The organism is Mucilaginibacter segetis (genome assembly GCF_016522075.1).
In the GTDB taxonomy this organism is placed as follows: Bacteria; Bacteroidota; Bacteroidia; order Sphingobacteriales; family Sphingobacteriaceae; genus Mucilaginibacter; species Mucilaginibacter segetis.
The window spans coordinates 115,344-170,082 of the sequence record NZ_JAEHFW010000001.1; the positions used below are offsets into that span (position 1 = coordinate 115,344).

Annotated in this window: 69 protein-coding genes (2 of these 69 only partly in view); 51 read left to right on the forward strand and 18 right to left on the reverse strand. The window is 40.5% G+C overall.

What is annotated here, in order from left to right:
- From rplB to I5M19_RS00635, 27 genes are all read left to right on the forward strand, one after another.
- A protein-coding gene (rplB, locus tag I5M19_RS00505) for a 50S ribosomal protein L2 (RefSeq protein WP_200062964.1) crosses the window boundary here: on the forward strand, positions 1-448 show its 3' portion. The gene continues 377 nt to the left of window position 1, outside the view; 448 of the gene's 825 nt are visible here — the last part of the coding sequence; the start codon falls outside the window, past its left edge; its stop codon occupies positions 446-448.
- A complete protein-coding gene (gene rpsS / locus I5M19_RS00510; RefSeq protein WP_066006044.1) occupies positions 448-714 on the forward strand; it encodes a 30S ribosomal protein S19 in 267 nt (88 codons plus the stop codon). Before rplB ends, rpsS begins: the two co-directional genes overlap by 1 nt.
- 5 nt (positions 715-719) lie before the next feature.
- Positions 720-1,148 carry a 50S ribosomal protein L22 gene (gene rplV, locus I5M19_RS00515; RefSeq protein ID WP_200062971.1) on the forward strand — a complete coding sequence of 143 codons (429 nt, stop codon included), beginning with the start codon at positions 720-722 and terminating at the stop codon, positions 1,146-1,148.
- 6 nt (positions 1,149-1,154) lie between these two features.
- Complete coding sequence (gene rpsC, locus I5M19_RS00520) at positions 1,155-2,003, forward strand: 30S ribosomal protein S3 (protein WP_200062973.1); 849 nt, start codon at positions 1,155-1,157, stop codon at positions 2,001-2,003.
- A gap of 52 nt (positions 2,004-2,055) precedes the next feature.
- Complete coding sequence (rplP, locus tag I5M19_RS00525) at positions 2,056-2,478, forward strand: 50S ribosomal protein L16 (protein ID WP_200062975.1); 423 nt, start codon at positions 2,056-2,058, stop codon at positions 2,476-2,478.
- A 115-nt stretch (positions 2,479-2,593) separates the two neighbouring features.
- Entirely contained in the window at positions 2,594-2,797 is a 204-nt protein-coding gene (gene rpmC / locus I5M19_RS00530) for a 50S ribosomal protein L29 (RefSeq protein ID WP_200062977.1), read from the forward strand.
- A 19-nt stretch (positions 2,798-2,816) separates the two neighbouring features.
- Positions 2,817-3,071: a 30S ribosomal protein S17 gene (gene rpsQ, locus I5M19_RS00535; protein WP_200062979.1), complete on the forward strand. Its 255-nt coding sequence runs from the start codon at positions 2,817-2,819 to the stop codon at positions 3,069-3,071.
- Position 3,072: 1 nt separating this feature from the next.
- The gene (gene rplN / locus I5M19_RS00540; RefSeq protein WP_067059744.1) at positions 3,073-3,441 is read left to right on the forward strand and encodes a 50S ribosomal protein L14; all 369 of its coding nucleotides are present in this window, start codon (positions 3,073-3,075) and stop codon (positions 3,439-3,441) included.
- Position 3,442: 1 nt separating this feature from the next.
- Positions 3,443-3,787, forward strand: a complete 345-nt coding sequence (gene rplX / locus I5M19_RS00545) for a 50S ribosomal protein L24 (protein ID WP_200062981.1) — start codon at positions 3,443-3,445, stop codon at positions 3,785-3,787.
- Positions 3,787-4,350, forward strand: coding sequence for a 50S ribosomal protein L5 (gene rplE / locus I5M19_RS00550; RefSeq protein ID WP_200062983.1), 564 nt, complete (start codon positions 3,787-3,789; stop codon positions 4,348-4,350). Before rplX ends, rplE begins: the two co-directional genes overlap by 1 nt.
- Positions 4,343-4,612 carry a 30S ribosomal protein S14 gene (rpsN, locus tag I5M19_RS00555; protein WP_200062985.1) on the forward strand — a complete coding sequence of 90 codons (270 nt, stop codon included), beginning with the start codon at positions 4,343-4,345 and terminating at the stop codon, positions 4,610-4,612. The genes rplE and rpsN overlap by 8 nt, the downstream gene beginning before the upstream one ends.
- A gap of 149 nt (positions 4,613-4,761) precedes the next feature.
- Positions 4,762-5,160: a 30S ribosomal protein S8 gene (rpsH, locus tag I5M19_RS00560; protein ID WP_200062987.1), complete on the forward strand. Its 399-nt coding sequence runs from the start codon at positions 4,762-4,764 to the stop codon at positions 5,158-5,160.
- Positions 5,161-5,177: 17 nt separating this feature from the next.
- Positions 5,178-5,735, forward strand: a complete 558-nt coding sequence (rplF, locus tag I5M19_RS00565; RefSeq protein ID WP_200062989.1) for a 50S ribosomal protein L6 — start codon at positions 5,178-5,180, stop codon at positions 5,733-5,735.
- 5 nt (positions 5,736-5,740) lie between these two features.
- The gene (gene rplR, locus I5M19_RS00570) at positions 5,741-6,091 is read left to right on the forward strand and encodes a 50S ribosomal protein L18 (RefSeq protein ID WP_200062991.1); all 351 of its coding nucleotides are present in this window, start codon (positions 5,741-5,743) and stop codon (positions 6,089-6,091) included.
- 12 nt (positions 6,092-6,103) lie between these two features.
- Complete coding sequence (gene rpsE / locus I5M19_RS00575; protein ID WP_200062993.1) at positions 6,104-6,622, forward strand: 30S ribosomal protein S5; 519 nt, start codon at positions 6,104-6,106, stop codon at positions 6,620-6,622.
- Between the two features lie 6 nt (positions 6,623-6,628).
- Positions 6,629-6,808 carry a 50S ribosomal protein L30 gene (gene rpmD / locus I5M19_RS00580; RefSeq protein WP_200062995.1) on the forward strand — a complete coding sequence of 60 codons (180 nt, stop codon included), beginning with the start codon at positions 6,629-6,631 and terminating at the stop codon, positions 6,806-6,808.
- Between the two features lie 4 nt (positions 6,809-6,812).
- Entirely contained in the window at positions 6,813-7,259 is a 447-nt protein-coding gene (gene rplO / locus I5M19_RS00585) for a 50S ribosomal protein L15 (protein WP_200062997.1), read from the forward strand.
- Positions 7,260-7,265: 6 nt separating this feature from the next.
- Positions 7,266-8,609 (forward strand): preprotein translocase subunit SecY, encoded by a 1,344-nt coding sequence (secY, locus tag I5M19_RS00590; protein ID WP_200062999.1) that lies wholly within the window; start codon positions 7,266-7,268, stop codon positions 8,607-8,609.
- A 7-nt stretch (positions 8,610-8,616) separates the two neighbouring features.
- Positions 8,617-9,408 carry a type I methionyl aminopeptidase gene (gene map / locus I5M19_RS00595; protein WP_200063001.1) on the forward strand — a complete coding sequence of 264 codons (792 nt, stop codon included), beginning with the start codon at positions 8,617-8,619 and terminating at the stop codon, positions 9,406-9,408.
- A 63-nt stretch (positions 9,409-9,471) separates the two neighbouring features.
- Positions 9,472-9,690 (forward strand): translation initiation factor IF-1, encoded by a 219-nt coding sequence (gene infA / locus I5M19_RS00600; protein WP_022833270.1) that lies wholly within the window; start codon positions 9,472-9,474, stop codon positions 9,688-9,690.
- A 7-nt stretch (positions 9,691-9,697) separates the two neighbouring features.
- The gene (gene rpmJ, locus I5M19_RS00605) at positions 9,698-9,814 is read left to right on the forward strand and encodes a 50S ribosomal protein L36 (RefSeq protein WP_082855993.1); all 117 of its coding nucleotides are present in this window, start codon (positions 9,698-9,700) and stop codon (positions 9,812-9,814) included.
- Between the two features lie 74 nt (positions 9,815-9,888).
- A complete protein-coding gene (gene rpsM / locus I5M19_RS00610) occupies positions 9,889-10,266 on the forward strand; it encodes a 30S ribosomal protein S13 (protein WP_200063003.1) in 378 nt (125 codons plus the stop codon).
- Between the two features lie 124 nt (positions 10,267-10,390).
- The gene (rpsK, locus tag I5M19_RS00615; RefSeq protein WP_200063006.1) at positions 10,391-10,780 is read left to right on the forward strand and encodes a 30S ribosomal protein S11; all 390 of its coding nucleotides are present in this window, start codon (positions 10,391-10,393) and stop codon (positions 10,778-10,780) included.
- 65 nt (positions 10,781-10,845) lie between these two features.
- Positions 10,846-11,454, forward strand: coding sequence for a 30S ribosomal protein S4 (gene rpsD, locus I5M19_RS00620; protein WP_200063008.1), 609 nt, complete (start codon positions 10,846-10,848; stop codon positions 11,452-11,454).
- A 95-nt stretch (positions 11,455-11,549) separates the two neighbouring features.
- Positions 11,550-12,542: a DNA-directed RNA polymerase subunit alpha gene (locus tag I5M19_RS00625; RefSeq protein WP_200063010.1), complete on the forward strand. Its 993-nt coding sequence runs from the start codon at positions 11,550-11,552 to the stop codon at positions 12,540-12,542.
- A 134-nt stretch (positions 12,543-12,676) separates the two neighbouring features.
- On the forward strand, positions 12,677-13,267 hold the full coding sequence (gene rplQ, locus I5M19_RS00630; protein ID WP_200063012.1) for a 50S ribosomal protein L17: 591 nt from the start codon (positions 12,677-12,679) through the stop codon (positions 13,265-13,267).
- 130 nt (positions 13,268-13,397) lie between these two features.
- Positions 13,398-15,131, forward strand: a complete 1,734-nt coding sequence (locus I5M19_RS00635; protein ID WP_200063014.1) for a thiamine pyrophosphate-dependent enzyme — start codon at positions 13,398-13,400, stop codon at positions 15,129-15,131.
- 51 nt (positions 15,132-15,182) lie between these two features.
- On the opposite strand, the gene trxA is transcribed toward I5M19_RS00635, so the two are convergent.
- The 4 genes from trxA to I5M19_RS00655 form a co-directional block, all read right to left on the reverse strand.
- On the reverse strand, positions 15,183-15,479 hold the full coding sequence (trxA, locus tag I5M19_RS00640) for a thioredoxin (protein ID WP_200063016.1): 297 nt from the start codon (positions 15,477-15,479) through the stop codon (positions 15,183-15,185).
- 59 nt (positions 15,480-15,538) lie between these two features.
- Complete coding sequence (locus I5M19_RS00645; protein WP_200063017.1) at positions 15,539-16,423, reverse strand: alpha/beta hydrolase; 885 nt, start codon at positions 16,421-16,423, stop codon at positions 15,539-15,541.
- Between the two features lie 36 nt (positions 16,424-16,459).
- Positions 16,460-17,455 carry an MBL fold metallo-hydrolase gene (locus I5M19_RS00650; protein ID WP_200063020.1) on the reverse strand — a complete coding sequence of 332 codons (996 nt, stop codon included), beginning with the start codon at positions 17,453-17,455 and terminating at the stop codon, positions 16,460-16,462.
- Positions 17,456-17,529: 74 nt separating this feature from the next.
- Positions 17,530-18,360: an alpha/beta hydrolase family protein gene (locus I5M19_RS00655; RefSeq protein ID WP_200063022.1), complete on the reverse strand. Its 831-nt coding sequence runs from the start codon at positions 18,358-18,360 to the stop codon at positions 17,530-17,532.
- Positions 18,361-18,439: 79 nt separating this feature from the next.
- On the opposite strand from I5M19_RS00655, the gene I5M19_RS00660 reads away from it, so the two are divergent.
- Complete coding sequence (locus tag I5M19_RS00660) at positions 18,440-18,895, forward strand: hypothetical protein (protein ID WP_200063024.1); 456 nt, start codon at positions 18,440-18,442, stop codon at positions 18,893-18,895.
- On the opposite strand, the gene I5M19_RS00665 is transcribed toward I5M19_RS00660, so the two are convergent.
- The gene (locus tag I5M19_RS00665) at positions 18,896-20,422 is read right to left on the reverse strand and encodes a carbon-nitrogen hydrolase family protein (RefSeq protein WP_200063026.1); all 1,527 of its coding nucleotides are present in this window, start codon (positions 20,420-20,422) and stop codon (positions 18,896-18,898) included.
- Positions 20,423-20,494: 72 nt separating this feature from the next.
- Positions 20,495-20,866, reverse strand: coding sequence for a DoxX family protein (locus I5M19_RS00670; protein WP_200063028.1), 372 nt, complete (start codon positions 20,864-20,866; stop codon positions 20,495-20,497).
- Between the two features lie 167 nt (positions 20,867-21,033).
- Between I5M19_RS00670 and hemA the strand changes: the two genes are divergently transcribed.
- Entirely contained in the window at positions 21,034-22,263 is a 1,230-nt protein-coding gene (gene hemA / locus I5M19_RS00675) for a glutamyl-tRNA reductase (protein WP_200063029.1), read from the forward strand.
- 20 nt (positions 22,264-22,283) lie between these two features.
- Here the strand turns inward: hemA and I5M19_RS00680 are convergent, their stop codons facing one another.
- A complete protein-coding gene (locus tag I5M19_RS00680; RefSeq protein WP_200063030.1) occupies positions 22,284-23,159 on the reverse strand; it encodes an alpha/beta fold hydrolase in 876 nt (291 codons plus the stop codon).
- Between the two features lie 212 nt (positions 23,160-23,371).
- Between I5M19_RS00680 and hemC the strand changes: the two genes are divergently transcribed.
- The 8 genes from hemC to I5M19_RS00720 all read left to right on the forward strand — a co-directional run bounded on the left by hemC (position 23,372) and on the right by I5M19_RS00720 (position 31,139).
- Positions 23,372-24,946: a hydroxymethylbilane synthase gene (gene hemC, locus I5M19_RS00685; protein WP_200063032.1), complete on the forward strand. Its 1,575-nt coding sequence runs from the start codon at positions 23,372-23,374 to the stop codon at positions 24,944-24,946.
- 90 nt (positions 24,947-25,036) lie between these two features.
- Entirely contained in the window at positions 25,037-26,008 is a 972-nt protein-coding gene (gene hemB, locus I5M19_RS00690; RefSeq protein WP_200066056.1) for a porphobilinogen synthase, read from the forward strand.
- Between the two features lie 31 nt (positions 26,009-26,039).
- Positions 26,040-27,356: a glutamate-1-semialdehyde 2,1-aminomutase gene (gene hemL, locus I5M19_RS00695; protein WP_200063034.1), complete on the forward strand. Its 1,317-nt coding sequence runs from the start codon at positions 26,040-26,042 to the stop codon at positions 27,354-27,356.
- On the forward strand, positions 27,353-28,228 hold the full coding sequence (locus tag I5M19_RS00700; protein WP_200063036.1) for a sensor histidine kinase: 876 nt from the start codon (positions 27,353-27,355) through the stop codon (positions 28,226-28,228). Before hemL ends, I5M19_RS00700 begins: the two co-directional genes overlap by 4 nt.
- An 11-nt stretch (positions 28,229-28,239) precedes the next feature.
- A complete protein-coding gene (locus I5M19_RS00705; RefSeq protein ID WP_200063038.1) occupies positions 28,240-28,941 on the forward strand; it encodes a response regulator transcription factor in 702 nt (233 codons plus the stop codon).
- A 3-nt stretch (positions 28,942-28,944) separates the two neighbouring features.
- Positions 28,945-29,469: a tetratricopeptide repeat protein gene (locus I5M19_RS00710; RefSeq protein WP_200063040.1), complete on the forward strand. Its 525-nt coding sequence runs from the start codon at positions 28,945-28,947 to the stop codon at positions 29,467-29,469.
- Positions 29,470-29,552: 83 nt separating this feature from the next.
- A complete protein-coding gene (gene hemE, locus I5M19_RS00715; RefSeq protein ID WP_200063042.1) occupies positions 29,553-30,578 on the forward strand; it encodes a uroporphyrinogen decarboxylase in 1,026 nt (341 codons plus the stop codon).
- A gap of 27 nt (positions 30,579-30,605) precedes the next feature.
- Positions 30,606-31,139, forward strand: a complete 534-nt coding sequence (locus I5M19_RS00720) for a CopD family protein (protein ID WP_200063044.1) — start codon at positions 30,606-30,608, stop codon at positions 31,137-31,139.
- 24 nt (positions 31,140-31,163) lie between these two features.
- Here the strand turns inward: I5M19_RS00720 and I5M19_RS00725 are convergent, their stop codons facing one another.
- Positions 31,164-32,429, reverse strand: a complete 1,266-nt coding sequence (locus I5M19_RS00725) for a metal-dependent hydrolase family protein (protein ID WP_200063046.1) — start codon at positions 32,427-32,429, stop codon at positions 31,164-31,166.
- Positions 32,430-32,587: 158 nt separating this feature from the next.
- Between I5M19_RS00725 and I5M19_RS00730 the strand changes: the two genes are divergently transcribed.
- Genes I5M19_RS00730 through I5M19_RS00740 form a run of 3 tightly spaced genes read left to right on the forward strand, consistent with a single transcriptional unit; the run spans position 32,588 to position 34,793 of the window.
- Positions 32,588-33,160, forward strand: a complete 573-nt coding sequence (locus I5M19_RS00730) for an RNA polymerase sigma factor (RefSeq protein ID WP_317193202.1) — start codon at positions 32,588-32,590, stop codon at positions 33,158-33,160.
- Positions 33,144-33,923 (forward strand): hypothetical protein, encoded by a 780-nt coding sequence (locus tag I5M19_RS00735; RefSeq protein ID WP_200063048.1) that lies wholly within the window; start codon positions 33,144-33,146, stop codon positions 33,921-33,923. Before I5M19_RS00730 ends, I5M19_RS00735 begins: the two co-directional genes overlap by 17 nt.
- 33 nt (positions 33,924-33,956) lie before the next feature.
- On the forward strand, positions 33,957-34,793 hold the full coding sequence (locus tag I5M19_RS00740) for an outer membrane beta-barrel protein (RefSeq protein WP_200063050.1): 837 nt from the start codon (positions 33,957-33,959) through the stop codon (positions 34,791-34,793).
- Positions 34,794-34,872: 79 nt separating this feature from the next.
- Here the strand turns inward: I5M19_RS00740 and I5M19_RS00745 are convergent, their stop codons facing one another.
- Both I5M19_RS00745 and I5M19_RS00750 read right to left on the reverse strand, forming a co-directional pair.
- On the reverse strand, positions 34,873-36,006 hold the full coding sequence (locus tag I5M19_RS00745; protein WP_235985732.1) for a lactonase family protein: 1,134 nt from the start codon (positions 36,004-36,006) through the stop codon (positions 34,873-34,875).
- 72 nt (positions 36,007-36,078) lie between these two features.
- Positions 36,079-37,410 (reverse strand): pseudouridine synthase, encoded by a 1,332-nt coding sequence (locus tag I5M19_RS00750; RefSeq protein WP_200063052.1) that lies wholly within the window; start codon positions 37,408-37,410, stop codon positions 36,079-36,081.
- Between the two features lie 220 nt (positions 37,411-37,630).
- On the opposite strand from I5M19_RS00750, the gene I5M19_RS00755 reads away from it, so the two are divergent.
- The 3 genes from I5M19_RS00755 (at position 37,631) to I5M19_RS00765 (ending at position 43,217) form a co-directional block, all read left to right on the forward strand.
- On the forward strand, positions 37,631-38,437 hold the full coding sequence (locus tag I5M19_RS00755; protein WP_235985733.1) for a lytic transglycosylase domain-containing protein: 807 nt from the start codon (positions 37,631-37,633) through the stop codon (positions 38,435-38,437).
- Between the two features lie 231 nt (positions 38,438-38,668).
- A complete protein-coding gene (gene uvrA, locus I5M19_RS00760; protein WP_200063053.1) occupies positions 38,669-41,509 on the forward strand; it encodes an excinuclease ABC subunit UvrA in 2,841 nt (946 codons plus the stop codon).
- Between the two features lie 202 nt (positions 41,510-41,711).
- On the forward strand, positions 41,712-43,217 hold the full coding sequence (locus tag I5M19_RS00765) for an NAD(P)H-hydrate dehydratase (RefSeq protein ID WP_200063055.1): 1,506 nt from the start codon (positions 41,712-41,714) through the stop codon (positions 43,215-43,217).
- A 197-nt stretch (positions 43,218-43,414) separates the two neighbouring features.
- Here I5M19_RS00765 and I5M19_RS00770 read toward each other — a convergent pair whose 3' ends face one another.
- Genes I5M19_RS00770 through lipA form a run of 3 tightly spaced genes read right to left on the reverse strand, consistent with a single transcriptional unit; the run spans position 43,415 to position 45,729 of the window.
- Positions 43,415-44,269, reverse strand: coding sequence for an anti-sigma factor (locus tag I5M19_RS00770; RefSeq protein ID WP_200063057.1), 855 nt, complete (start codon positions 44,267-44,269; stop codon positions 43,415-43,417).
- Positions 44,270-44,272: 3 nt separating this feature from the next.
- The gene (locus tag I5M19_RS00775) at positions 44,273-44,824 is read right to left on the reverse strand and encodes an RNA polymerase sigma factor (RefSeq protein WP_200063059.1); all 552 of its coding nucleotides are present in this window, start codon (positions 44,822-44,824) and stop codon (positions 44,273-44,275) included.
- A 26-nt stretch (positions 44,825-44,850) separates the two neighbouring features.
- Positions 44,851-45,729 carry a lipoyl synthase gene (lipA, locus tag I5M19_RS00780; protein WP_200063061.1) on the reverse strand — a complete coding sequence of 293 codons (879 nt, stop codon included), beginning with the start codon at positions 45,727-45,729 and terminating at the stop codon, positions 44,851-44,853.
- Between the two features lie 142 nt (positions 45,730-45,871).
- Here lipA and I5M19_RS00785 point away from each other — a divergent pair, with 142 nt between their 5' ends.
- Positions 45,872-46,273 carry an OsmC family protein gene (locus I5M19_RS00785; RefSeq protein WP_200063063.1) on the forward strand — a complete coding sequence of 134 codons (402 nt, stop codon included), beginning with the start codon at positions 45,872-45,874 and terminating at the stop codon, positions 46,271-46,273.
- Between the two features lie 67 nt (positions 46,274-46,340).
- On the opposite strand, the gene ytxJ is transcribed toward I5M19_RS00785, so the two are convergent.
- The 3 genes from ytxJ to I5M19_RS00800 form a co-directional block, all read right to left on the reverse strand.
- Positions 46,341-46,670 (reverse strand): bacillithiol system redox-active protein YtxJ, encoded by a 330-nt coding sequence (ytxJ, locus tag I5M19_RS00790; protein ID WP_200063065.1) that lies wholly within the window; start codon positions 46,668-46,670, stop codon positions 46,341-46,343.
- A gap of 248 nt (positions 46,671-46,918) precedes the next feature.
- Complete coding sequence (gene ribH, locus I5M19_RS00795) at positions 46,919-47,407, reverse strand: 6,7-dimethyl-8-ribityllumazine synthase (protein ID WP_200063067.1); 489 nt, start codon at positions 47,405-47,407, stop codon at positions 46,919-46,921.
- 86 nt (positions 47,408-47,493) lie between these two features.
- Positions 47,494-48,171, reverse strand: a complete 678-nt coding sequence (locus I5M19_RS00800; protein WP_200063069.1) for a tetratricopeptide repeat protein — start codon at positions 48,169-48,171, stop codon at positions 47,494-47,496.
- A 142-nt stretch (positions 48,172-48,313) separates the two neighbouring features.
- Between I5M19_RS00800 and recF the strand changes: the two genes are divergently transcribed.
- Positions 48,314-49,414, forward strand: coding sequence for a DNA replication/repair protein RecF (gene recF, locus I5M19_RS00805; protein ID WP_200063071.1), 1,101 nt, complete (start codon positions 48,314-48,316; stop codon positions 49,412-49,414).
- A complete protein-coding gene (locus tag I5M19_RS00810; protein ID WP_200063073.1) occupies positions 49,407-49,697 on the forward strand; it encodes a DUF721 domain-containing protein in 291 nt (96 codons plus the stop codon). The genes recF and I5M19_RS00810 overlap by 8 nt, the downstream gene beginning before the upstream one ends.
- Here I5M19_RS00810 and I5M19_RS00815 read toward each other — a convergent pair.
- Both I5M19_RS00815 and I5M19_RS00820 read right to left on the reverse strand, forming a co-directional pair.
- Positions 49,684-49,887, reverse strand: coding sequence for a hypothetical protein (locus I5M19_RS00815; protein WP_200063075.1), 204 nt, complete (start codon positions 49,885-49,887; stop codon positions 49,684-49,686). The genes I5M19_RS00810 and I5M19_RS00815 overlap by 14 nt on opposite strands.
- 127 nt (positions 49,888-50,014) lie before the next feature.
- Entirely contained in the window at positions 50,015-50,434 is a 420-nt protein-coding gene (locus tag I5M19_RS00820; protein WP_200063077.1) for a nucleoside-diphosphate kinase, read from the reverse strand.
- A 131-nt stretch (positions 50,435-50,565) separates the two neighbouring features.
- Here I5M19_RS00820 and I5M19_RS00825 point away from each other — a divergent pair, with 131 nt between their 5' ends.
- The 5 genes in view from I5M19_RS00825 to I5M19_RS00845 are tightly spaced (at most 52 nt apart) and all read left to right on the forward strand, a layout consistent with a single transcriptional unit that may run on beyond the window.
- Complete coding sequence (locus I5M19_RS00825) at positions 50,566-51,576, forward strand: DHH family phosphoesterase (RefSeq protein WP_200066060.1); 1,011 nt, start codon at positions 50,566-50,568, stop codon at positions 51,574-51,576.
- 7 nt (positions 51,577-51,583) lie between these two features.
- On the forward strand, positions 51,584-52,501 hold the full coding sequence (locus tag I5M19_RS00830) for an FKBP-type peptidyl-prolyl cis-trans isomerase (RefSeq protein WP_200063079.1): 918 nt from the start codon (positions 51,584-51,586) through the stop codon (positions 52,499-52,501).
- 52 nt (positions 52,502-52,553) lie between these two features.
- Positions 52,554-53,546: an FKBP-type peptidyl-prolyl cis-trans isomerase gene (locus I5M19_RS00835; RefSeq protein WP_200063081.1), complete on the forward strand. Its 993-nt coding sequence runs from the start codon at positions 52,554-52,556 to the stop codon at positions 53,544-53,546.
- A 52-nt stretch (positions 53,547-53,598) separates the two neighbouring features.
- A complete protein-coding gene (locus tag I5M19_RS00840) occupies positions 53,599-54,366 on the forward strand; it encodes a TatD family hydrolase (protein WP_200063083.1) in 768 nt (255 codons plus the stop codon).
- Positions 54,367-54,403: 37 nt separating this feature from the next.
- Positions 54,404-54,739, forward strand: partial view of an asparaginase gene (locus tag I5M19_RS00845; RefSeq protein ID WP_200063085.1) — the 5' portion only. The gene runs 684 nt beyond the window's last position; only the first 336 of its 1,020 coding nucleotides appear in the window; its start codon is at positions 54,404-54,406; its stop codon lies beyond the right edge, outside the window.

Here is a 54,739-nt window from a genome sequence, read left to right on the forward strand (position 1 = left end):
TGGTAACACTTTACCACTTAAGAATATACCGCTGGGTTCTATTATCCACAATATTGAACTTAACCCAGGCCAGGGCGGTACCATTGCACGTAGTGCAGGTACATATGCTCAACTATCGGCTCGTGATGGTAAATACGCCATTATTAAATTGCCATCAAGCGAAACCCGCATGATACTGGCAAGCTGCCTTGCAACAATCGGCTCGGTTTCAAATGCTGAAAAAGCGAATGAAGTGTTAGGTAAAGCCGGTCGTAAGCGCTGGTTAGGCCGCAGGCCAAGAGTACGTGGTGTAGCTATGAACCCGGTAGATCACCCTATGGGTGGTGGTGAAGGCAGGTCTTCAGGTGGTCATCCACGTTCACGTAAAGGTTTATTAGCAAAAGGCTACAAAACCCGTGACAAAAAGAAAACATCTGATCGTTACATCATTGAAAGAAGGAAGAAATAATGGCTCGTTCAATTAAAAAAGGACCTTATATAGATCATAACCTGGAAAGAAAAGTTCTGACCTTGAATGATTCAAACAAAAAATCAGTTGTAAAAACATGGTCACGTCGTTCCATGATCTCTCCTGATTTCGTTGGTCACACATTCGCAGTACACAACGGTAATAAATTTATACCGGTGTACGTAACAGAAAATATGGTTGGTCACAAGTTGGGAGAATTTGCACCAACCCGTACATTCCGCGGTCACGCAGAGAAGAAAAAATAACAGGCATGGAAGCAACAACAAAAATTAAAAAGTCTGTATTGATCAGACAACGCAAGGAGCAGGAGAAAGCTCAGCAAGGCGGCTCATCTGTTGCCAAATTGCAAAACTGCCCCACATCACCACGCAAAATGCGTTTGGTGGTTGACCTGATACGTGGTGAGAACGTTGAGAAAGCGTTATACATCTTAAAGTATACTAATAAGGAAGCAGCAATACGTGTAGAGAAGTTATTGTTATCAGCAATTAAGAACTGGGAAGCAAAAAACGAAGGCAAACGTGTTGAAGACAGCGGCTTATTTGTAAAAGAGATATCAGTAGGTGGCGGCCGTCAGCTAAAAAGATTACGCCCGGCTCCGCAAGGAAGGGGTTTCCGTATCCGCAAGCGCTCCAACCATGTAACTTTGATTGTGGATAGTAAAAACGATAACAACTAATTTGAAATGGGACAAAAAGCACATCCAATAGGTAACAGGTTAGGGATCATCCGCGGTTGGGATTCTAATTGGTTCGGTGGAAATAACTACTCCGACAAATTAGTTGAAGACGAAAAGATCCGCAAGTATTTATCAGCGCGTATAAACAAAGGCGGCGTATCTAAAGTAGTGATTGAACGTACTTTAAAACGCATTACTGTAACTATACACACTGCCCGTCCGGGTATTGTGATAGGTAAAGGTGGCCAGGAAGTTGATAAGATCAAAGAAGAGTTAAAGAAATTAACAAAAAAAGATGTTCAGATCAACATCTTCGAAATAAAACGCCCTGAGCTTGATGCCCAGTTAGTTGCCGAAGGTATTGCTAAACAACTGGAAGCACGTATATCTTTCCGTCGTGCCATGAAAACTACCATAGCATCAACCATGCGAATGGGTGCTGAAGGTATAAAGGTAATGACAAGCGGCCGTTTAGGTGGTGCTGAAATGGCCCGTACTGAACAATATAAAGAAGGCAGAATACCTTTGCACACTTTCCGTGCTGATATTGACTATGCTTTGGCAGAAGCTTTAACCACTTATGGTAAAATAGGTGTTAAGGTTTGGATATGCAAAGGCGAAGTGTTCGGCAAGCGCGACCTGTCACCAAATATTGGTGGTACCAGCAGCAATAGCGGAAAAGGTGGCCGTGATGGTGGTTCATCATTTGGTGGACGCGCTAATGACAGGGGCGACCGTGGTGGCGACCGCAGAGGCGGTGGTAAACCAGGTGGCGATCGCAGAGGTGGCGGCAACCGTCCGGGTGGCCAAAACCGTGGCGGTGGTAACCGCCCGGGTGGTGCAGGAAAGAGATAATAAAAATAAAGGTAGAAGATCATATCTTTTAGAGATATAAAAGCTTAATAAAATGCTACAGCCAAAAAGAACGAAGTTCAGAAAGATGCAAAAAGGCAGGATGAAAGGGTTAGCCACACGCGGCGCCGAGCTTTCATTCGGATCTTTCGGTATAAAATCACTCGAAGCAGCATGGATAACCAGCCGCCAGATCGAGGCTGCACGTATTGCTGTAACACGTTATATGAAACGTGAAGGCCAGGTGTGGATCAGGATTTTTCCTGATAAGCCTGTAACTAAAAAACCTGCAGAGGTACGTATGGGTAAAGGTAAAGGTGCTCCTGAATATTGGGTAGCCGTAGTACGCCCCGGCAGAATGATATTTGAAGCAGAAGGTGTGCCTTTAGAGGTTGCCAAAGAAGCTTTACGCCTTGCAGCTCAGAAACTGCCTGTGCAAACAAGATTTATAGTACGTAGGGATTACGTAGAAGCATAAATAAAATCGTTGAAAAGTTGTAATGTTGAAGGGTTGTACAATTAAAATATACAACCGCTAACACAAGGCAACATTCAAACATTTCAACATTACAACATTACAACAGAATAGAAAAATGAAGAACTCAGAAATTTTAGAGCTTTCAACTGAAGAATTAGCTGCAAGGCTCAGCGAGGAGAAAACCACTCTTACTAAACTGAAATTTGCGCATGCGGTTTCAGCTATAGAAAATCCGACACGTATCACAAAAGTGCGCAAGGATATAGCTCGTTTAAATACTGAAATAACAAAGCGTAAAGCGGCGTCAGCTTCTAATTAATTTTTAAGCGTCGGAAAAAATGGAAAGAAATTTAAGAAAAACACGTACCGGCCTGGTAGTAAGCAATAAGATGGAAAAATCTATTGTTGTATCTGTTGAGCGGAAGGTGAAACACCCCATCTATGGTAAGTTTGTTAAGAAAACTACCAAATTTATGGCTCATGACGAGACTAATACCTGTGGTATTGGCGATACCGTATTGATTATGGAAACACGCCCGCTGAGCAAAAATAAGAACTGGAGATTAGTTGAAATTTTAGAGAGGGCTAAATAACATGGTACAACAGGAATCAAGATTAAATGTAGCCGATAACAGCGGAGCTAAAGAAGTTTTAGTGATACGCGTATTAGGCGGTACCGGTAAAAGATATGCATCTATCGGCGATAAAATAGTTGTTACTGTAAAAAGCGCTATACCATCAGGTAACGTTAAAAAAGGTACAGTATCAAAAGCCGTAGTGGTTAGAACCAAGAAAGAGATACGCAGAAAAGATGGTTCATATATCCGTTTTGACGATAACGCAGCCGTTTTGTTAAATAACCAGGATGAGCCAAGGGGCACACGTATATTTGGCCCTGTTGCAAGGGAATTACGTGAAAAACAATTTATGAAAATTGTATCATTAGCACCGGAGGTATTGTAATATGGAAAATAAGAAAAATACAAAACCAGCTAAATTAAAGATCCGTAAGGGTGATTTAGTGATGGTTATAGCCGGTGACTCAAAAGGTTCACAAGGCAAAATAGTTGAAATTATTTCAGACAAGAACAGGGCAGTGGTTGAAGGTGTCAATATGATATCAAAACACACTAAGCCTAATGCAGCCAACCCTAACGGCGGAATTGTAAAGCAGGAAGCTGCTATACATATTTCAAACCTTGCGCTGGTTGAACCAAAAACAGGTAAAGCTACCCGCGTTGGCCGTAAATTAAATGATGCCGGCAAATTGGTTAGAGTATCAAAAAAATCAGGGGAGGAAATTAAGTAATGACTTACGTACCAAGATTAAAATCAAAATATAAGGACGAGATACGTACCGCACTGAAGGATAAATTTCAGTACAAAAGCGTAATGCAGGTTCCTAAATTGCAAAAAATTGCAATTAACCAAGGTGTTGGCGGTGCTACAACTGATAAGAAACTTATTGAGAATACCATTACTGAGCTAACTACCATTACCGGTCAGCAAGCGGTTGCTTCCAAATCAAAAAAGGATATCTCGAACTTTAAATTACGTAAAAACATGCCGATAGGCGTACGTGTAACTTTACGTGATAACACAATGTATGAGTTTTTAGACCGTTTAATAGCTGTTGCCCTGCCACGTATACGTGATTTTAAAGGCATTAACGATAAAGGCTTTGACGGCAGAGGAAACTATACCTTAGGTATTACAGAGCAAATTATCTTCCCGGAGATCAATATTGATAAGATCAATAAAATTCAGGGTATGGATATTACCTTTGTAACCTCGGCAACTAACGATGTAGAAGCATTGGAGTTACTGAAACAATTTGGATTACCATTTAAAAATCAAAATAATAATGGCTAAAGAAGGCGTAAAAGCACGTGAAGTAAAACGTGCAAAATTAGTAGCAAAATATGCTGAAAAAAGAGCTGCTTTAAAAGCAGCAGGTGATTACGTAGGTTTAGATAAATTACCTAAGGCATCATCTCCGGTAAAGTTGCATAACCGTTGCAAATTAACCGGTCGTCCGCGTGGGTACATGCGTCAGTTCGGAATATCACGTGTTACATTCCGTGATATGGCACTGGCTGGTAAGATCCCCGGAATTAAGAAAGCAAGCTGGTAATTTAGTAAGCAGTAAATTATTGAAACATAGGGTTATATAAAAATCCACTGCTTTAAAATCCACTGCTCACACTTATATAAAAACGAATTAACCGATGGAAGGTCGTCCCGGATGTTACGGGAAGGAAACCACCATCATAAACAACAATAATGAATACAGATCCAATCGCAGATTATCTTACAAGAGTAAGGAATGCTATTAAGGCCAACCACAGGGTTGTTGAAATTCCTGCATCAAATCTGAAAAAGGAAATCACTAAAGTGCTTTTCGAAAAAGGCTACATTGCTAATTACAAGTTTGAGGATAACGGTCCGCAAGGCAATATTAAAGTTGCTTTAAAATACCACCCGATAACAAAAATTTCTGCTATCCGCAGCATTTCACGTATTAGTAAACCAGGTTTGAGGAAATACGCGGGTATAGATAATATGCCACGTGTACTAAACGGTTTAGGTATCGCTATCATGTCAACTTCAAAAGGTGTAATGACCGATAAAGAAGCGAAACAGCTAAATATAGGTGGCGAAGTTTTATGCTACATTTATTAACAGGAGGAAATTAAGCAATGTCAAGAGTAGGAAAATCACCTATTGCACTTACCAAGGATGTTACGGTTACCGTATCAGCAGATAATGTTGTTACCGTAAAAGGTCCTAAAGGTGAATTGCAACAGGCCGTTGATAAGGATATCACTATAGAGCAGGCAGATGGCGAGTTATTAGTAAAGCGCCCGTCTGATCAGAAACGCCACAAGGCAATGCACGGCTTATACCGCGCGCTTATTAATAATATGGTTGTAGGTGTAACAGAAGGTTACAAAGTACAGCAGGAATTAGTGGGTGTGGGTTATCGTGCAACTAACAATGGTAATACGTTAGATTTAGTGTTGGGATATTCTCACCACTTTATATTTGAATTGCCAAAAGAAATTAAAGTAACAACAACTGCTGAGAAGGGTAAAAACCCTATCATCACCCTGGAATCAAACGATAAACAATTGATTGGACAGGTAGCGGCAAAAATACGCTCGTTACGTGCTCCTGAGCCTTACAAAGGTAAAGGTGTCAAATTTGTTGGCGAAGTATTGAGAAGAAAAGCAGGTAAATCAGCATCTAAAAAATAATCGTCATGGGAGCTAAGTTATCAAGAAGAGACAGAATTAAGAGAGGTATCAGAAAACGCCTTTCAGGTTCATCAGCACGTCCGCGCCTGTCAGTATACAGGAGCAACAAGGGAATTTATGCACAGATCATTGACGATGTTTCAGGAAAAACCATTGTATCTGCATCATCTTTATCAAAAGATTTTACAGCAAACGGTACAAAGTCTGACCAATCAGTAGCTGTAGGCAAAATGGTAGCAGAAAAAGCTATAGCCGCAGGTATAAAAGATGTGGTTTTTGACAGAAATGGTTACCTGTATCATGGCCGTGTTAAATCACTGGCTGAAGGTGCACGCGAAGGTGGTTTAAACTTTTAATCGAAAACGGAAATGTCAACAATCAACATAAAAAGAGTAAAAACCAGCGAGATCGAGCTAAAAGATCGCCTGGTGAGCATACAACGTGTAGCCAAAGTAACCAAAGGCGGCCGTACATTCAGCTTTAGCGCCATAGTGGTGGTAGGTGATGAGAATGGTGTTGTAGGTTATGGCCTGGGTAAGGCAAAAGAGGTTACCGAAGCAATTGCAAAAGGTATTGATGATGCTAAGAAGAATCTGGTAAAGGTTCCTATTATTAACAGCACTATTCCTCATGAGCAAATAGGTAAATTTAGCGGTGGTTTTGTTTTTATTAAGCCCGCAGCTAATGGTACCGGAGTTATTGCAGGTGGTGCGATGCGTGCCGTGTTAGAGAGTGCCGGTATACATAACGTATTAGCTAAATCAAAAGGCTCATCAAATCCGCATAACGTGGTTAAAGCAACAGTATCAGCATTAGCGCAACTGCGTGATGCACATACAGTGGCTCAACAACGCGGTATTAGTTTAGGTAAAGTATTTAACGGATAATCAGTCATGGCTAAAATCAAAATTACACAGATTAAAAGCGTGATCGACAGAAGTGAGCGCCAGAAAAAAACCATTGAGGCATTAGGCCTTAAAAGAATTAACCACAGCGTGGAAGTTGAAGCCACTGCGGCTATTATTGGGATGGTTAGAAAAGTTAACCACCTGGTAGCAGTAGAAAATATTTAATATCATGAATTTAAGTAATCTTAAACCTGCAGAAGGTTCTACTAAAAACAGGAAAAGAATTGGCCGTGGTACAGGTTCAGGCCGTGGCGGTACATCAACCCGTGGCCATAAAGGTGCCGGTTCACGTTCAGGTACTACTACAAAAGTAGGTTTTGAAGGTGGCCAGATGCCATTACAACGCCGCGTACCTAAAGTGGGTTTTAAAAATCCTAACCGTGTAGAGTATGTTGGTGTTAACCTTGATGTGTTACAGGCATTAACTGAGAAATATAATTTATCATCAGTTGATTTTGATACCATGAAAGAACACGGCTTAGTTTCAAAGAATGGCTTAATTAAAATATTAGGCCGTGGCGAACTTAAAGCCAAGTTAGAAGTTAAAGCACATGCATTTACTGCTACTGCGCAAAAAGCTATTGAAGCAGCCGGCGGTTCCATAGTTAAGTTGTAAATTTCGATGAAGAAATTATTAACCACATTATCCAATATCTGGAAAATTGAAGATCTGAGAGTGCGTATTTTAAACACACTCTTATTTCTTTTAATATATCGCGTAGGTTCATTTGTTGTTTTACCGGGTGTAAATGCAGCATCGTTAAATACATCAGCAGGTAAAGAAGGCCTGGTTGGTTTATTAAATATGTTTGCAGGAGGGTCGTTCTCACGCTCCTCTATTTTTGCATTGGGTGTAATGCCTTACATTTCGGCCTCCATTGTGGTACAGTTACTTGGTATTGCGGTGCCTTATTTTACCAAATTGCAAAAAGAGGGTGAAAGCGGTCGTAATAAGATTAACCAGTGGACACGATACCTTACTATAGCTATTACGTTTGTGCAGGCTATAGCGTACCTTAAATCACAGATAAGCGCGGACGCTATGCTTATAGGTAATCCGTATTTTATTGTGCTTAATACCTTTGTATTAACCGCAGGTACCTTATTTGTAATGTGGCTGGGTGAGAAAATTACAGATAAAGGCATAGGTAATGGTATATCATTGATCATCATGGTGGGTATTATTGCCCAGTTGCCAAGTGCGTTTATAACCGAGTTTCAATCGCGTACAGGTGGCCCGGGTGGTTTAATTACCTTTATTGTGGAGATTGTTGCTTTATTAGGAGTGGTAATGTTTACTATACTTATAGTACAGGGTACCCGTAAAATAGCAGTACAATATGCCAAACGTATTGTGGGTAACAAACAATATGGCGGCGTACGTCAGTACATTCCTTTAAAGGTAAATGCAGCAGGGGTAATGCCTATTATATTTGCACAGTCGCTGATGTTCATACCCGGAACTGTTTCCTCATTTTTTCCTAACGCGGCGTCAAATAGTATATTAATAGCATTATCAAACTATACCTCCTGGGAGCATAATCTGGTGTTTGCTATACTAATTATATTGTTCACCTATTTTTATACAGCAATTACGGTTAATCCTAACCAAATGGCTGATGATATGAAAAAGAATGGTGGTTTTATACCGGGTATTAAGCCAGGTAAAACAACCGCTGATTTTATAGATGGTGTAATTTCAAAAATAACCCTGCCGGGTTCAATATTCCTGGCTATTGTAGCCGTTATACCTGCTTTTGCAAGTATGGTTGGCGTAAGCAGCATATTTGCAAGGTTTTTTGGAGGTACATCATTAATTATTTTGGTTGGTGTTGTATTAGATACATTGCAGCAAATAGAAAGTCATTTGTTAATGCGCCATTATGACGGTTTAATGAAAACCGGCAGATTAAAAGGTCGTGCAAGTGTACCTGCCGCGTCTGGTGCTACACCGCCGGTCATCTAAAAAAAGCATGCCCAAAATCAATTATAAGTCTGTCGAAGAGATAGAACTGATAAGAGAAAGTTCTTTACTTGTTGCCAAAACACTGGGCGAAGTAGCTAAGGTTATAGGCCCCGGTGTTACAACCATAGCACTAAATAAACTTGCCGAAACTTACATCCGGGATAACGGGGGTGTTCCGGCATTTTTAAATTATGGTGGCTTTCCTTATTCTTTATGCATCTCCCTTAATGATCAGGTAGTACATGGCTTCCCCGGAAAATACGAATTGGCCGAAGGAGACATAGTATCAGTGGATTGCGGAGTTATCCTTAATAAATATGTTGGTGATTCGGCATACACATTCGCTATTGGCGAGGTTGACGAAACCACCAAAAAATTAATGCAGGTTACTAAAGAGTGCCTTTACCGGGGTATAGAAAAAGCTGTGGTAGGGATGCGCATAGGTGATATTGGTTATGCTGTACAGGAGCATGCCGAAAAGCATGGCTTTGGTGTAGTAAAGGAATTAGTAGGCCACGGTGTAGGCATAAGGTTGCATGAGAAACCGGAAGTACCTAACTACGGCAAACGGGGATCGGGTATTAAACTGGAAGAAGGAATGGTAATAGCCATTGAACCTATGATAAACGCAGGCCGCGCTGGTGTTAAATTTTGGGATGATGGCTGGACGGTATCAACCGTTGACAAAAAGCCGTCGGCACATTATGAACATACCGTAGCTGTAAAACGCGGACAAGCCGATATTTTATCTTCGTTTTTATACGTAGAAAAAGTTTTAGAAGAAAAAAATAATAATTAAAAAATTTTTATTAATTTTGCATCCCGGTTTTGGGGTGGATAATTAAGTAATAATCAATAAAATATGGCTAAACAATCGTCGATTGAGCAGGATGGTACAATTCGTGAAGCATTATCAAATGCGATGTTCAGGGTTGAACTGGAAAATGGTCATGAGATTATTGCGCATATATCCGGTAAAATGCGGATGCACTACATCAAGATATTGCCTGGTGACAGGGTGAAGTTGGAGATGAGTCCGTATGATTTAACAAAGGGAAGAATAACCTATAGATATAAATAAGAACGAGATGAAAGTTAGAGCATCCATTAAAAAACGAAGCGTTGATTGCAAGATCATTCGTCGCAACGGGAAACTTTATGTGATCAACAAAAAGAACCCGAAATTTAAACAACGCCAGGGCTAATTAAAAAGATATTGTGATGATGCGTACAACGGTAGCCGCCGTTCGGTCGTCGCTTAAAAACACAAACAAAAAATATGGCAAGGATATCAGGTATTGATTTACCAAAGAACAAAAGAGGCGAGATAGGTTTAACCTATATTTACGGCATAGGCCGCTCAACAGCTCAGGAAATATTAACCCAGGCTGGTATCGACTTTAATACTAAAGTTCAGGATTGGAGCGATGATCAGTTAACTACTATACGTACCATCATTAACGATCAGATAAAAGTTGAAGGTGCTTTACGTTCAGAGGTGCAGCTTAACATCAAACGCTTAATGGATATAGGTTGTTACAGGGGTACACGTCATCGTAAAGGTTTACCGTTACGTGGGCAGCGTACTAAAAACAACTCACGTACCCGTAAAGGAAAACGTAAAACAGTTGCTAACAAAAAGAAAGCTACTAAATAATAATTGATTGATGCTTGATAAGCATACTGTGCTTGTTAACTATCAGGAATATATAAAACAAATAACGGAGATACAGGTCCGGGTTATTCGCTAACCAAGAAATCTGTACACAATAATTAAAACAATGGCTAAAAGCAAAAAAGTTACCAAAAAACGTGTTGTAGTTGTTGAAGCTGTGGGCGAAGCTCACATCAATGCAACTTTTAACAACATCATCATTACCCTTACTAATAAAAACGGTCAGGCTATATCATGGTCATCTGCCGGTAAAATGGGTTTCAAAGGTTCTAAAAAGAACACTCCTTATGCCGCCGGACAAGCTGCTGCAGATTGCGGTAAAACAGCTTATGATTTGGGTTTGCGTAAGGTGGAGGTATTTGTTAAAGGTCCGGGTTCAGGCCGTGAGTCTGCTATACGTACTTTACAAACTACCGGTATAGAGGTAACTACTATAAAGGACATTACACCGCTTCCGCATAATGGTTGCCGTCCGTCAAAAAGAAGAAGAGTTTAATTAACATATATTTTAAAGCTAAGATTCGGCAGCTACAGGCTGTTTGATACTTTAAAACACACAAAATGGCAAGATACACAGGTCCAAAATCCAAAATTGCACGTAGGTTCCGCGAGCCGATCTTCGGTCCGGATAAAGCGTTAGAAAGAAAAAATTATCCGCCCGGAATGCACGGCGCTTCTAAAAGAAGAGGAAAGCAATCAGAGTACGCGGTACAGCTAATGGAGAAACAAAAAGTTAAATACACTTATGGTGTGTTAGAGCGTCAGTTCGAGAACTTGTTTCACACAGCATCAGCTAAAGAAGGTATCACCGGTGAAAACCTGTTGAAATTTTTAGAGGCACGTTTAGATAATGCCGTATACCGTTTAGGTATAGCACCTACACGTTCAGCTGCACGCCAGTTAGTTGGTCATAAACATATCACGGTTAACGGTAATGTAGTAAACATTGCATCATATGCTTTAAAAGCAGGCGATGTGATAGCTGTTCGTGAGAAATCAAAATCACTGGAAGCCATTACTAATTCAGTAGCAGGCCGCAAAGTTAATAAGTTTAGCTGGTTAGAGTGGGATGCCGATAATTTAAGCGGTAAATTCCTTAACTATCCTAACCGTGATGAGATACCTGAAAACATTAAGGAAAACCTTATTGTGGAGTTGTACTCAAAATAATAACGATACTTTACTGCGGAATGATTGGCATAGTATGTCAATCATTTTCGTGGTTTAAATCAATTCAAATTATAAACAATAAACAAAAGATATAAATGGCAATTTTAGCATTTCAAAAACCAGACAAGGTTATCATGCAGAAATCAAATGATTTTGATGGCACGTTTGAGTTTCGTCCGTTAGAACCAGGCTTCGGTGTAACCATTGGTAATGCTCTGCGTCGTATCTTACTTTCTTCATTAGAAGGTTATGCAATTACATCTGTACGTTTTTCGGGCGTTATGCATGAGTTTTCAACCATTAAAGGTGTGGTTGAGGATGTTACCGAGATCATTCTGAACTTAAAACAAGTTCGTTTTAAGAAAACAGGTGAATCCGGCGATAATGAGAAAATATTTGTGATCATCAATGGTCAGGATGCTTTTAAAGCGGGTGATATTACCAAATTCAGTAATAACTTTACTGTTTTAAATCCGGAATTGGTTATCTGTAATATGGATACTTCAGTAACACTTGAAGTAGAGCTTACAGTAGCTAAAGGCCGTGGTTACATATCAAACGAGGAAAATAAGAATCCTGATGCTAATGTAGGTGTTATAGCTATCGATTCTATATTTACGCCGATCAAAAACGTAAAATATACACTTGAAAACTATCGTGTTGAGCAAAAAACGGATTACGAGAAATTGATCCTTGATATCTCCACTGATGGTTCAATTCATCCTGAGGATGCTTTAAAGCAAGCTGCCAAAATTCTTATACAGCACTTTATGCTGTTCTCTGATGAGAACATGATGCTTGAGGCTCAGGCTAAAGAAGAAACCAAGGAAGTTGATGAGGAAATATTACATATGCGTAAGATCCTTAAAACAGAACTGGTAGATCTTGACCTTTCTGTACGTGCATTAAACTGTCTTAAAGCAGCAGATATCCGCAGCCTTGCTGATCTGGTATCTTATGATGTGGCAGATATGTTGAAATTCAGAAACTTTGGTAAAAAATCACTAACTGAAATTCAGGATCTGGTTAAATCAAAAGGATTATCTTTTGGTATGAACCTTTCTAAATTCAAATTAGACGAAGAATAATATAACAGATGGTAAACAGCAATTATAGCTGTTTGCCATTTTTCAATTTACATTAACAATAGGCGAGGGCATAATTCCGCGGGCTTGATTAGGACAGTCGCCCAACGGTATGCACGTGCAAAAATTAAAAAACAATGAGACACGGAAAAAAAGTAAACCATTTAGGCCGCACAGACAGCCATCGTAAAGCGATGATGTCTAACATGGCATCTTCGCTTATTCAACACAAGCGTATTACAACCACATTGGCAAAAGCAAAAGCATTACGCGTTTACGTTGAGCCTTTACTAACTAAATCAAAAAACGATACTACACACTCTCGCCGTACCGTATTCAGCTACTTGCAGGATAAAGATACTGTGAACATTTTGTTCCGTGAGGTTGCTGAAAAAATTGCTAATCGTCCGGGCGGTTATACCCGTATCGTTAAAATGGAAAACCGTTTAGGTGATAACGCTGAAATGGCCATGATAGAGTTAGTTGACTACAACACCGTTTACGGTAAAGACGTTGCTAAAGCTGAAAAGAAATCAACCCGTCGTCGTGGTGGTTCAAAAAGCAAAACCGCTAAAACCGAAACTACACCTGTAGCTGAGGAAACTGTAGCGGAAGCACCTGTTGAAACTGCATCTGTAGCTGAAGAAACACCTGCTGTAGAAGAAACTCCTGTAAAGGAAGCTCCTGCTGCTGATGATAAAGAAGAAAACGCTGAAAAAGGCGAATAATTAGCTTACCACTTATTAAAGGAACGGCCGCTATCATTTGATAGTGGCCGTTCTTGTTTTACACCTTTTGAGAATTTTAAAACTACCGGGCATATATAAGGTTTAATAGGTATTAAAAGATAGTAAACCTATGGCAAAAGTAGCAGACCAATTAGTTGAAATGCTGGTAAACGCAGGCATAAAAAGAATATACGCGGTAACAGGAGATAGTTTAAACGAGGTAAACGATGCCGTAAGGCGCGAAGGCACCATACAATGGGTGCACGTAAGGCACGAAGAAGCGGGTGCCTATGCTGCCGGAGCTGAGGCACAACTTAACGGACTTGCCTGTTGCGCAGGCAGCAGTGGGCCGGGCCACGTACATCTTATAAATGGTTTATACGATGCACACCGTTCCGGGGCACCTGTTATAGCAATTGCATCAACTGTGGCAAGTTTTGAGTTTGGTACAGAATATTTTCAGGAAACCAACACTATAAAATTATTTGATGATTGCAGCCATTATAACCAGTTAGCTACAACGCCAAAGCAGTTACCCCGAATGTTGCAAACGGCCATACAATCCGCCATACACCGCAAAGGTGTAGCTGTAGTTGGCTTACCCGGTGATCTGGCGAGTATGAAAGCTGAAGAAATAACCACAGCCACTCAAAACTTCAACCCTGTGGCGGTTGTCCGCCCGTCAGATGAGGATCTGCAACAACTGGCTGAGCTTATACATCAACATAAAAAAATAACATTTTTCTGTGGGATAGGTGCCGCAGATGCGCACCACGAGGTAGTTGAATTGGCTACGCGTTTAAATGCGCCGGTGGCTTATTCCTTCCGCGCAAAAATGGATATTCAACATAACAACCCTAACGAGGTAGGTATGACCGGACTTTTAGGATTACCATCGGCTTATCATAGCATGCATGAGTCTGATCTTTTAATACTCTTGGGAACCGATTTCCCTTACACGCCATTTATGCCGGTAGATTGTAAAATTGTACAGTTAGATATAAAACCTGAACGCTTAGGCAGGCGTGCCAAGGTTGACATGGGTTTGTGCGGTGATGTAAAGGATACTTTAAAAGCCTTGCTGCCAATTATTAAACAAAGCGAGGATGACAGTTTTTTAAAAGCACAACTGGATTTTTATGCGGATGTTAAGCAGAAAATGCAGATGTATGTAGATGATAGCGGGAACGAAGACAAAATACATCCCGAGTTTGTTGCCAAACAGCTTGACATACAGGCGGCGAACGATGCGATATTTACAGTAGATACGGGAATGTCATGTGTGTGGGGTGCACGATATATTAACGCTACAGGTGCGCGCAAAATGTTAGGATCGTTTAATCACGGTTCTATGGCTAATGCCATGCCACAGGCAATTGGTGCCGCGCTGGCTTGTCCGGGCAGGCAAGTAATAGCCCTTTGCGGCGATGGCGGGTTGTCTATGTTACTTGGTGATCTGGCTACAATTACCCAGTATAAATTGCCGGTTAAGATCATCATATTTAATAACCGGTCGTTAGGAATGGTAAAACTGGAGATGGAAGTAGCCGGTTTACCCGATTGGCAAACTGATATGTATGATCCTGATTTTGCTATGGTTGCCCAGGCTATGGGTATTAAGGGCACCACGGTTCACAAACCCGAGGATGTAGAGCAGGCTATAAGCGAATCGCTGGCTTATAACGGGCCGGCATTAGTAAATATTATGACCGACCCGAATGCGCTGGCCATGCCGCCAAAGGTAGAAATTAACCAGGTTACGGGTATGGCGGTATCGATGACCAAACTTATGCTTAACGGACGGATGGATGAGGTTTTAGATACGGTAAAAGCCAATTATAAACACCTGAAAGACCTGCTATAACTTATTTCACTAATATATTCAGGTGTGCACCGACCCCCAAAAAAGTTAAGCTTACAAATATTGCTGTATAATTTGTTGCAACTGTGCCGCCTGTACAACACCGCTTTGGCGCCATTTAGTTTCACCTTTTTGGAATACCATTAAAGTAGGTACACTTTGCACCCGGTAGGCATTGGCCGCCGAAGGGTTTTTATCAATGTCGATTTTAATAATAGTAACTTTATCGCCTAAAGCATCTTTAACTTGTTTAAGTATTGGCGGCATCATTTTACATGGGCCGCACCACTCTGCAGAAAAATCAACCAGTACCGGTTTTTCTAAGGCTATAATCTCTTGAAAGTTTGCCATAATATCAGTTTATATAAACAACTAATAACATCATCTTACGTTTTAAAAATAATGTAATATTAATGCATTACTTTTTTAAGATCCTTTGGGGGATGCAGGTAACCGCTGTCCTCCAGCCAATCCGCCAGGCGTTGAGGCCAGTTGTTTATTGATTTCAGCTTTCGGTTAGTCCCCATATTAAAAGCATGATCGCCACGGGCATACAGATGCATTTCTACCGGTACCTTAGCATCCCGGTAGCGTTGCAGTAAATTAATAATGGATACAGAACAACAGGCATCATCGTTTGCCGCTACAAGGAAGGCCGGCGGAGCATCTGTTGAAATACTTTCGGGAATATATGACGGGCCGGGATAAACCTGTATAATAAAATTTGGCTTGGCATTGGCACGGTTAATAGGGTCAGTTGCCTTCGGATTGCCTTTGGTATCTTTAAAAGCCACCATGTCTACCACTTCGCCACCTGCCGAAAAACCCATCATGCCTATGCGGTTGGTGTCTATCCCCCATTCGGTAGCGCGGCTGCGTACCAGTCGCATTGCACGGTATCCATCCTGCCGGGGATGTATATCAACATTATAAGGGGAGTTAGTATCGCGCCCCAAACGATATTTTAATATAAAAACGGTAACACCTAAACTATTCAAAAATTTTGCAGGATCAACGCCTTCATGTTCATAAACCAGCAGCCTGTGGCCTCCACCGGGGCATACTACCACTGCAGCGCCGGTAGCTTTATCCGCCGGGGCAGCATATACTGTTAAGGAAGGATTGTTGATGTTTTTTACCCAGTAGTCCGCAGCCTGTTCGGGTTGGTTGCGCAACTGCTCAAAACCCGGAGCGCCATTAGTCCATAAAGGTATTACCTGCTGCGCATTTGCCGCAATGGTGCATAACAGCAACATGGCCATAATTTTGCAGCCTGATTTCAAAAAAGTTCTCATGCCTGTCTATATTTAGGTTACGCCCGGGCATATCAGCTAACTCAGAAAAGGTTTCCACCACACTGAATTAAACGTTCCGTTTACTTCGGTTGGTTTGCCGGGCTCAGGTAAAAATAAGCTTATATTTTTTACTTCGGCAAATTGCAGTAATCTTTCTATCGGTTCATACCAGGCATGTGGTGCCAGGTTAAAAGTACCCCAGTGTATGGGCATCATTATTTTGCCCTTAAGGGCGATATGAGCATTGCTTGCATTATCTGGCCCCATGTGTATATCTGGCCAATACTTACCATACGCACCTATCTCCAGCATAGTAAGATCGAAAGGGCCGAATGTGTCACCGATTTCTTTAAAGCCCGGAAACCAGCCTGAGTCGGCACCGAAGAAGATATTGTGCTCCGTGCCTTTTATTACGAATGATGACCAAAGAGTTTCGTTACGGTTGATGATGCCCCGGCCGGAGAAATGCCTCGCAGGAGTAGCAGTAATACTGCAGCTACCTATCATAACGCTATCGCCCCAATCTACTTCGTTAATGTAATTTTTAACGATACCCCATTTTTCAAGATATTGTGCAACTCCTTTTGAACAGATGAATGGTACCTGTTTATCTGTAAAAAATTTGATGGTGTTCTTATCCAGATGGTCGTAGTGATCATGAGAACAGATGATAACATCTAAATCCGGAAGATCTGTTAAAGCGAGGGGCGCCTCAAAAAAACGTTTCGGCCCGAAAAAGGAAGAAAAGGAAACACGTTCGCTCCATACCGGGTCTGTTAGTATGCGGATGCCATCAATTTCTATCAACAAACTGGAGTGCCCAACCCACGTAATACGTAACCCTGTTTTTGGTGGCGTGTTATAAATGGCAGCATCGGTATTAAAAGGGCCTAATTGTTTTTTAGGGACATTTTCTGCCTCATTATTTATATATTCTTTTAGGATGGGGATCATTTTGCCAAACCCGGCCTCGTCCGTGGGTATGGTGTTTAAATACTTTCTCCCCTTTTTTCGTGATCTGCTTATACTCATGCCGGTTATTATACAATTATTAGTTGTATAACGCAATAACGATAAAAGATTGGGTACGGATGGGAAAAGAAAATTTATTTTTTCAGGAAGGCTATGGTATCGTCACAAAACTTTAAAAGCGTGGCGGGCAATGTGTTTTCCATATACGGATGCGACCCACCAAAGGTATGATCGCCACCGGGCAACATTACAAATTGCGCCGCTGGCTGCGCAGCTTTTAATTCCAGCGCATGGCTTAATGGTACAGTAGGATCGGCATCGCCGTGCATTAACAGCCAGGGTTGTATTGTTTGAGCAGCTTTTGCCTGTATGTTTAAACGGATGGGATGATTGCTCAGATCATCAAGAAGTGACGCTTTTAACGGCATTTGTTGCCCTGTGCGTTTGTTGGGGATGTACATAACACCCTGCAGCCGCCATTGCTCCTCCGCCTGTTTAGGCCACAGGTTATGAAAATCTGAGATGGAAGCCATGGTAACCAATTTTTTAATTCGGCTATCTTCAGCAGTTTTTATTATACTGATACCTCCGCCCATACTGTGCCCTATCAGGTACACATCATCGGCAGCAGCTATGCCTGAACCACCACAGGCAAAGTCAATAACAGAGGTAAGGTCATCCAATTCTATAGAAAAGGTGTTGTCACTAAAAGCGATGAGATCTGCAAAATCAACCGGACTATCAGCGGTTGTACCATTATGCGAAAAGTTGAATTTTAAAAAGCGGAAACCATTTTCAGCAAAATAGTTTGCCACTAAATTGTGGGTACCCCAATCTTTAAAGCCTTTAAAACCATGAGCGAAAATTACCAGGGGCGCCCTACGCATATTATCATCGTAAGTAATATCGGCTGCCATGCCCCTGCCTTTAGCTCCGGGAATAGTGTAATGGTCTTTAGTAATCATCGTGGGCGAAGATTTTATATGATGAAGTGGATAAAGTCGGTTTTTAAATTTAATATCTATATTTAATAATAGAACGACTATGCGAACATTAATAACAATTATAATTTTATTAAATAGTTTTTTTGTTTTAGGACAAAAAAGAAAGAATGTTTTGCTTCCGCCACCAGTTCTATCTATGCATTATCCTGAATATATGGATTTTTGCGAAGTTCTAAACCATAAAGATACTTTAGTTTATACAAGAATGATATATAGAGGACAAGATGAATACTGGGGTTTAAGTACTCCGGATAGCTTTTGTACTAATAAAATTTATGCATATTTAAATATCCCTGATAGCGTTAAGATGAATAAGAAGTTTTTAAATTACTTTAAAACAGTTCATGAAAATTATTGGAATACATATCTGATAATTGATGCCATAGGAGTATTTAAAAATGATAAAAAGCCGGGCTACGGGCATTTAGGTAATAATAAATCTCAATTTATAGTCAACTCTTTTGTGAATATTCAGAAGATAATTATAAAGCCTTAATTATACCTTCTTTCCATTAAAGGTAAAACCATACAGGTCAGTTCTCCTGTCTTTTAAATTTTGCACACTGCCGTATTCGTGCAGTTCACCTAAAACAGACAGGTCAACATCAGCTATTACAATCATTTCTGTATTTGGGGTGGCTTCGGATTGTATGCCGTTTGTAGGAAAACCAAAATCGGAAGGGGTAAATACAGCCGACTGCGCATAGGATATATCCATGTTGTTAACGTTTGGCAAATTACCCACGCATCCGGCTATAGCTACGTAACATTCATTTTCGATGGCGCGTGCCTGTGCACAGAATTTAACACGGTTGTAACCGTTTTGGGTATCGGTGAGAAAAGGCACAAACAATATTTGCATATCCTGACTGGCCAGTATGCGCGACAGTTCCGGGAACTCCACATCGTAGCATATCAGGATACCTATTTTACCAGCGTCTGTTTCAAAAACCTGCAAATCATTACCGCCGCGCATTCCCCATGAGCTGATCTCCGATGGAGTAGGATGGATCTTAACCGTTTCCTCCATACTGCCGTTACGCCTGAACAGGAAGGAAACATTATAAAGCGACTCGTCCTCTATTTTAGGCATGCTGCCCGCAATGATATTTACATTGTAAGACACTGCCAGCTTAGAAAATTCCTCTACAATGGGTTGTGTGTATTTGGCCAGTTCGCGCATGGCCTGGGCAGCATCCATGTGGTTATATTCGGCCATCAGCGGAGTGTTGAATAACTCGGGGAATAATATAAAATCCGACTGGTAATCACTCACCGCATCAATAAAATATTCCGCGTGTTTCATCAGTTCGCTGATGTTATTATATGGACGCATCTGCCATTGTACCAGTCCGATACGTACCACCGTTTTTCGGTTAATAACCTTGCTCACTTCTTCAAAATATACGTTGTTCCACTCGATGAGCGTAGCAAAACCTTTTGAGCTTACGTCTTCGGGCAGATAGTTGCGCAATATTTTACGTACGTGAAAATCATTGGATAATTGAAAGGAGAGTATAGGGTCATATATCTCTTTATACTTTACTTTATCAATATATTGGCGTGGGGTAAGCTCGTTCTGATGTTTTTTATAATTAGGGATACGCCCTCCTGCAATAATACTTTTCAGATTGAGCTTTTCGCAAAGCGCCTTACGGCCCTCATATAAACGGCGCGCAAGGCGTAAACCCCGGAAATCGGGATGAACGAATATCTCAATTCCGTATAAAACGTCACCTTTATCGGTATGGGTTTTAAAGCTGCTATCGCCGGTTATTTGTTTATAGGTATGGTTGTCGCCAAACTTGTCATAATCTACTATGATAGACAATGCACACCCTACTACTACATTATTAACCGTTACACATATTTGGCCTTCGGGAAATAGTTTTAAAAGTCTTTTAATAGAATTGGCGTCCCAGTAGTCGCCCTCCATATCAATATAAGCCGATTTCATCGACTTTTTAAGCTCCTGATAATCTTCTACCTCCAGTTGGCGTAGTTCAATACTTTGCAGATCCATGTTCGTTTAACTTAAATTATAGGTAATTGTTTGTAGTTTAAGGGGTATGCGCATGTGGGTAATGTATTCCGTCTATTCTCGGTGCCACCAGGCCCATAGCATTAATACCGGTTGCAGCAATAATCGCCCCCAGGCCAAAAGCGGTGTAACTAATAAGCTGCCCAATTTAAGCGGGGCATCAGCTATCATGGTAATATGGATGGGTGAAAAAGCAGCAAGCATTAAAATAATGCCATATGCAGCAAGTTTTCTTGTACGGAAAAAAGCAAGGCCAGTTGCAAATAATATTTCAAATAAGCCGGCTAAAATGTTCAATAATACCGGAAAAGGCAGATAAGGCGGCATAATACGATAGTATGATTGCGGATTGATAAAATGATTGATACCGGCAATGATATAGCCTGCAATTAAAATTATCAGACTAACTTTTTTTAATATTTTCATTTTTAGTGAATTTTACTTGTGTAAAAACAAGCTTTTAATAAAATCAGACGCACTTTTTTGCTAAATTCATTTAATTTATAAACATTCTAAATACTTCTGTTTGACATATCCTTGACATTGCGTGCTAAGTGGTTGGTTACTTTTGTAGGGTCAAAATAAAAACTACTTTGAAGTATCTAAAGGTAATAGCTTTTACGCATAAACAGATTGAGCTGAAGGAATTGGGGAGATTGGTGATTTGCCAGGAAGATCTGACTGATAAACTTCGGGAAGTTAAATCACGTTTTGGCATCAACGAGATATTTTATCTGGCCACCTGCAACCGTGTAGAGTTTATCATGTCTACCCAACACCAGGTTGATAAAGAATTCGCCAAGCAATTTATTGACGCATTACAAATAGGACTTTGCTCACACTCTATGAGTGCCTTTTTAAATGCGGCCTCAATTTATGAGGATCAGGACGCCATGAACCACTTATTGCGCACCTCATGCTCTTTAGAGAGTTTAATAGTGGGCGAAAAGGAAATACTGGCTCAATTGCGAAAAGCTTATGAAAGCGGCCGCGAAGCCGGTTTAACCGGAGATTGTCTTCGTTTAATTATGAATTGCGTGGTAAAAACCGCAAAGGAAGTTTATACGCATACTAATATTTCAAAAAAGCCGATATCGGTAGTATCATTAGCTTACCGTAAACTAAAAGATCTTAAACTGTGCTCAAATGCACGTATACTAATCATCGGTGCAGGTGAAACCAATCGTAATATATCTAAATATCTTCAAAAGCATAAGTTCTCTAATTTTTCGGTATTTAACCGTACTTTATCCAAAGCACAACAATTAGCCGCCGACCTTAATGGAGAAGCTTTTACTCTGGACGACCTGAAAACGTACAATAAGGGTTTTGATGCTATTATTACCTGTACATCTGCAGTAGAGCCCATAATAACAACGGAGATATATGCGTCATTATTAAACGGGGATACCGGACGTAAAACCATAGTTGATCTGGCTATACCAAATGATACCGCGCCTGAAGTACTGGAACAGTTTGAAGTGAATTTTATAGAGGTGCACTCTTTAAACGAAGTGGCTAAAAAGAACTTGCAGGAACGTTACCAGGAACTTACCCACGCCGAAGCCATCATTTCACAAAATATTGATGAGTTTTTGGTGATGCTAAAACAGCGTAGTATTGAACTGGCAATGCGCCAGGTACCTGAAAAAATAAAAGAGATACGCCATAAAGCGGTTAATACCGTGTTCGCAAACGAGGTGCAGAGCATGGATAAAGAATCGCGCGAGATATTGGAAAAAGTGATGAACTACATGGAGAAAAAATATATCAGCGTACCCATGATCATGGCTAAAGATATTTTGATCAATAATAAACACTAAGTTGCGCCCTGCTTAGCAGTTTATATTCTTTTAATAATCCCTTCCAGTAATTTATTGAATTCATTGGGTTTCTCCACCATAGGAAAATGCCCCGTAGCGTGAATATAGGTAAGATCGTAAGGCAGGTGCTTTGTTTTTAAACCGGATACATCCGTAGGGTCATAATCACTGTTAAGCATGTAAAGTTTCTTTCCGTAGGTTATCAATTTATCAGCTTCGTTAAATTTATCCCATACCATCGCTTTAACAGCCACAATTGTATCTGCATGTTTAACATCATTTATTATTCGTTGGCGTACGGCGGCACTGGTTGTTTTATAAAAGAGCTGATCGTTAAAATAAGGTATCGCTACCGATTTAAAATCCTTTTTCATTGCAGCCATAGCTTCGGCATATTCTTTTTCTGCCTGCTTTTCGTTAGTCATTTGTACGCCTACCGATTTAAAGTTATCAATTCCAACTATTCCTATCACCTTTGCAGCGTTAGTAACTGCAGCTTGTAATATTATATCACCCGACATAGAATGCCCGATTAACACCACATTATTTAGATGTAACTGATTAATAATTGCATTAACATCAGTAGCATAAATGGTAGTATTAAAATCGCGACGATTTTTCCCGGATTTTCCGAAACCGGGCAGATCAATAGTAACCACACGGTAGTTTTTGTTAAAACAGTCTACCTGATTGTCCCAATATGTTTTATTGATGCACCACCCGTGTACAAAAAGGAGTGTTGTGTCGCCTTTCCCGGTATCGGTATAATCTATATGTACTCCGTTGTTTTCAACCGGAATGTTGTTTACGGTCTTGGTTGCTGAGTTTGCACGATCGTTGTTACAGGCAGTTATTCCCATAAATATCGCCAATAAAAAAAAGAGAGGGGTTTTCATCGTAAATGTTGGAATAATATTAAAAATACAACTTAGTAATAGATTATAATACAATTTCACATACTTTAACATAATCGTATTAGTAATAGTCGCCCTTATTGTCGCTAAATTCCTTATTTTTCAATAATTAGTCAGCCTACTTTCATATCCTTATTTAATACTATATTACTGTTCATAAAAAATTAAATTTGTAAAAAAAATAATTTACCCCCTTGGACAGAATAGTAATAATAGGAACGCGTGGCAGCGAATTAGCTTTATGGCAGGCCAACTTTGTTAAAGACAGATTAGCAGCCATCAACATTACCGCCGAACTTAAAATTATAAAAACACAGGGCGACCGTATCCTCAACTTAAGTTTTGATAAACTGGAGGGTAAAGGATTTTTTACTAAAGAGCTTGAAGAAGAATTGCTTGCGGGCAAAATAGATATTGCGGTGCACTCCCATAAGGATCTGCCAACCGAAAATCCTCCGGGACTCATTATCGCAGCAGTTTCAGAACGGGAAGATCCGGCTGAACTGTTGTTGATCTTGAAAGATTGCGTAGATGTACGCCAAAAGCTGTCGGTTAAGTACGGCGGTATTGTAGGTACATCATCTAACAGGCGCAAAGCACAGTTGCTGGCTATACGCCCCGACCTGGAGATAGAAGAATTGCGCGGGAACGTGCCAACACGCATTGGAAAATTGCGTGATGAGAAATATGATGCCATAATGCTTGCAAAGGCTGGTGTGACCCGTTTAGGGATAGATCTGAGTGAATTTCATGTAGAGGAACTTACCGCTACGGAGTTTATACCGGCACCTGCACAGGGTGTGCTGGCTATACAGATAAGGGAAACCGATACTGAACTTTATAGCGAGCTGCAGGCGCTGCACCACCCTGAAGTTGCGGAGGAGTTGGCGCTGGAACGTGGTGTTTTAAAATTATTTGGTGGCGGATGCCATTTACCTTTGGGATGTTATTGCCGTAAGGATGATGGCAAATTCCAGGTGTTTACTTCAAAGGCCGACACGGGGGAGGGCTTTCCGGACAGGCTTTTTATACAAGCGGATACTACCGAAGGCTTGGCAGATAAAATTGTAAGCCGTTTTGCTGCCGATAGGAAATTCCCCAAAAAAGTTTTCATATCGCGTGATATACCAGCCACCAGTTATTTCCGTAAGGCTTTAGAAAAACATAAAATAGAAATAGAGGACCGCTCGCTGATACGTACGGTTCCGGTTATTAATAAACTGGACTCCTATATATTAAAAAGTGTTGACTGGATATTTTTTACCAGTAAAAACGCGGTGGAGTACTTTTTTAAATTAGGACCACAATTCCCCAAAAAAGTAAAATTCGGGGTGATGGGCAGCGGATCGGAAGATATGCTGCGCCGTAACGGGCACTTTGCAGATTATGTTGGCGAAAGTACCGATACTGCCGATGTTGCTGCTGACTTTGCCAAACTGGCCAACGGCACAACAGTGTTGTTCCCGGGTGCGGATAACCCCATGCGGAGTATCCATCAGGGGCTATCAGATGATACAAAAAAAATTGACCTGCCGGTTTATGAAACTGTGTTGGAAGAAGATGTAGAAGCTACGGGCGCCGATGTATTGGTTTTTACCAGCCCATCGAATGTGGAGGCTTATTTTAATGATAACTTACTGGAACCCGGCCAAAAAGTAATTGCCATTGGCAAGTCTACCGGAAGAAAGTTTGAAGAAATGGGAGTGAATTATACCCTGCCTTTTTCGCCTGATGAGGTGGGTTTGGCAGAAGCGGTGTTCGGGATATAAGGAATATAGTAGTCGATGGTCGATAGTCCATAGACATTAAACAATTAATCTGACCATAAACTATCGACTATGGTCTATGGACTTGAATTTATGTTACAACGACCAAGAAGAAACCGGAAAAGCGAAGCGATACGCCAAATGGTACAGGAAACGCAAGTTAACGCGGCTAACCTGATATTTCCGCTGTTTATTGTTGATGGCGAGAATCAGAAAACTGAGGTAGCGTCAATGCCGGGCATCTTTCGTTATTCTATAGATAACTTACTGCGCGAAGTGGAAAGCTGTTTACAGCTGGGGCTTAATTCATTTGATCTTTTCCCCAATATTGATGAGGCTTTAAAAGATAAATATGCTACCGAGAGCCATCGCGAGGAGAGTTTATATCTGCGTGCCATTCGCGCTGTTAAAAAGAATTTTCCTGAAGCCTGCGTGATAACCGATGTGGCCATGGATCCTTATAGCAGCGACGGGCATGACGGCATTGTAGAGAACGGCGAGGTACTGAACGATGAAACTCTGGAAATTTTAGGAAAAATGGCTCTTGCACATGCCCGTAGTGGTGCGGATATAATAGCCCCTTCGGATATGATGGATGGCCGGGTAGGTTACATTCGTAAAATGCTTGACGAAAATGGATTTACGCATGTTTCTATCATGTCATACTCGGCTAAATATGCCAGCGCTTTTTACGGCCCGTTCAGGGATGCATTAAATTCCGCCCCTAAATTTGGTGATAAAAAAAGCTACCAGATGAATCCGGCCAATCAGCGCGAAGCATTGATAGAAGCCCGGTTAGATGAAATAGAGGGTGCTGACTTTTTAATGGTAAAACCGGCATTACCTTATTTGGATGTTATTAAACTGATAAAGGATAATACCGAACTACCTGTAGCCGCATATAACGTGAGCGGCGAATATGCCATGATAAAGGCCGCTATACAAAAGGGATGGCTTAACGACCAGCGCGCTATTACGGAAGTACTCACCAGTATACGCCGGGCCGGAGCCACCGCCATACTTACCTACCACGCAAAAGAAGTATTAGTAAACAAATGGCTTTAAGCATTGCGCTTAAAGATCTCAGCAAAAAAGAATGCAAGTTAAAGATATTGACAGAACCAGATCAGCAGAACTATACGAGAAAGCTAAAACGTATTTCCCGGGTGGGGTTAACTCTCCCGTGCGTGCGTTTAAATCGGTATATGGTACACCGCTTTTTATTGAAAAGGGCGATGGCAGCCATATATGGGATGCCGATGGTAATGAGTTTATTGATTTTTGCTGTTCTTGGGGGCCGCTTATTTTGGGCCATAATCACCCCGCCGTGCGCGAAAAGGTGATAGAGGTAATGCAAAAGGGCATGTCATTCGGGGCGCCTACGGCACTGGAAAGCGAATTAGCAGAGCTGATATTAAGCAACAATCGTTTTATTGAAAAGATACGTTTTGTAAGCTCTGGTACCGAGGCGGTAATGTCGGCCATAAGGCTGGCAAGGGGTTACACCAAACGCGATAAAGTATTAAAATTCGAAGGGTGCTATCATGGCCACTCCGATAGTTTGCTGGTAAAGGCAGGTTCAGGTCTGGTTACTTTTGGAGAAACTTCTTCAGCCGGTGTGCCTAAAGCTTTTGCCGATGAAACTGTAGTAGTGTCCCTGAACGACAAAAAAGCGCTTCAGGAAGCGTTTGAAGAGTTTAAAGGCCAAATTGCCGCTGTTATTATTGAGCCAGTACCGGCAAATAACGGATTACTGCTTCAAAGCAAAGAATATTTACAATACCTGCGCGATATATGCACGCAAAACAGCACCATGTTGATATTTGATGAAGTGATATCAGGTTTCAGGGTGGGTTTTGAAGGTGCGGCAGGATATTACGGCATTGAACCGGATATTATTACCTATGGTAAAATAATAGGCGGAGGTTTACCTGTAGGCGCTTATGGCGCTTCGGCAGATGTGATGAGTCACATATCACCCGAAGGTAGTGTTTACCAGGCGGGAACTTTATCGGGCAATCCGGTGGCTATGGCAGCGGGAATTGCGCAATTGAGCGAACTGCTAAAGCCGGGCTTTTATGAAGATATGCAGGCTAAAACGCAAAGCTTTGTAAATGATATACAAAATTTCGTAGCGGAGAGAAATTATCAGTTTAAGGTATTTACCATCGGGTCAGTGTTTTGGTTTGCTTTTACCGATCAGGAAAGTGTCAGCAGGGCGGAGGATATTGATCCTGCAAGTATGGCTAAATTTAAATTGATGCACCACGAACTGATAAACCGGGGAATATATTTAGGCCCATCGGGTTACGAGGTTGGTTTTATATCAGCAGCTCATACAAAAGCCGACTTGGAGAAAACAAAAACAGCTATATTTGATAGTATAGATATTGTATTTAAAAGCAGTGTATGAAAAGGTCACTTGTTATATTTTACGCTATAATAATTTACGCTTTATCAGAATTGATGTGGTGGGGTTATATGCTCGTGCATTTGCAACCGCAACGCACAGGGATGATATTAGGTGAGGGATCAATGTTTATCATCGTATTCTCTGCCGGTGCATATTTCCTGCATAAGTCAATTAATGAGGAACGAAAGCTTCATGAACAAAAAAAGAACTTTTTACTCTCGGTTACTCATGAACTGAAATCACCGCTGGCTTCCATAAAAATTCTTCTGCAAACCATACAAAAGCGAGATCTGAGTAAGGTGCAGATTTTGGATTTTGTTGATAAATCATTAATGGATATTGAACGGCTGGATGATATGGTGGAAAATATGCTGCTGGCATCCAAGATCGATAACCGTTCTTACACTTACCCTAAGGCACAATTTAACCTGTCAGTTTTAGTGGATAGCATTGTAAACCGTTTGCAGATCACCAAATGCGATTGTAACCAGCAAATTATCAATGCCGAAATTGAACCTAAGATACAGATAACAGGCGATAAATTCGCGCTTACATCAGTGGTAACTAATCTGGTAGAGAACGCGGTTAAATATTCCAAACCATGTGAAGTGGTTACCGTGAGACTTTTTTCAAAAGACGAAAGGGTTTTCCTGCAGGTAGCCGACCATGGTATAGGGATAGCCGATAATGAAAAAAGCCGTATTTTTGACAGGTTTTATCGTGTGGGTAGTGAAGATACGCGCAATACCAAAGGTACAGGCTTAGGATTGTATATTGTAAGAGAAGTGCTTGATAAGCATCAGGCGAGTATAAAGGTAAAAGATAACGTTCCTACGGGAAGTATTTTTGAAGTAGTTTTTGGATTAACCTAAATAATAGCAATATGTCTAAAAAAAGAGTTTTATTAGCCGAGGATGAAGAGCATCTGCTTGAGGCCATTAAATTAAACCTTGAGCTGGAAGGTTATAAAGTTTCAACAGCAAATAATGGTAAAAAGGCTCTTCAGATATTTAAAGAAGAACGTTTTAACCTGGTAATACTTGATGTGATGATGCCCGAGATTGATGGCTTTGTGGTTGCGGAAACCATCAGGCTCGAAAATTCCGAGGTGCCGATCATGTTCCTTACCGCTAAAAATACGAATGAGGATAAAATATCCGGCCTTAAAAAGGGTGCGGATGATTATCTGACCAAACCCTTTAATCTGGAAGAGTTAATTCTTCGGGTGAATAACCTGGTGAAGCGCAGTTTAAAAGGTGAAGACCTCAAAGAATTTAACAGCTATAAAATAGGTGAGAAAACCATTCATTTTAATTCGTTTGAATTAGTGAACGAGGATGGGAGTATCACCCCTTTAACCAAAAAGGAAACTATGCTGCTTAAATTATTGATAGAGCGCCGTAATGAGGCGGTATCGCGCGAGCAGATACTGGAGACCGTGTGGAATTATGATGTTTACCCATCAACCCGTACTATCGATAACTTCATCCTTACCTTCCGTAAGTATTTTGAACCTGATCCTAAAAACCCGGTTTATTTCCATTCCATACGTGGTGTAGGTTATAAGTTTACAGATCAGCACTAAAGCATGTTTACAAACAAGGCGCGTATTTTAGTTATCGGGCTTTTTGTAGTATTGCTTGCGGTGATATTGTACCTGAAGGTATATGCACTGGCAGGAGTTGCAGTAATGTTTATTGTGGTGCTTATATGGGGGTATTTTAAAGAGGGCCCGATAGTATTGGCAGCAAAACACTTTCACAATAAGGATTACGCGGGAGCCGAAGCTTTATTACGGCAGATAAACCGTCCGGAGTGGCTTAGTAAAAAACGACGTGGATTTTACGAGTTTATACTTGGGGGGATTTGCCTGCAAAAAAGAGATTATGAAGAAGCCGAACAACACTATGAAATAGCGGCGCAATATCCGCTCAGAAATGTTAACGACCACGTAGCGGCATTGGTGCATGTTGCCAATATTAATATACGAAGCGGGAGGTATGATAAGGCCGCTGCATATTTGAAATTAACCGAGAAACACACCGACCATATTACGGCTAAAATGAAGGACGTGATTAAAAAGGTTGAACAGGAATTAAAGAAAAATAAATAAAAGAGCCGGGAAATAAGAATCAGGAATCAGGAAAAACTTTTGTTTCCTGATCTCTATGTATCATCCGTGCTTCTTCAGTAAATATGAGAGATTCATTATTAATAAAAGCCGCGTTTTCAGAAAAAACAGAACGCCCACCCGTATGGATGATGCGCCAGGCAGGCAGGTTTATGAAAGAGTATTGGGATATTAAAAACAAGTACTCATTTCTGGAAATGTGCAAAACCCCAGAACTGGCCGCGGATGTTACTATGTTGCCGGTTAACCTGTTAGGGATTGACGGAGCTATTTTATTTTCGGATATATTAGTTACGGGTGAAGCTATGGGTGGCGATTTAAGTTTTACCCAGGGTGTTGGGCCTAAGTTTGCCAACCCGGTACGTACACAGGCCGATGTTGATAATCTGCAAACTGATGTAAGCCATAAGCTGCAATACGTGGCGGATGCGATAAAAGTTATTCAGCAACGGTTGAACGGACGCATACCACTAATAGGTTTCGCGGGTGCACCATTTACGGTGATGAGTTACCTCGTAGAAGGCGGATCATCAAAGGATTTTAAATTAACCAAGTTGATGCTGCATAATGAGCCGCAAATGGCCCATCAATTATTATCAAAAATTGCTGCTGTAACTGCCGACTATCTGAATATGCAAATTGCAGCGGGTGTAAATGCGGTGCAAATTTTTGATAGCTGGGCACAGGCACTGGCATGGGACGACTATAAGGAATTTTCGCACCGTTATATAACGGAGATCATCAGCAGGCTTAATCGCAAGGATATCCCGGTGATATCTTTTTGCAAAGGCAGCTCGGTATTTGCACCATTAATGGCCGAAGCCAAACCTGATGTAATATCTATTGACTGGAATGTTGACCTGCTTGATATAAAACAACGTTTGCCAAAGGGTATAGCTGTACAGGGCAATCTTGATCCGCATATTTTGTATGCTGATAAAAAGGTAATAAAAGAGCGTATTTACCGCTTATTCGACAGGATGAAAGATGAACCCGGCTTTATATTTAACTTAGGCCACGGCATTATGCCCGATATTCCGTTCGATAATGTAAAATACGCAGTTGATATTATAAAAGAATACAGCTATTAATATCGTGGTTTTTGCGTAAATTAAACGATGTATCCATACGTATTAGCTATACATATCATATTTGTGGTCTGCTGGATGGCGGGGCTGTTTTACATGGTGCGTTTATTTATTTACCACACAGAAGCCCAGGAACGCCCTCAGCCAGATCGTAAGATACTTTCCGATCAGTTTGAGATCATGGAAAAAAAGTTGTGGTGGATAATTACCACACCAAGCATGTACCTGGTAATAATTGCGGGGGCCACGATGGTATATCTCAATACGGGTTTGCTAAAAATGCCCTGGCTGCATGTAAAGTTACTGTTTGTGGCGGGCTTAATAGTTTATCACTTCATCTGCCAAAGTAAAATGAAGCAGATGGCTAACGGCGTTTTTAAATGGTCATCAACTCATTTACGTATCTGGAACGAGGTGGCTACCATATTTTTATTCGCCATAGTTTTTTTGGCTGTGGTAAAAAGTGCGGTTAACTGGATATTTGGTGTTATCGGCATTATCCTTTTCAGCGTTATTATTATGTCGGCGGTAAAGACATACAAGTACTTTAGGGAGAAGAAATAAATAGTCAGATTAATGTTATGAAATTTATTTCTGCAAATAAACAATACCATTCTTCATCACCAGTTTTACCTGCTTAACGGCTTTAATATCTAACGACGGATCTCCGCTCACTACAGTAATATCCGCTAAATAACCTGCCTTAATATTCCCCAGTCGCTCCAGGCCAAAAACATCCGCGTTAACTGAGGTTGCCGAACGTAATACATCAATGGGTTTCATACCGTAATCAACCATCAGCAACATTTCGCGGGCATTGTCGCCATGCGGAAAAACGCCAACGTCGCCACCCATGCAAATAATAACGCCTGCTTTAAAGGCTTCAGTAAATATCTGGTGTTTATGTTTAACACCATCAGGATCGGGTTCAATTCCTTTTTGCCAGCCATGATAACCGTTAATTGCCTCGGTTGCTGCAAGTGTGGGGCAAAGTGCTATACCTTTTTCTTTCATTAATTTAAATAGTTCGGGTGTACCGCCATCGCCATGCTCTATGGTATTAACGCCAGCTTCAATTGCCCTGCGCATTCCCTCGGTAGTGCCCGAATGTGCAGCTACCTTTCTGCCGCTGCTATGGGCTGTTGCTACAGCGGCTTTTAATTCATCAATTGTAAAAGTAGGTGCAGGGGTATCGTCTGGCCCCCATCTGTAATCAGCATATAATTTTATTACATCGGCCCCGTGCCCTATCTGTGAACGTACAACGTGGGTTATGCCCTCAACACCGTCAGCTTCTTCCGCTCCTTTGGGGAAAATAACTTCTGTTACATTGCTTTTTGGCCCGTAGCTGCCTGTGGCTACAATGGCCCGTGTTGCCGCCAGTATGCGCGGCCCGGGTATTACGACTTTATTTATAGCCTCTTTTAACCCTGCATCGTCATATCCGGCCCCCTCGGTCCCCAGATCGCGAACGGTGGTGAAACCTGCCATTAAGGTACTTTTAGCATGTTCAACAGCGCGTGCTATACGCTCCGCACGGCTTTCAGTAAGTACTTGTTCATTCCAGCCGGTTTCATTATACGGGTGTAAAAACAGATGAGAATGTCCTTCTATTAATCCGGGTAAAAGTGTTGTTCCCTTCAGATCGATGATTTTTGCTGATGAAGGGATTTTTACTGATGCAGATTCCCCCACAGCTTCTATATGATCACCATTAACCAGCACCACCCAGTTGGTATGAATTTGCTTACCGTCAAACACGCGATCGGGCTTAAGCAGCGTATAGCTGTTTTGTGCAAAAACAGGTGCCGATAAAAAAAGAATGATCAGCAAAAAAAGCGCTTTTATTTTCATGGGTTGGCAGATAATGCAATTAAATTACGAAGAAAATGGTAATGTGTTTTAATTTGCCGGATTATTTCGAAAAATGCTTAACATGTGAGGATCATCACACTCAAAAATATTTTATATAACATGCAACCATTTTAACACGGTTATCATCTTACTTTTAAATGATGTTTTTGGAACCTAAACCGACTATTGACGACTTGGTAACACGCTGCAAAGCAGGGCAGCGTAAAGCTCAGGAAATGCTGTACAAATTGCTTGCAGGTAAAATGATGGGTGTGTGCCTGCGTTACGCCACAGACAGGATGGAAGCGGAGGATATGCTGCAGAACGGTTTTATAAAGGTCTTTCAAAAAATAGAGGATTACCGGGGTGAGGGTTCTTTTGAGGGTTGGGTGAGGCGGATAATGGTTCACAGTTCTATAGAATATTACCGGAAGCATCATAAAATGATGCAACTGGTTGATATGGAAGATGCAGGGCAGGAACCCTCGGTAAATGCGGTTGCAGCGTCAAGTTTAGAAGCAAAAGATCTGCTGCTGTTGATAAAAGGCCTGTCGCCGGGTTACCGCATGGTATTTAACTTGTATGCTATTGATGGGTACTCGCATAAAGAGATAGCCGAAATTGCCGGAATAACAGAGGGGGCGTCAAAATCGCAACTATCAAGAGCCAGGGCAATTTTAAAGGAACAGGTATTACAGATGGAAAAAAAAAGATATGAGTATGCAGGATAAAGAATTAGACCACCTATTCAGCTCGAGCCTTAATGGTTTTGAAGCAGAGCCTTCACCAAAGGTGTGGAACGCTATTAATGCTGAACTTAATCGTGGAAGAGGTAACAGGAAAATATTATCTTATTTAAGCATTGCAGCCAGTCTGCTTATTTTATTAGCGGCGGGTGTTTATTTTATACCGAAAATAAAAGACACAGCAGGCAATAAACCGCCTAAAAACGGGCAATTGGTTAAGGTTGATGATGAGCCTAAGACGATAAATAAGGATGAAATGGTGGCACAAACTATTGATGAGCCAAAGCGTGAGCGTATTAGCGATTCAGTGCGTAAGATAGCCTCCCAACCTGTTAAGGTTAAAAGTGTAATATCTGCAAAGGTGGAAATTGAAAAACCCGCAGCAATTGTGGACGAACAACCTGCTGAACAGGAGATAGCGCAAGTAACAGAAAAGCCGGCAACTATTTTAAAACCAGTAGTACCTGATGCAAGCATACCACTTATAGTTAAACAGGAAGTTAATGAAGATATAAAGTTTAAAACAGCTCCTGAAGTATTGGTAGCACAATTATCACCAAAAAATAATGAAATTGCCGCTCCACAAAAAAGACGAGGGATACATAGCCTTGGCGACCTGATAAATGTAGTGGTCAGCAAAGTGGATAAACGTAAAGATAAGCTGATAGAGTTTAGCGATAGTGATGACGATGGATCCATGGTTACCGGAATTAACCTGGGCATTATAAAAGTTAAAAAAGAAGATTAATTAAACCCAATACACAATAAAATACCATATAAAATGAAACGATTAGTTTTTACCGCCTTAATATGTTTTTTTACAGCCGGCGTTTTTGCTCAGGTGAGCGATACTGTTAAAACTACAACAGATACTACCGTAGTTAAAGTAAAGAAAAAGAAATTCAAGTTAGGTTTCGGGAATGATGCCGCGCAGATATCCATCAACAGCGAAGAAAATGAAAATGATACTACTTATTATCATGCATCAAAGGCCCCCGGTTTTTCATTTGGTTTAACCTTCTCCAGGTTTGACCTGGGTTTGGCCACTTTAATTGATAATGGCAGTTTTACCCTGTCGCCTAATAATGATTTTTTAAGCTACCGCCAATGGAAAACCAGCAACGTAGGCTTTGATGTGATACAGTTTGGTTACCGTTTTAACAGCGCGTTTAAAATTTACATATCCGGCGGGTTTGATTGGACACACATCCGTTTGCGTGATAACATCACTATTTTACGTAACCAGCCGGTATTAACCTATCAGGAAGATGATATCGATTACAGCAAAAATCGTTTCTCATCAAGTTATCTGCGCATACCGCTATCATTTGATTTTCGCAGTCATGATGATGCAAGGGGAAACCGCTTCCATTTTATTGCAGGCCCTGACATTGGTATCTTGCTTAACGGCCGTGTAAAACAAATAAGTGATGAGAATGGCAAGCAAAAATTCAATGATGATTATCATTACACTAAATTACGTTACGGTGTGTTTACACGTATTGGATATGGCGCGGCAGGTTTATTTGCCAAATACTACTTTAACGATGTGTTTGAAAACAGCCCTGCACAAAAAGGACTTAAGAACTTTTCCTTCGGCATAACTATAGGCTGGTAAGCAGATCAAAATAAAATAAAAAGGTTCGGAGAGATAATTTTTTCCGAACCTTTTTTATTTAAATAACTATCGTTCCAGATTACTCTGCCGGGGCAAATTTTAAACAAACCGGGTTACCTATATCTATCCGGTTGGAAGTTGGCGTTAATTTACCGCTATTTTTATCAATTCGGAAAACATAAACTGTATTGCTGTTTTGATTAGCTACCAATAGGAAACTACCGGTAGGGTCAATAACAAAATTACGCGGGCCTTTGCCCTTACTTGATGTACGGTCAACATAAGTAAGTTCACCGGTGTCCTGGTTAATAGCATACACTATTATTTCATTTGCATCTCCCCGGTTTGATGCGTAAAGGAATTTCCCGTCAGGCGATATATGAATATCAGCTGCTCCCGTCTCTCCTTTAAAACCTTCAGGTAATAAAGACACGGTTTGTTTTGCGGTAACGTGGCCCTTTTTATAATCAAATAAGGTGATTGCGCTGCCCATTTCCTGTATCAGATATAAATGTTTCTCGTCTGGCGAGAATGCGATATGACGAGGTCCGTTACCCGGGGTAACTTTAACAAAAGGGGGATCAACCGGCCTTATCGGATTAGATTGGGAGGATTTATAGCGGGTAATGTTTAATTTATCAGTACCCAGATCTGTGTACAGCACATATTTTTCATCAGGGGATAATACCGCAGTATGTACATGTGCCTTTTCCTGCCGGTCTTTATTCGGACCATGACCATCATCGTGTATGGTTTGTATGCCAGGTGCTATAGATCCGTCTTTATTCAGAGGAAAGACCGCGATATTTCCGCTGGAATAGTTAGCCACAAAGAGATTTTTCTGATCTTTATCAACCGAAATGTAGCACGGGTCGGCCCCTAATGAAGATTGTTTATTGATAAAGCCAAGCTTCCCCGATTTTGGATCGAACGAAAAAGAGCTTACTCCTCCCTTGGTTTCCTCATTAACCGCATATACAAATTTATTGTTGTCTGATACGCAAAGGTACGAGGGGTTATCTACTCCGGTTATCTGACTTAAATAAGCCACACGACCACTTTCGGTATAAAAGCGATAAACTGATATGCCCTTACTGCTGCCCGATGTATAAGTGCCTATTATAAGGTCGAGGGTTTTGGGAGTATCCTTATTTTTTTGTGCAAATAGCAGCACCGGAAACAACATGGAAATTATTAATAATATATTTTTCATTTATTAATTTGGGTTTATAATGCAAGTTAATAAAATCGGCAAAAAAAAGGCCCGAATTTCGGGCCGTTATTGTTAAATTAAATGTTTTAATTGTATCACTTCCTTTTCGTCCAGATAGCGCCAGCGCCCGCGTGGCAAGTCCTTTTTGGTAAGGTTGGCATACACGGAGCGGTCAAGCTTTACTACTTCATATCCAAGGTGTTCAAAAATTCGGCGCACAATCCTGTTTTTACCACTATGTATTTGTATGCCTATTTCCTTTTTACTACCCCCGGCTACATAGCTAACCGTATCCGGTTTAACAAAGCCGTCTTCAAGCTCCAAACCAAAGCCTATTTTATTAAGATCGCCCTGGGTAAGGTTTTTATTCAATTCAACCATATATAATTTCACCACGTTATTACGCGGGTGCGACAATTTATCGGCCAAATCACCATCATTGGTCATTAACAATAATCCGGTAGTATTTCTGTCTAAGCGCCCTACCGGATATATGCGTTCGCGGCTGGCCTTTTCAACCAAGTGCATTACTGTACGGCGTTCCTGCGGGTCGTCAGTAGTAGTAATATAATCTTTTGGTTTGTTTAACAGAACGTAAACCATTTTTTCGCGTTTCAGCGCCTCACCGTTGTAACGGACAACATCCTTTACCGGATCAATTTTATAACCCAATTCAGCCACCACTTCGCCGTTAACAGAAATTACACCAGCAATGATCAGCTCATCGGCCTTTCGGCGTGAGCATATCCCAGCATTGGCTATATAGCGGTTAAGACGGATAAGTCCGTTATCTTTTTCGACGGGCTTTTTACGGCTTCGCATAGTTTTGACAGGCGTATCCATAGCCGGGCGGTAACTGTCATCATGCTTTCTGGGTGCAGATGTAGTACTTTTAAAATCTTTTTTGCCAGTAGTTACACCAAACTTTGCATCCTTGTTCCCAAACTTACGTTCTCCGGAGCGTTCGCCACTAAAGCTTCTTTTAGGTTTATCGATATCGCTGTTTCTGCCGGAATAAGGTTTGCTTTTTGCCGGGAATGGCTTTTTTTCACCAAAAGCTGATTCGCCAAAATTTCTTTTAGGTTTATCGTCATTGGTACCACGGCCTGTATAAGGTTTACCTTTAGGGGCAAAGCTCCTTTTATCTCCAAATGATGAACTGTCCGCATTTCTACGGGGTCTGTCACTAATGGTATCTTTATTTTCAGAAAATGGTTTGGAGTTGTTTGATGTTGATCTCCTGTCTGTAGAGTAATTCTTTTTAAGGCCCGAATCGCGCGAGGCGTAAGGCTTGCCTGCAGATGCAGAATAGGATCTTTTTGGTTTATCATCGCCGTCTTTAGAACGGGCTGATGATCTTTTTGGTTTGTCGTCGCGACCACCGGTTGGTTTTTTAAATACCATAATTTTTTGTTTTGCGCTTTCGCAGCGTGAGCCTGCAAAAGTAGCATTTTTCAACGGAAATTGCAATTTTTTTCAATGGTTCAAAATCTGTGTTTAAACTGTTTAAACGCGGATTTTGAGCCGTTTTTAGTGTATTCAAAACACTATGTTATTGATAAGTGTTTGATAATGTGATTTATATAGCTACCTTTGCAGCCGCATTCTACCAAATGTTTAATTAATGATAAAAAAAGAAATGGGTAAAAAACACTTAATTACGTGCTCCGTAATATTTGTGCTGGTTATCATTTCCAGGCTAAACATCTTTAGTACCACGGCCGCAAATCCGGCAAAGCAGGTACGTTATGTAGCACCTGAACTTGTTAATACACAACCGCTCGTTGAGCCGGTTGTAGAGAACCATCCGGACTTTAATTTTGCCAATGAGGCTGTACCAACAGACATTGCGAAAGTTGATACTAAATTAAAAAAATCGCTTAAAAAGCACAGGTATAAGAACCTGCAAACTAACATTCTGCATATAAAAGCAGATAAAATGTTCCCGGTAATTGAGCCTATCTTAAAAGAGTATGGCATTCCGGAAGATTTTAAATATGTGCCGCTTGTAGAATCGGGTCTGCGCGAAGGTACTTCACCAAAAGGTGCAAGAGGTGCATGGCAGTTTATGCCGGGTACCGCCCGCAGTTATGGCTTAAAGGTGGGACATGGTGTAGATGAACGTTTAAACCTGCGTAAATCAACTATAGCCGCCTGCAAGTATATTAAAGATCTTTATAACGAATTTAACAGCTGGACTTTGGCCGCTGCTGCTTATAATAACGGATCGGTAAAACTGGAACGTGCAATTAACAAGCAAAATGAAGATAATTATTTCAGGATGACACTTAATCATGAAACCGGGTCTTATATCTATAAGCTCATCGCCATGAAGGCGATCATTAAGCATCCTAAAAAATATGGCTATAAAAATTACTATAGTTATTTACACAAAACACCTGAATGGCCTTTACTGGCCTTTAATAATTAGGTAATATTATATTACGGAGCACTTTTAAAAGGCCACCCCAATGGGTGGTCTTTTTTATTGGGCTGATTGTTGAATTTGCTTAGTCGCACACCTTAAATTTTACATTAAACAGGTAAGCCGGTGATTGCTAACCTTATGAAACGCTGTGTTTTTTACGTATATTTGCGAAAATTTTTAGTATTAATGTAGGGTGCAAACCATACAGTATCTTACCTGTTTCCTGAAAAACATATGAATGAAAAACCGCTTGATCTGGGTGAGCAAAGTGAAGTTGAAGTTTATGGCGCCCGAGTACATAATTTAAAAAACATTGATGTTTCTTTTCCGCGTAACAAGCTGGTGGTTATAACCGGTTTAAGTGGCAGCGGCAAATCTTCATTAGCGTTTGATACCATTTATGCTGAAGGGCAGCGGCGTTACATGGAAACATTTTCGGCCTACTCGCGGCAATTTATGGGCGGTATGGAAAGGCCCGATGTGGATAAGGTTTCGGGGCTTAGTCCGGTAATTGCCATTGAGCAAAAAACTACCAGTAAAAATCCACGCTCAACAGTAGGTACCATTACCGAAATATATGATTTTATGCGGCTGCTTTTTGCACGTGCAGGAGATGCTTACTCCTATACCACAGGAGAGAAGATGGAACGCATGTCAGAAGAGCAGATATTGCGCACCATCACCGAAAAATTTGAAGGCCAACCGGTTAATATCCTTGCTCCTGTAGTTAAAGCCCGTAAGGGGCATTATCGAGAATTGTTTGAACAGATACGCAAGCAGGGCTATCTAAAAGTTTATGTTGATGGTGCTATTGCTGATGTGGAGCCCAAAATGCAGCTTGATAGGTACAAAATACATGATATTGATATCGTAGTTGACCGGTTGGTAGTGAGCCAGAACGATAGTAAGCGTTTATATACTTCGGTACAGGCGGCACTCAAAATAGCCAAGGGCATTATCCGTATTGCAGATAAGGACAATAACGTAGCTTATTTTAGTAAATACCTGATGGATCCCGTATCAGGTATTTCTTATGATGAACCACAGCCGAATACCTTCTCATTCAACTCGCCTTATGGTGCTTGCGAAAAATGTAATGGTCTGGGTTATATTTTTGAGATCGACGAGGCATCAGTAATACCTAATCCTAAATTAAGCATAATTAATGGCGGGCTTGCCCCTGTAGGTGAATACCGCGAAACCTGGATATTTCAGGTATTAAAGGCATTGGGAAAAAAATATGAGTTCTCGCTATCAACCCCAATAGAAAAATTAAACCGAGATCAGCTGGATATTATTCTGAACGGTTCATCTGAAATGATAACCGTAGCGGTTGAATATAATAAGTGGAACGTACAAAGCTATCAGATATCATTTGACGGTATCATCCGTATGCTGGAGGAACAGCAGGGGCGACGTAATGATGAAGGTATGGACGACATGGAAAATTACCGTGTGCTGAAAACCTGCCCTGTGTGTGATGGCGCCCGTTTAAAAAAGGAATCACTTCACTTTAAGATAGATCATAAGAATATTTTCGAACTGGCCTGTATGGATATTACCACCCTTAGCCAATGGTTCACTGATGTGGAAGAACGATTGACTGAGCGGCAAAATGTAATTGCTAAAGAGATACTAAAAGAGATAAGGGCACGTATTGGCTTTTTGCTGGATGTAGGCTTAAGTTACCTTACACTTGACCGTACGGCTAAAACACTTTCCGGGGGCGAAGCGCAACGTATAAGGCTGGCTACCCAGATCGGTTCACAGTTAATGAACGTAATGTATATTCTGGATGAACCGAGCATAGGTTTGCATCAGCGTGATAACGAGCGTTTGATACATGCGCTTAAAAATCTGCGTGATCTGGGGAATACGGTTTTAGTTGTTGAGCATGATAAAGATATGATATTGGAGGCCGACTATGTGATTGATATGGGCCCCGCCGCCGGTGTGCATGGCGGGCAGGTGGTTGCCCAGGGAACGCCCAGGGAATTGATGAAAAAACATACGCTCACTACATCGTATATGAATGGTGAGCGCGAAATTGCCATACCTGAAACTCGACGGGTAGGGAATGGCAAGGTTTTATCTTTAAAAAAAGCTACCGGACATAACCTTAAAAAAGTATCGGTTGATTTGCCTTTGGGTAAGTTGATAGGAATAACAGGGGTATCCGGAAGCGGTAAATCCAGCCTGATCACCGAAACGTTATATCCTATACTTAATCATCACTTTTTCCGCGCTAAAAAACAACCCTTGCCTTATGATAAAGTAGAAGGGTTGGATAATATTGATAAAGTAATCGAGATTGACCAAACGCCGATAGGTCGTACCCCACGATCAAATCCGGCAACTTATACCGGTGTTTTCTCGGATATACGTAACCTTTTTGTAGCCCTGCCGGAAGCACGGATAAGAGGGTATAAACCCGGCCGTTTCTCATTCAACGTAAAAGGCGGCAGGTGCGAAACCTGCCAGGGTGCCGGCATGAAAGTGATAGAAATGAATTTTTTACCGGATGTACAGGTGCCTTGTGAGGAATGTGGCGGCAGGCGTTATAACCGCGAAACGCTGGAAGTTCGGTATCGTGGCAAGTCTATCAGCGATGTGCTGGATATGAGCATTGAAGATGCTACACCATTTTTCGAACATATTCCCTCTATCTACCGAAAAGTTAAAACATTATTTGATGTAGGTTTGGGTTATATTACTTTAGGGCAGTCATCCACCACGCTTTCCGGCGGGGAGGCACAGCGGGTTAAACTGGCTACCGAGCTTTCAAAAAAAGATACAGGTAATACCTTTTATATATTAGATGAGCCTACCACAGGTTTGCACTTTGAGGATATAAACGTATTGCTTGGTGTGTTAAACCAGCTGGTTGATAAAGGTAACACAGTGTTGGTTATTGAGCATAACCTGGATGTAATAAAGGTTGTTGACCATGTAATTGACCTTGGCCCCGAGGGAGGTTCAGGCGGTGGAAAAATATTATTCAGCGGTACTCCCGAAGGTTTATGTAAAGTAAAGGATAGCTTTACGGGTAAGTTCTTGAAAAAGGAAATGAAATAAACCCCGGATCAATGCTCAGCTAAAGGGGTATTTGTATAATAATGTCGAGATTAATGATGACGTTATATTTGATAAGTGCGAAGCAATGTTTGGAAGCGTCGGATCAAACAGTAATTGATTATTTGATCAGTAAATTATCGGTTAATAATTAGCGCATCGGTTTTTAATAAAACAAAACGCATAAATCCTATATTAGGATTATATGTTACCATTACTCGTATCCGGGCAAATTCGCGAAGCAGACGCATATACTATAGCACATGAACCCATAGCATCCATTGATCTGATGGAACGCGCCTGTAAGGCATTTGTGGGCTGGTTCATCAATCATTTTCAGGATAAAAATCAAACTATTTCCGTTTACTGCGGTACGGGTAACAACGGCGGCGATGGGTTGGCTATAAGCAGGTTATTATATGAGCATGGTTACCATCAACTGCATGTTAAAATAACCCGTTTCTCGGATAAGGCGAGCGATGATTTTAATGTGAATTTACACCGCTTAAAAGCCACCGGGATTGTAATTACGGAAATAACGCAAGCAGGCCGATTGTTGCCGGAAGAAAGCGAATTACTAATTGATGCCATGTTAGGCAGCGGCTTAAATAAGCCACTTGCGGGCCAATATAAAAAATTGGTAGAATATTTAAATGCATTGGATAAAACGATAGTAGCGGTTGATGTGCCAACGGGGTTTTTTTCTGAGGGCGAAATACCCACCGACGCTACGATATTAAAGGCTGACCTGGTAATAACATTTCAGCAACCGAAGATTAATTTTTTGCTGCCGGAGTCGGGCCCGTACATAAAATGTTGTGAAGTTGTTAAAATAGGTTTGAACGAGGATTTTATTAATTCGGCAGATACGCCTTATTATTATATTGAGCAGAAGGATATCAGGATTATGCTAAAGCCGCGCCATCGGTTTAGCAATAAAGGAACTTACGGGCATGCATTGATGGTAGCCGGGAAAGACGAAACAATGGGTGCCGCATTGTTATGCTCATCCGCATGTGCCCAGGCAGGAGCCGGATTAACCACCGCCTGCATACCTCAAAGTGGTTTAACTGCACTAAATAGTTACATGCCCGAACTGATGGCTGTTTTACGTAAAAAAAACGTATTGCCCGAAATTGAATGGGATAAATATAATGTAATAGGAATAGGCCCTGGTTTAGGAAAAGATGACAGTGCCTTAAAACTGTTAAAGGCTGTTATTAAAAACTATCATCAACCAATAGTTTTTGATGCTGATGCTTTAAATATGCTGGCAGAAAATAAGCCGCTTCTAAAAAAGATACCAAAAGGAAGTGTACTTACCCCTCATATGAAGGAGTTTGACCGTTTGTTCGGTAAGCACACCAGTTGGTGGCAGCGCCTGCAAACTGCCCGCGAAAAATCAATGGAATTATCAATAAACATAGTACTTAAAAACGATTACACTATAACCGCTACGCCGGAGGGAAAATTATACTTTAATTCTACCAGTAATGCTGCTATGGCCAGCGGGGGGATGGGCGATGTTTTAACCGGTATTATTACGGCTTTGATAGCGCAAAAATATTCCCCAGAGGATGCTTGTATTTTAGGTGTTTATATTCATGGTAAAGCTGGTGATGAGTTAGCGCTGCCTAACCGGATGAGTGTGGTATTACCCGGTACGCTTACCACCCAGCTACCTGTAACTATCGCAAAGTTACGTGCATAAAAAACGGATGCAAGTATCATACATCCGTTTTTAACTATTAACTGATCTTATAAAGAACAAAATACTTTCAAACTAACTATATATATGACGCATGGCCAATATATTAGTTACTACAACAAACAAGTTTTTTTTTAGTTTTTTTGGATATAAAAAAAACCGGCAGTGGTTATAGCCAGTTTGAGTTGTATACTTTTAGGTTATAATTTACCTATAACAACCATTTCGTCCATAGTAGGATTTATACTTCCACCCCTTGGTTCAAGCGTTACTGCAAAAGCCTCAGCTGAAGCTATTGGTTTCATTTCTTTAATAAGAGCTGTATCGTCTCCCGGGTTAGCCGTATCAAATACGCCTAAGTCAACAGGTTTTCCTGCTACTAATGCCCAAAGCTGATACTGATGTTGCTTGTCGTATTTCGGAAGTTTCATGCTTTTCATATCCACCATCACTTTTTTGTTTGCAGGGTTCCATGCTACAGTCATTGCTGATGAAGGTGTTTTGGGCATACCCTCCAGTTTAAGCACTTTAATGGATGGATCGCGGTACATATCCAGCTCGCGGTCCATTAAATTAACCCGGTTAGCAAACTGTTGCTTTTGTTGCAATACGGCAGTAAGCTGCGAATTTGAATCCTGTAGTTGGTTATACAGGTTCACCAGTGCAAATGTACTTACCACTAAAAGGGCTAAGCAAGCGGCAAAAGCATATTTGTAAAAATTAGTTGATTTACCTGTATGCAGTTGCGCAACATTATGATCATCATCTTCAAACTGTTCCTCGTCGGTATGTTTGCGGGGCTTTGTAAATATTGTATCATCCCCTAAGTTGATCAGTAAACTGTTTAAAACCTTATTTCGTAATGCCTCAGATGGTTCAATTGCATGCTCGGCCGCATAAAATTCCATCGAAGTTTCAATTTCAGTGATCTCCGCCATAATGGCAGGATATTCAGAAGCCATTGTCTCCACTTGCAACCTTTCTTCCGGACTTAAGTCGCCCAGAACGTAAAGTTCCAAAATCCCTGATTCAATATATGCTTTAATGTCTTCCACTTCTTAATTAAAATGTTTTCTGAGTTGCTGGATGGCCATTCTTAATCTTGTTTTAATGGTACCCAGCGGTATGCCAAGTTCTTCGGCCGCTTCCACATGAGTGTAACCTTTAAAATACACAAGATCAAGTATTGATTTTTGCTCAGGTTTCAGGGTAGATACCAAATCTCTGATTCCCAGCAGCTCAGGCTTGTAAATTGTATTTCTTTGTTCGTCAATGAAAGTTACGTTATTTTCAAGCTCCTGGTTTTTGTTTTGATTCTTAAAGTCTTTTGACCGTACCTTATCAATAGCGAGGTTACGGGCAATGTTTACCATCCAGGTAAACAGGCGGCCTTTGTCGCTGCTATAACTCGAAAAAGAGTGCCATATTTTTACAAAGGTTTCCTGCAGTACATCTTCGGCTATAGCGGTATCAGTGATAATACGCGATATTACGCCGAACAATGAAGCAGAATACATGTCGTATAATGCTTCAACGGCTATCTTTTCCCGGTTTCTAAGCGAAAGAACGAGCTCTTCCTCTGTTAATGATATTTTACGTTGCTTGCTCAAGTTGCCGTCAATATAGAAAGGAATAATTACATTTCAAATAAGTGTTTCTCAGCATGGTAAGACGAACGTACAAGCGGGCCGCTTTCAACATATTTAAAACCTTTATTTAAGCCCCATTCTTTATAGGCGCTAAACTGATCAGGATGGATCCAGTCGATAACCGGATGATGATTCCGAGTAGGCTGTAAATACTGCCCGAGTGTTAAAATATGCACCCCTGCTTCCAGTAGATCATCCATAGCTTGCAACACGTCTTCTTCCTTTTCGCCCAGGCCCAGCATAATGCCTGACTTTGTGCGAACGCCCGCCTGCGATATTCGTTTCAGGCATTCCAAACTACGGTCGTACTTGGCCTGTATACGTACCTCGCGGGTTAAACGGCGCACGGTTTCCAGGTTATGTGATACCACCTCCGGTTTTACGGCTAACACGCGGTCAAGGTTGTCCCAAATTCCGCGAAAATCGGGCAACAGGGTTTCTAAGGTAGTTTGAGGACTTTCTCTCCTAATAGCGTTTATGGTTTCCGCCCATATAATAGAGCCGCCATCTTTGAGGTCGTCACGGTCTACAGATGTAATTACACAATGTTTTACCTGCATTAGCTTTACAGAATTAGCTACCCGGTTAGGCTCATCCATATCAACCGCCAGCGGACGTCCTGTTGCTACCGCACAAAACGAGCACGAGCGCGTGCAAATATTACCTAATATCATAAAAGTAGCTGTACCGGCACCCCAGCATTCGCCCATATTAGGACAATTACCGCTCTCACAAATGGTATGTAATTTATGGGTATCTACTAATCCGCGTACGTGAGCGTACTCTTTCCCCACCGGAAGCCTAACCCTAAGCCAATCCGGCTTGCGTTGCGGCTGGTTAGCAGGCACTACAGGCAAATCAATCATAGGTACAAAATTAGTTAAAAATGTTATAAAAGCGTTAACCCATAAAATGCTTACAGTTAGTTGACCAACTAAGCCTTGTTACTAATGTTAAACTTTGCAATGTTAAAATGTTAAGCATATTTTTGTTCAAAAACTAATAACTATGGCAACTGTAGAAACAAAATATTTAGGTGGATTAAGAACCGAAGCTACTCATGTACAATCTGGGACTAAAATAATTACCGATGCCCCGGTTGATAATCATGGAAAAGGTGAAGCTTTTTCGCCTACGGATATGATGTCAGCATCATTAGCAAGCTGCATGTTAACCATTATGGGAATTGCCGCTAATTCGCATGGCATTGATATGGATAACACCGAATGTTCTGTTACTAAAATTATGGCTGCTGATCCCCGCCGTGTGGCCGAAATTGTGGTGAACTTCCGTTTCCCTAAAACTTATACAGATAAAGAAAAGAAAATATTAGAACGCGCCGCGTTAACCTGCCCTGTACATCTAAGCCTTAACAGCGACCTTAAAAAAACTGTCGATTTTGGCTGGTAGTAAAAAGCTGAATAAAAGTGCGCACATGTGTTTTACTTGTGCGCACTTTTATATACTATATAATGTTTTAAGCGATTACGCTTAAGGTTTCGTCAACAGAGATGCCACCGTGCGATTGGTCAAGTATGCATTCGCCGTCCTTTATAAGCAGCAATTGGGGCGATTCATGATAAACGTCAAATATGGTAGCTGCCATATTTGATATTTCCCGGTGCTTTATAAGATCTAAAAAATAAAGCGGCATATCATCCGGAAGATTTTCCCAATCGAGTTCAAATCGCCTTTTAGCCATCATGCTGATAGAGCAGCGTGTGCTGTGTTTAAAAATAAGACTGTAGCCTTTTTGTTCTTTAATAGCTTCAAGCTGCGCAGTTGTTTCCAGCGGTTTCCATTCCATAAAACAAAGGTAAGAGTATGCCCGTACTTAAAAGTAAATACATTGTAAAACCAGATTAGGTTTTAGGCTAAGCATAAAAAAATGACATTAAATTGTTAGCGGCTACGCGGATAAGATCCGTAAGCAGGGCAAAGCTTGTTAGAGCATGATGAAATACTCGTTGCCAGCGCCAATGCCAAAACAACTGCATAAAATACTTTTTTCATTTTTTGTTGTGAGTACATACAATTTATACGCTCAATAATAATTTATTGTTTCAGCAAATTCACCATTTTAACTGCTGTAACAGCTGCTTCATCGCCTTTATTACCATGCCTGCCGCCGGCTCTGTCAATCGCCTGCTGCTGATTGTCAGTAGTTAACACGCCAAATATAACAGGTTTTGAATGTTTTATTGCAACATTACTAATACCATTTGCCACTGCATTACAAATAAAATCAAAATGTCTTGTTTCTCCCTGTATTACACATCCCAGGCATATAATTGCATCAAGTTTCATATTTTTCAGCAACAACTCTGCACCGCTTGTGAGTTCAAAACTACCGGGTACTACATAAGTATGAATATCACCTGCATGAGCGCCGTATTTTATTAAGCTGCTGTAAGCGGCCTTATATAAGGCATTAGTAATTTCGGCGTTCCATTCAGCAACCACTATACCAAAGCTATATCCAGCGGCTGATGGTATTTCGGTGGCGGATGAAAAATCAGATAAGTTTTTTAATTGCGTTGCCATAGTATTACGAGTAAATATATAAATTGTATTAAATAAAAATGCCTGCTTTAAAGGCAGGCATTAAAAATATTTTTCAGGAAAAAAATTTATGATTTCGCTTCGCTGCGAGCTATATATTCTTCAATATTTTGAGCTTCTGCGCTTTGCGGATAATCTGTTTTTATTTTTTTATAGGTTTCAGCGGCATCTTTATTGTCGTTTTTAGCCTCGTAAACCAGCCCTAATTTCTTTAAATATAAAGGTGAAAGGAATTTGTTATTAGCCTTATCTATTGCTTTTTTGAAATAAGTTTCCGCTTTATCGTAATCTTTCAGTTCAACATACGCATCGCCGGCACAACCAAAAGCTTCCGCAGCAACCATTGCATCATCGCCACGATAATTATTTAAATTATCAATGGCTTTACGGTATTCACCTTTATTTAAATAAGCCGTGCCTAAATAAAAATAAGCCAGATTAGCTACTTTGGTATTACTGTATTCGCTTATTATCTTTTCGAAACCCGGATAGCCGGCATCTCCTTTTATTGCCTTATCCCAGTCTTTTTGTTCCCAAAAATTTTGTGCCACATACATCTGATTGGCAGCGGTAACTTCGCGCGGGGCCAGGTACAATTTTAAATAAGCAATATAAATTATTACCATTAAAACTATGGCGCCTGCTATGAACAATAAGCTTTTTTGATTTTCCTGAACAAAACTACCGCTCTTTTCAAAACTTTTATTCTCTGCTTTAGTTTTTGTTTTTACCTCGGTTACTGCCATTTGTAATTTAAAATTAAGTTTGCAAAAATACGGTTTTCAAAACTTTTAACAAATTAAATATTTAGCCTTTATTTTACCTGTTGGCGAATATGTTATTTGACCATTCATTCCGCCTAAAAAAGTTAAATTTGTATTTCCGTTTATGTATTTACAGCAAATATCTTTTATCAATTTTAAAAATTATGCCGAGGCTGAAATAGGCCTTAGTAAAGGTGTAAATGCCTTTGTAGGCAACAATGGTGCTGGTAAAACCAATTTGCTGGATGCAATACATTATCTTTCTCTGTGTAAAAGCTATTTCAACCCGATTGATAGTCAGCAGATAATGCAGGGTGCCGATTTTTTTATGATAAACGGAGTTTTTGACAAACAGGGAAAGAAGGAGGTGATAGCATGCGGAGTAAAGCGAAATCAGAAAAAGCAATTCAAGCGTAATAAAAAGGATTACCAGCGCCTGGCCGATCATATTGGCTTGTTGCCTCTGGTTATGATATCGCCATATGATATCAGTATTATTATTGAAGGTAGTGAAGAGCGACGTAAATTTGTTGATAATGTAATATCGCAAACAGATGGTAGCTACCTGGATGAATTGATTACTTATAATAAATTTTTGGCCAACCGTAATTCATTGTTAAAGCAAATTGCTGATACGGGAAGGTACGATGCCGATCTGCTGGCGGTTATTGATGAGCAACTTTGCATTTCGGGCACGCGTATATTTAATAAAAGGCGGGCTTTTATGCAGAAGTTTACCGAAATATTTAACCGCCTGTATACATTTTTATGCAACGATGCAGAACAGGTGGAATTAGTATATGAGTCAAATTTATTGCATGACGCGCTTGATATTTTGTTAAAAAGGAATATTGATAAAGACCGGGCTTTGCAGCGTACCACGGCCGGTATACATAAAGATGATCTGCAATTTAACATACACCAGATGCCTATGAAAAAATTCGGTTCGCAGGGGCAGCAAAAGTCATTTCTTATAGCTTTAAAACTGGCTCAATATACTTTTTTAATGCACACTAAGGGGTTTAAGCCCTTACTGCTGTTAGATGATATTTTTGATAAATTGGATGATGACCGGGTTACTAAATTGATGCAAATGGTATCGAACAATGACTTTGGGCAGGTTTTTATAACTGATACCAGTATTAGCCGGGTAAAAAATATTTTTGATGCTATTAATATTCAAATAAAATTATTTACCGTATCCGAAGGAAATATTTATGCGTAAAGCGAACGATAAGTCGATAAAGGATGCTATAGAGCAAATGCTGAACGTTTACAAAATAAAACGCAGATTTGACGAAACAGCAGTTATTGCTACATGGCCGCAATTAGTAGGTAAATCGGTAGCTAACCGAACAAAGGAATTATTTATACGCGATAAAAAACTGTTCCTAAGGGTGGAATCGTCAGTTATAAAAAATGAGCTGATGATGATACGCAGCCAGATTATAGATAAAATTAATGAAGAAGCAAAAATGGTGTTGATAGAGGAGATTATCTTCCTCTAAGGAAATGCATACGGCCCCTGCTACCCTGACGAAAAGTATCGTCCATTATTTCTGAAAAGGCAAAAAGGAATATTCCCGGAAAAATAAATGCAAACTGTGCTTCGGGGTGTAACCTGAAAATATTTAACGAGGATAAAATTATCGTCACTATTATGATGGAGTAGAGTACATATTTAAAAAGTGACTTCATTGGTAAGCTATTTCGTGATATATAAAGGCCTGAGCGTAAATATATAAACAAAAAAGTTTTAAACAAAAAAAAATATAAAAAAAGAGCGGTTGATAGTCAACTGCTCCTTTTTATATCGCTATTATTTTTAAAATTTTTCGAATGCAGAGAAGAAGAAATTTCCTTCGATTTCGGCATTCTCATCAGAATCAGAACCGTGTACTGCGTTGGCATCAATTGATTTAGCGAACAAATTTCTAATGGTGCCTTTTTCAGCTTTTGAAGGATCGGTTGCACCAATCAGGGTACGGAAATCAGCCACGGCGTTATCCTTTTCAAGTATTGCCGCTACTATTGGGCCTGATGACATAAATTTAACCAGGTTGGGATAAAAAGGTCTCTCTTTATGTACCTCGTAAAATTCTCCGGCCTTATCTGTAGTTAATAAGGTGTATTTAAGCGCAATAATTTTAAATCCGGCTTTAGTTATATGGTCTAAAATGGCGCCAATATGCCCGTTTGCTACAGCATCGGGCTTTATCATGGTAAACGTTCTGTTGGTTTTCATATGTTGTTTTTTTGATTGCTGCAATTTGCCGCAAAAATAGTTTTTTACAACTGAAACCTAAAGCGTTTACCGTGAAATAACCTGTTTGTATTTAATTAATTTATTTAGCTTTGCAACTCTTTTAAAAATTGATGTTGGATTTAGCTTCGCTTACTGAACTTTTAGCTCAGCCACAAAAAATAATTATTACTACCCATCATAAACCTGATGGTGATGCTATGGGCTCGTCCTTAGGATTGTATAATTATTTAATACAACAAGGGCATCATGCAAAAGTTATCACACCTACTGATTATCCTGAATTTTTGAGCTGGATGCCCGGGAATGAAGAAGTTATTATTTATACAGAAAACGTTGAGCAAAGCGAATTATTGATCGCCGCTGCTGATCTAATATTTTGTGTTGATTTTAATAGTCTTAGCCGTATTAATGAAGTAGGCGAGCTGGTAGGCAAAAGTGAAGCTTACAAGGTGATGATAGATCATCATCTGGAACCTGAAGATTTTGATGACTACCGGCATTGGAATATAAATGCATGCGCAGCTGCCCAGTTGGTGTACGATTTTATAGTAAACGAACTGAAACAGCCTGAATTGATTAATAAGGATGTTGCTACCTGCCTGTATACGGGTATTATGACGGATTCGGCATCATTCAGGCTGCCAAATACTACATCAGAGGTACACCGCATAGTAGCTGATTTAATTGATGCAGGAGCTGTAAACTGGCGTATACATGAATTGGTATACAACAGCGCTTCAGAAAATCGTTTGCGCTTTTTAGGGCATTGTCTAAGCAACTGTTTAGAAGTGTTACCAGAGTTTAATACAGCTATTATTTCCGTTACAAAAGCCGATTTGGATAAATATGACGTTAATACCGGAGATACAGAAGGAATTGTTAACTATGCGCTATCAATAGCAAGTATACGTTTAGCTGCCTTTATAGTGGAACGGAATGATAAGGTTAAACTTTCTTTACGTTCAAAAGGAGAGTTTCCGGCAAATGAGATATGTAAAAAATACTTTAATGGCGGCGGGCACCGTAATGCCGCCGGCGGCGCTTCAACAGATTCGCTGCAAGGTGTTGTTAGTAAACTAAAATTAATTTTACCCGAATACAAAAAACTTTTAATACAGTAAATAAAAAATGAGAAAGAACTTAATGTTTATTGCGATAGCGACCTTAGGGTTGGCGAGTTGCAAAGGAGGATTTAAACAGCTCGACGGAGGGGTGTTATATAATATCCATGAAGATAAATCGGGACCCACCATTCAGCCGGGCGATTTTATGAGCCTTAACCTGATCATGAAAACCGAAGGCGATTCGGTGTTGGGAAGTACTTATGAAATAGGTACCCCATCAACCAACGTAATGCCCAAAGAGCAGCGAAAAGGTGATATCACCGCCGCATTTTTAAAACTAAGCGAGGGCGACAGCGCAACTGTAAAATTAACTATCGATTCTATATTGAAAAAAGGAGTACCTCGTCCTCCGGGCATCAAAGGCAAATACATTGTTTATGAAGTTAAGGTAGAAAAGGTTATCCCTAAAGGTAATTTAACCGATTCTGTTTTTCAGGCAAAAATATCAGATTATCTTAAGGCTGAGGCCGATAAAATTAAAGCTGCTGAACCTGCTAAGCTTAAGAAATATGTTGAGGATAATAAGCTGAAGACCACTATTACACCTTCAGGTTTGCAATATGTGATTACTAAACCTGGTACAGGGCCAACTGCTGCTAATGGCGATACTGCCGTTGTAAATTATACCTGCAAATTATTAAGCGGTAAATTTATACAAAGCAGTATAAAGGAAGTGGCTATTAAAGAAAAAGCGCAGATTGATCCGAGGCAGCCGTTTGAGCCGATACATATTCCAATTGGCGAGGGCAAAGTAATAAAAGGTTGGGACGAAGGTCTGCTTTTATTAAACAAAGGCGCTAAAGCTACATTTATCATACCATCTAATTTGGCGTGGGATGAACAGGGTGCACCTTCAATACCACCGTATTCACCGGTAGTATTTGATGTGGAAATGGTGGATATTATTCATCCAAAAAAATAATTAATAAATCTTTATTAGCCTCCGGTATATTATGCCGGAGGCTTTTTATTATATGAAAAAGTCGATTTATATCTTATTGATCTGTTGTGCGGCCATCGCATCAGTTAATGCCCAGGATGTACAAAAAAACATTAACGGAACGTTATGCAAAATTGTATCCCCTAACAGTGGCGAAAAAATAAAGTTGAATGATGTAATAACTTTTAATGTTTCGCAAACCACCGAAAATGATTCTGTGCTTTTTAGCACTTACTTGATTGGCCAGCCGGTTAAGGTACAGGTGCACCCTTCGAGCAATCCTGGCGATCTGATGGATGTTTTTCAACAATTAACCGCTAATGATAGCGCCGTTGTTAAAGTGCCTGTTGATTCGGTTTTTAAAGGGCATGAAGATGCAATGCCGTCTTTTTTATCAAAGGGCAGTAATCTGTTGTTTAAACTGAAGATTGAAAAGGTACAAACATTAGAGGAGGCTATAAACGAGCGAAATGCCGAAACGGAAAAATATAAGGCGGCCCAAACTGCTTTAGGTGATGCATATATAAAAAGCCATTCACTTGTTGTGCAAACTACACCGTCCGGTTTAAAATATGCTGTTATAAAAAAAGGGCCTGGCCCCAAACCAGTAGCGGGCGATACGGTGGAAGTAAATTATACCGGCCGTACGGCCGAGGGGAAAGTTTTTGATTCCAGTATAGAATCTGTTGCTAAACAAGCCGGACTGGAGCAACCGGGCCGAACTTATGAGCCTATAAAATTTGTGGTAGGTCAACAGGAAGTGATAAAAGGATGGGATGAGGGGCTGCTTTTATTGAACGGCGGATCTAAGGCCACATTTATCATCCCTTCAGATCTTGCCTATGGCGAACGTGGGGCAGGTGAGGATATTGCTCCATATAGCACTCTTGTTTTTGATGTCGAGCTTATAAAAGTTATAAAGCCGGGTAAGGCAGCAGTAAAAGCGGTAGCCAAGCCGATAGTAAAACCTGCAGTAAAATCAAAAACACCTGCTAAAAAGCGGACTCCTGTAAAAACTAAAAACTAAAAAAATTAATAAGAAAGCCTTCCTTAAAAGAAGGCTTTCTTATTTTTACAGCATGGTATTAACAGACACACATACCCATTTGTATTATGAAACTATAGATGAAAAGCAAATAGCTTTGATGGATCGTTGTTTAGATAGCGGTGTATCGCGCTTATTTTTGCCTAATGTTGATGCAGCATCTGTTTTATTTATTAATAAGTTAGTAAATGCTTATCCTGCCAATTGTTATGCCATGCTTGGTTTACACCCCTGCTCAGTTAAGCCCGGGTGGGAGCAGGAACTGGATACAATTATGGCCGGTGTTGATCTGTTTAAGATATATGCCGTAGGCGAAATAGGAATTGACCTGTATTGGGATAAAACCTTTTTGGATGAACAGGTAGCTGCTTTTAAAAAGCAGATAAGTTTAGCTAAACAGTTGAATTTACCCATTGTGATACATTGCCGAGATGCCTTTAACGAGGTTTATGAAGTTTTACAGCAGGAAAAAGACGAAAAACTGCGTGGAATATTTCATTGTTTCACCGGAACACTAGAACAGGCCGAAAAGATTATAGATTTAGGATTTTATTTAGGAATTGGCGGAGTATTGACCTATAAAAATGCCGGTTTGGATAAAATTTTACCACAAATTGATTTAAAGAATATAGTTTTAGAGACTGATTCTCCGTACCTTTCACCCGTTCCGTTTCGGGGTAAACCGAATGAAAGCTCTTATTTAACATACGTTGCACAAAAGGTTGCGGAACTGCATCAAACAACTGTGGAGCATGTGGCGCAGATAACCACAGCAAATTCAAAGTTAATATTTGATGTATAAATAGGATATTTTATTTTTATAGTATAAACCTGATTTAATGAGCCAAATACTGATCATCTATACCGGTGGCACCATAGGTATGATGAGCGATCCTGTTACTAAGTCACTTGTCCCTATCAATTTTGAGCAGATAATGGATAATGTGCCTGAATTGGAAAAACTTAATTGTAAAATTAAGGTGCATTCTTTTGAGCAGATCATTGATTCCTCTAACATGAACCCCGCTGTGTGGAGCGAACTGGCAGGTTTAATTGAAGCTAATTACGACGATGTTGACGGATACGTAATTTTGCACGGATCGGATACGATGGCTTTTACGGCTTCGGCATTAAGTTTTATGCTGCAAAATCTTAACAAACCGGTAATTTTCACG

Bases quoted from the DNA above. Each gene is read 5' to 3' on its own strand.
- rpsQ (WP_200062979.1), top strand. From the start codon at position 2,817: ATGGAAAGAAATTTAAGAAAAACACGTACCGGCCTGGTAGTAAGCAAT.
- lipA (WP_200063061.1), bottom strand. From the start codon at position 45,729: ATGATTGATTTGCCTGTAGTGCCTGCTAACCAGCCGCAACGCAAGCCG.
- rpmJ (WP_082855993.1), top strand. From the start codon at position 9,698: ATGAAAGTTAGAGCATCCATTAAAAAACGAAGCGTTGATTGCAAGATC.
- rpsS (WP_066006044.1), top strand. From the start codon at position 448: ATGGCTCGTTCAATTAAAAAAGGACCTTATATAGATCATAACCTGGAA.
- I5M19_RS00745 (WP_235985732.1), bottom strand. From the start codon at position 36,006: ATGAAAAATATATTATTAATAATTTCCATGTTGTTTCCGGTGCTGCTA.
- hemL (WP_200063034.1), top strand. From the start codon at position 26,040: ATGCAAGTTAAAGATATTGACAGAACCAGATCAGCAGAACTATACGAG.
- hemE (WP_200063042.1), top strand. From the start codon at position 29,553: ATGAGAGATTCATTATTAATAAAAGCCGCGTTTTCAGAAAAAACAGAA.
- I5M19_RS00825 (WP_200066060.1), top strand. From the start codon at position 50,566: ATGTTGGATTTAGCTTCGCTTACTGAACTTTTAGCTCAGCCACAAAAA.
- I5M19_RS00665 (WP_200063026.1), bottom strand. From the start codon at position 20,422: ATGGATCTGCAAAGTATTGAACTACGCCAACTGGAGGTAGAAGATTAT.
- rpmD (WP_200062995.1), top strand. From the start codon at position 6,629: ATGGCTAAAATCAAAATTACACAGATTAAAAGCGTGATCGACAGAAGT.
- rpsE (WP_200062993.1), top strand. From the start codon at position 6,104: ATGTCAACAATCAACATAAAAAGAGTAAAAACCAGCGAGATCGAGCTA.
- I5M19_RS00755 (WP_235985733.1), top strand. From the start codon at position 37,631: ATGATAAAAAAAGAAATGGGTAAAAAACACTTAATTACGTGCTCCGTA.
- rplR (WP_200062991.1), top strand. From the start codon at position 5,741: ATGGGAGCTAAGTTATCAAGAAGAGACAGAATTAAGAGAGGTATCAGA.
- rplO (WP_200062997.1), top strand. From the start codon at position 6,813: ATGAATTTAAGTAATCTTAAACCTGCAGAAGGTTCTACTAAAAACAGG.
- recF (WP_200063071.1), top strand. From the start codon at position 48,314: ATGTATTTACAGCAAATATCTTTTATCAATTTTAAAAATTATGCCGAG.
- map (WP_200063001.1), top strand. From the start codon at position 8,617: ATGCCCAAAATCAATTATAAGTCTGTCGAAGAGATAGAACTGATAAGA.
- rplX (WP_200062981.1), top strand. From the start codon at position 3,443: ATGGAAAATAAGAAAAATACAAAACCAGCTAAATTAAAGATCCGTAAG.
- rplP (WP_200062975.1), top strand. From the start codon at position 2,056: ATGCTACAGCCAAAAAGAACGAAGTTCAGAAAGATGCAAAAAGGCAGG.
- uvrA (WP_200063053.1), top strand. From the start codon at position 38,669: ATGAATGAAAAACCGCTTGATCTGGGTGAGCAAAGTGAAGTTGAAGTT.
- rplN (WP_067059744.1), top strand. From the start codon at position 3,073: ATGGTACAACAGGAATCAAGATTAAATGTAGCCGATAACAGCGGAGCT.
- I5M19_RS00700 (WP_200063036.1), top strand. From the start codon at position 27,353: ATGAAAAGGTCACTTGTTATATTTTACGCTATAATAATTTACGCTTTA.
- secY (WP_200062999.1), top strand. From the start codon at position 7,266: ATGAAGAAATTATTAACCACATTATCCAATATCTGGAAAATTGAAGAT.
- rpsM (WP_200063003.1), top strand. From the start codon at position 9,889: ATGGCAAGGATATCAGGTATTGATTTACCAAAGAACAAAAGAGGCGAG.
- I5M19_RS00655 (WP_200063022.1), bottom strand. From the start codon at position 18,360: ATGATTACTAAAGACCATTACACTATTCCCGGAGCTAAAGGCAGGGGC.
- I5M19_RS00730 (WP_317193202.1), top strand. From the start codon at position 32,588: ATGATGTTTTTGGAACCTAAACCGACTATTGACGACTTGGTAACACGC.
- infA (WP_022833270.1), top strand. From the start codon at position 9,472: ATGGCTAAACAATCGTCGATTGAGCAGGATGGTACAATTCGTGAAGCA.
- I5M19_RS00635 (WP_200063014.1), top strand. From the start codon at position 13,398: ATGGCAAAAGTAGCAGACCAATTAGTTGAAATGCTGGTAAACGCAGGC.
- I5M19_RS00840 (WP_200063083.1), top strand. From the start codon at position 53,599: ATGGTATTAACAGACACACATACCCATTTGTATTATGAAACTATAGAT.
- trxA (WP_200063016.1), bottom strand. From the start codon at position 15,479: ATGGCAAACTTTCAAGAGATTATAGCCTTAGAAAAACCGGTACTGGTT.
- rpsN (WP_200062985.1), top strand. From the start codon at position 4,343: ATGGCTAAAGAAGGCGTAAAAGCACGTGAAGTAAAACGTGCAAAATTA.
- I5M19_RS00705 (WP_200063038.1), top strand. From the start codon at position 28,240: ATGTCTAAAAAAAGAGTTTTATTAGCCGAGGATGAAGAGCATCTGCTT.
- I5M19_RS00800 (WP_200063069.1), bottom strand. From the start codon at position 48,171: ATGGCAGTAACCGAGGTAAAAACAAAAACTAAAGCAGAGAATAAAAGT.
- I5M19_RS00830 (WP_200063079.1), top strand. From the start codon at position 51,584: ATGAGAAAGAACTTAATGTTTATTGCGATAGCGACCTTAGGGTTGGCG.
- I5M19_RS00625 (WP_200063010.1), top strand. From the start codon at position 11,550: ATGGCAATTTTAGCATTTCAAAAACCAGACAAGGTTATCATGCAGAAA.
- I5M19_RS00810 (WP_200063073.1), top strand. From the start codon at position 49,407: ATGCGTAAAGCGAACGATAAGTCGATAAAGGATGCTATAGAGCAAATG.
- I5M19_RS00735 (WP_200063048.1), top strand. From the start codon at position 33,144: ATGAGTATGCAGGATAAAGAATTAGACCACCTATTCAGCTCGAGCCTT.
- rpmC (WP_200062977.1), top strand. From the start codon at position 2,594: ATGAAGAACTCAGAAATTTTAGAGCTTTCAACTGAAGAATTAGCTGCA.
- I5M19_RS00670 (WP_200063028.1), bottom strand. From the start codon at position 20,866: ATGAAAATATTAAAAAAAGTTAGTCTGATAATTTTAATTGCAGGCTAT.
- I5M19_RS00645 (WP_200063017.1), bottom strand. From the start codon at position 16,423: ATGAGAACTTTTTTGAAATCAGGCTGCAAAATTATGGCCATGTTGCTG.
- I5M19_RS00820 (WP_200063077.1), bottom strand. From the start codon at position 50,434: ATGAAAACCAACAGAACGTTTACCATGATAAAGCCCGATGCTGTAGCA.
- hemB (WP_200066056.1), top strand. From the start codon at position 25,037: ATGTTACAACGACCAAGAAGAAACCGGAAAAGCGAAGCGATACGCCAA.
- I5M19_RS00720 (WP_200063044.1), top strand. From the start codon at position 30,606: ATGTATCCATACGTATTAGCTATACATATCATATTTGTGGTCTGCTGG.
- I5M19_RS00680 (WP_200063030.1), bottom strand. From the start codon at position 23,159: ATGAAAACCCCTCTCTTTTTTTTATTGGCGATATTTATGGGAATAACT.
- rpsH (WP_200062987.1), top strand. From the start codon at position 4,762: ATGAATACAGATCCAATCGCAGATTATCTTACAAGAGTAAGGAATGCT.
- I5M19_RS00660 (WP_200063024.1), top strand. From the start codon at position 18,440: ATGCGAACATTAATAACAATTATAATTTTATTAAATAGTTTTTTTGTT.
- rpsD (WP_200063008.1), top strand. From the start codon at position 10,846: ATGGCAAGATACACAGGTCCAAAATCCAAAATTGCACGTAGGTTCCGC.
- rplQ (WP_200063012.1), top strand. From the start codon at position 12,677: ATGAGACACGGAAAAAAAGTAAACCATTTAGGCCGCACAGACAGCCAT.
- I5M19_RS00750 (WP_200063052.1), bottom strand. From the start codon at position 37,410: ATGGTATTTAAAAAACCAACCGGTGGTCGCGACGACAAACCAAAAAGA.
- I5M19_RS00740 (WP_200063050.1), top strand. From the start codon at position 33,957: ATGAAACGATTAGTTTTTACCGCCTTAATATGTTTTTTTACAGCCGGC.
- I5M19_RS00785 (WP_200063063.1), top strand. From the start codon at position 45,872: ATGGCAACTGTAGAAACAAAATATTTAGGTGGATTAAGAACCGAAGCT.
- I5M19_RS00710 (WP_200063040.1), top strand. From the start codon at position 28,945: ATGTTTACAAACAAGGCGCGTATTTTAGTTATCGGGCTTTTTGTAGTA.
- rpsC (WP_200062973.1), top strand. From the start codon at position 1,155: ATGGGACAAAAAGCACATCCAATAGGTAACAGGTTAGGGATCATCCGC.
- ribH (WP_200063067.1), bottom strand. From the start codon at position 47,407: ATGGCAACGCAATTAAAAAACTTATCTGATTTTTCATCCGCCACCGAA.
- rplE (WP_200062983.1), top strand. From the start codon at position 3,787: ATGACTTACGTACCAAGATTAAAATCAAAATATAAGGACGAGATACGT.
- ytxJ (WP_200063065.1), bottom strand. From the start codon at position 46,670: ATGGAATGGAAACCGCTGGAAACAACTGCGCAGCTTGAAGCTATTAAA.
- I5M19_RS00765 (WP_200063055.1), top strand. From the start codon at position 41,712: ATGTTACCATTACTCGTATCCGGGCAAATTCGCGAAGCAGACGCATAT.
- I5M19_RS00835 (WP_200063081.1), top strand. From the start codon at position 52,554: ATGAAAAAGTCGATTTATATCTTATTGATCTGTTGTGCGGCCATCGCA.
- rpsK (WP_200063006.1), top strand. From the start codon at position 10,391: ATGGCTAAAAGCAAAAAAGTTACCAAAAAACGTGTTGTAGTTGTTGAA.
- rplF (WP_200062989.1), top strand. From the start codon at position 5,178: ATGTCAAGAGTAGGAAAATCACCTATTGCACTTACCAAGGATGTTACG.
- I5M19_RS00815 (WP_200063075.1), bottom strand. From the start codon at position 49,887: ATGAAGTCACTTTTTAAATATGTACTCTACTCCATCATAATAGTGACG.
- I5M19_RS00725 (WP_200063046.1), bottom strand. From the start codon at position 32,429: ATGAAAATAAAAGCGCTTTTTTTGCTGATCATTCTTTTTTTATCGGCA.
- I5M19_RS00650 (WP_200063020.1), bottom strand. From the start codon at position 17,455: ATGAGTATAAGCAGATCACGAAAAAAGGGGAGAAAGTATTTAAACACC.
- rplV (WP_200062971.1), top strand. From the start codon at position 720: ATGGAAGCAACAACAAAAATTAAAAAGTCTGTATTGATCAGACAACGC.